Here is a 43,127-nt window from a genome sequence, read left to right as displayed (position 1 = left end):
TACAATGTCAACTCAAATTTAGCATAATCTGTTAATAACTCATTTGGAAAAAGCGAAGGCATACACTGAAAAGTGAATAAATAAGACCCAAGCAAGTATCCATAAACAGTTGTGCTGGCGACAATAGCAAGAGTGAACCACCTGATCCCTTCCCGAACTCAGAAGTGAAACCTCTTCGCGCTGATGGTAGTGTGGGGTTACCCATGTGAGAGTAAGTCATCGCCAGCTCATTATTCCTAAAACACCCCCAACAAGCGTTGGGGGTGTTTTTTTATGGGGCTAAAAAATAAGTCAAAATAAAAGGCTCTAAAAGAGCTTATAGATATTTTAACTGCTAGAAAAGAGACAAAAATAGGCGGTCGAGCTGAATGGATGATGGTTAAAGTAAAGGGATCTCATGGTGTTCTTACTTGTTGCATTACTTGAGATGTATTTATTTTAGATGTGAATTTTAATCTAACTTCTAGGCATGTTGAATTTCATACATTTTATTGTAGCAGATATAAGTACTTTACTCGATATACAGCCTACGTAGACACAAGTGGTATATCATGAGCCTTTATTAATAGTAAGAATATTTTGAGTGTTTTTTAGACTTCTTTATATCTTGTCTCAGTACGAATAATAATGATGTCATATATTGTGAAATAACTCTCTCTTTATCGATTTGTAGGTTAGTACAATGAAACATTTATTATGCATATATTTACATAAAGCACTAACTATGATTACATACCCAGCAATAATTAATTTATAACGCATTCGAAGAGTTAATAAGGGTTTTGGGGATTTCCATGGACAAAAAACAATTAGGTTTAAAATTATCAGCAGTTTCTTTAGCTGTTTTGTTGGCGAGTTGTGGTGGTGGCAGTGACGGTTATTATAACCAAGGTTCTAGTTCTGAAAATTCTTCTTCTACGAATCCTAGCACTGGCGAAGAAGTAAAATCCGTTAATATTAGTACTATTCAACTAAATGATTTAAATGGAAATGTTACTCAAATAATTACATCGGAAGGTGTAACAGCGAAAGTAAAAGTTACTGATCAATCTGGTCATGGCATCAGTGGTGCATTAGTGACTTTTACAGCTACAGGTGGTGTCATTTTTGGCAGTTCTAATGGCGCTGTTTTAACCAATGCTGATGGTGAAGCTAGTATTTCTGTTACCCCAGAAAATAATAATACAAATGGTGCTTATAAAATTTCAGCTAATGCAGATTATGATGGTAAGACTGTTGCGGCAAAAGAAGTATCATTTTCATTGCAATCACTCAATATTACATTAGAAAATTTAAGTGTTGCAAATACAGCACTTGAATCTGGTGGTTCTACTAATATTACGTTAAAAACAAAGAACCAGAGTGGAGCTAATCAAAATAATGTTGCTGTAAATTTCTCTGCCAGTTGCGGTATATTTGAACCAGCTATTGTTATATCGTCTAATCAAGGTAATGTTATTACTTCTTATAAAGCAATAGCAGCAAATGGTGAACTTTGTGAGGGGCAAGCTGTGATTACGGCAGCTACTAATGGTGCATCAGCTGTACCTGTTACTGTAAACATTGCAGCTATTAAGGCAGATTCTTTAGTATATACAACAACTTCGGCTATTGATTTGGGAATTAAAAGCAGTGGATCAGCTGCTTCAGGACAGATTGAATTTACGCTTTATGCCAATGGTGTACCTGCAAAAGATAAAGAAGTTCAACTTTCAATTGAAAATGTACCACCTGATTTAAGTTTTGTATCTTTAAATAACCGTTTACCACAAATCATAAAAAGTGATTCCAATGGTAAAGTTCGTGTCAACTTATATCCTGGAAATTTACCTGGACCAGTTGAAATTAAAGCAACTCTTGTCTCAGCACCTAACGTTACTGCTATATCTAAAGATGTTAAAGTTTCGACAGGCCGTGTGACTCAAAATGGTGTGAGTCTTTCTGTTTCTAAACAATCATTAAGAACAGATATTGACGGTGATGTTGCTACTATTATTGCAAGATTAGTTGATCGTACAGGCAATCCAGTTCCACAAGGTACTGTAATTAGCTTTGTAAGTGAAGGCGGTAAAGTTGATCCTAATTGTGCGACAGATGTTAAAGGTGTATGTTCTGTTTCATTAACAACACAAAGTCCTCGACCTTTGAATAACCGAGTAACGGTGTTGGCATATGTTGAAGGTGATAAGGATTATAATGATATAGATGGTGATAATTTATATACAGAAGGTAAGGATGCACTAACCAGTAATATTGGTGATTTCTTCCGTGATGATGATGAAAATAAGCTTTATACCTTAGGTGAGTTTATTTATAAGAAAGCGGTAGGAACTTTACAGTGTGCAGCTTCAGCTATTCAACAACCAAATGTCCCAAATACGTGTAATAGTGATTTGAGTAGTGTCCTTCGTCAACAATTATTGTTTTCATTTGCACATGATACTCCAACATTTGTTTGGAATAGCGGTTTTGAGGGTAATGGTCAAATTTCAAAGGGTAATGGTAATTTTAGTTTCCAAGTCTTTGGAAATAATCAAAAAACCGTGCCAATGCCTTCAGGTACTACTATTTCTGTAGCAGTAAAAGACAATACAGATTTTAAACCGACAGCAACTATCACACCTGATTCTAAAGATGCATCTAAGAAATTATTAAAAATTTCAGGTGCTGAACCTAATACGGTTGTAAAAGTGAAAATTGATGGTACTGAATATTCGGTAAGCATTGATGCATTAGGAACTGGTGAATTATCTCTTTCTGCAACAGTTACAGGGTCTCCTGAGGTTGTTTATCAGAACTTATCTTGTGAAGCTGAAATTCGAAGCGGGAATTTAACTGTTCCTAATGCAATGAGTTTATTTACTCCAGCTTCATTCCAAAATATTGGAAATGGGGTTGTTGATTATACAGTTCGGCTTAAGGGATGTGCTCAAGGGGATGATATTAAAATTATTTCGAGTGTACCTGCTGGTAAGACTGTTACATCATGGCTTGATATCAAATAAGGTTTGTAAAAAAAATATATGATTTTTCAAACCTAGTAAAAATTATGCAATAAAAAAACAGCGCTTCGGCGCTGTTTTTTTATTGCATTAGATGTTTTAAATTGAAGTTCCCATGCTCACACCAACAGTAGGTCTAACATTCATAGAACTACAGCCGCTGATTGTGAATAGACATAAAAAGACAATTAAAATTTTATTCATTGAGCAAGCCTTGAGATTTAGCCTGATTAAATAATATGCTCGAGCGAGAACCACTGCGGCAGACCATCAGGATTGGTTTTGGTAGCTCATTATAATATTTTGCAAATTCAATCACGTCTGTTTGAGAAATTTTACCGCTTACCACAGGTTGGTAAATTACACTGACTTGTGATTGTTCAGCAATTTGGCGTAACTGAGCCACTGAAACAGTATTACCTTGTTCCTGATCAGGACGATTGACGATTACTGATTTAAAACCAGTTTTGATCAGTTGTTGGAATTTATCTGTTGTCATTTGACCCGCAACACTGACTTGTGCATTTAGAGTTTTACTTAAACTATCATTTTGAGCAAATAAATCAGTTGAACAGGTCAAGCACAAGCAATATAAAAGCGTTGATAAAACGCGTTTAGTCATCTAATAAATCCATTTGTTTGGCAAGCTGATATAAATTATTTGAACGGTTACCTGTACGGCAGAACATCAAAACGGGTTTAGGAAGTTCATTAAAATGATTGGCAAATGTACGCACATCAACTTCGGTAATTTGACCAGCAACCACGGGCTGAAAGACATAATCTAAACCAGCATTGCGTGCAGACTCTTCAATTTGAGCACTGGTCGGTTGTTCTGGACCGCCTTCCATATCTGGACGATTGTTGATAATCGATTTAAAACCTTTCTCAACAACTTGTGCTACGTGTTCTGGGCTAATTTGACCTGCAAAGCCGACATTCTCGCTCATTTTGTCACTCCATAATTCATTAAATAGATTGATGCTTTATGATAGCATTAAGCTTAAACTTGAGTTTAAGCTGTTGAAAATTTTATAAGCGATTACAACCATAAAATAACGCACTGGAGCGCTTATGCATTCCTATACAGTTGAACCGCTATATGTAAAAAGCGGGCAAGAAGTTATTGCTGCAGATTTTTACCGTCCAAAAACTGAAAATAAGCCCGCTGTAATTATTATGGCGCATGGTTTGGCTGCATTACGCCAATTTAAATTGGTTCAATATGCTAAGCGTTTTGCTCAGGCCGGTTATGCAGTGGTACTGTTTGATTATCGTTATTGGGGTGGAAGTACCGGTCGTCCACGAGAGTTGGTATCGCTGACATCGCAATTAGAAGATTGGCGAACCATGATTGCACATATTTTAGAACGAAAATCGATTGATACCCGACGCATCGTACTTTGGGGAACTGCATTAAGTGGGGGTTATGTTTTGAATTTAGCTGCTGAATTGAAAAATGTTCAAGCGGTCATGGTTCAAGTGCCTTTTGTTGATGGAACAGAAAGTGCCAAGCTTTATCCTTTACAGCAACTCCCGAAAGCATTAAAAATATCCAGTCAGGACTATATGGGGGCGAAAGTTGGCATGTCTCCAAAAACCTTGCCTGTGGTGGATAAAAGTGGCTTATGTTTTATGCCAACAGCTGATAGTTATGATGGATATTTATCGATTGTGAATCCAGATTATTTTTGGAGCGGTGCGATTCCTGCACGGGTTTTTTTCAATTTAATTCGTTATCGCCCGATTCAGGATGCCAGTAACATTAGTGTTCCTGTGCTCTTTATTGCGTCGAAACTAGATAGTCTGATGCCAATTGAGTCCAGTCGTGAAACGGCAACCAATATTGCCCCTTTTGTGCAATATCATGAGTGGGATATGCATCATTTTGATATCTATCATGGACAATGGTTTGAAAAAGCGATATCAACCCAGTTAGAATTTTTACATCAACATATTGGAGTGAACTAAATGATTATTGTCTGTCCTTCGTGTGGTGCAAAAAACCGAGTGCCTGAAGATAAACTGGAAGTAAACCCAAGCTGTGGTCAATGTCATCAAGCCCTTATTCCGTTGGCACCGATTGAGTTAAATGAGCAAAATTTTAGTCATTTTATCGCCAATAGTGACTTGCCTGTATTTATTGATTTATGGGCAGAGTGGTGTGGACCTTGTAAGATGATGGCACCGCATTTTGCACAAGTTGCCGCACAGAACCCCAAAGTGATCTTTGCCAAAATTAACACCGAAGAATCCCCTCGATTGAGTAGTGCTTTTAATGTACGTAGTATTCCAACTTTAGTTTTAATGAACAAAACCAATGAAGTTGCTAGAATAAGTGGTGCGTTACGATCTTCAGAGCTACAACAGTGGCTAGATCAACATTTAAATGCCAAAACAGGAAGCTAATGTGTCAGATACTCATGTAAAACCTGAAGGAACACTTTCCCTTCAAACCATTGCGATGCCAGCAGATACCAACTGGAGTGGTGATGTATTTGGTGGGTGGATTGTTTCACAAATGGATTTGGCTGGTGCAATTCATGCAGAGCGTTTTAGTAAGGGGCGTTGTGCAACAATTTCGATTAATCAAATGACTTTTTTGGTTCCTGTTAAAGTCGGTGATGTGATTAGTTGCTATACCAAAATTTTAAAAGTGGGCAATACATCTATTCAAATGCAAATTGAAGTGTGGGATAGTCATGACAGCTCACGAGAACCGGTTCGTGTGACGGAAGGAGTATTTACTTTTGTTGCAGTCGATGTGAAAGGTGGTAAGCGCCAAATTCCAGAGGATGTAAAACAAAAATATTTGTCATCACAGTTAGCGAAGTAATTTAGCTGAAGTAATGAATCGATATAAAAAGCCCAATCATGATTGGGCTTTTTTGTCGATTAATTTTGAGCATCAGCTAACATGATTTTGAACCAATCATTTTTTTAACTGTGATTTAGCTACCCAAGCCCACAGCATTTCACATTGAATCGGTTCTTGATTGGTTTCATCCGTTACGATCACCGAAACGAGAGTTTCACCTTTTTCAGAACTTTGCATTAACTTTTGCTGTTCAGCCGTTAATGTTGCGACTGCGGTCATTGCGCCTTTAGATGGGCGTTTAAAATCGACTTTTAAACTTTTGATTAACACAATACAGGAATCGGGAACATTCATTCCAGTCACAAATCCGGTTGCTGTTTCCGCAATCAGTGCCATAGCACAGGCATGGACTTGCCCAATGTGGTTTTGCATCGCACGATGGTTTTCAATTTTCACCACCACTTTTGCGTGGCTCACTTCGAGGTAGCGAATATTTGCGCTTCCCACCATTGGTACGATACGACCAAACGCTTTGCTCCACAGCGTACTGCGGATTCCTTTGGGTAATTTAGCAGTTGCTTTCACCAGTTTTGATAAACGATTGGTCGCTGTCATGAAGTTCCTCGAATTTTTATTGCATCAATGCATTAATCTTTGAAATTATTAAACTGTAAAGGCACACCAAACTGCTGTTCTTTTAAGAACGCCATGGTTTGTTGCAAAGTATCGCGTTTTTTATCTGTCACACGAATTTTGTCACCTTGGATAGATGATTGCACCTTCACACCACTTTCTTTAATGGCTTTATTAATTTTTTTTGCGGTATCTGAGTCAAGACCATCTTTAAGTTTAATCACTTGAATTACATTTTTACCTGAAGCGGTCATTTTTTGCGGATCAAGCGCTTGAATGTCGACTTTACGCTTAAAGAAATGATTTTCCAGCATGCTATAAACTTGCTCACATTGGAAATCACTTTCGGCGCTGATTTTGACTTCTTTATTTTTTTCACTCAATTCAATAGAAACGTCTTGACCACGGAAGTCAAAACGAGTCGCAATTTCTTTTTGCGTGTTTTGAACCGCATGATTTACCTCAAAAATTTCTAATTCAGAAACAATATCAAAAGATGGCATGGTTTAGCCCTTTACAAATGGAAAGAATATCTGAGATGCTAGGGATGTTTTCTTCATTTGCCAAGTGTTGTTTACATCAAAGGAGTGCACAATGATCCGTAAACAAGAAATTACAACATTTGAGTTCCCAGAAAATGCAATTATCTGGGATGTTCGTGATACAAAAGCTTTTGCTGAAGGTCATGTTAAAGGTGCTGTAAATCAGCCCATTGATGACTTGGATACCATAAGCTTAACTCAAGTGGAGTCGGATCAGCCCATTTACATTGTATGTGGTGGTGGTAGTAAAGCGCCACGTGCTGCTGAAAAGTTAGATAGCTTAGATAGCTCACGTGAGTATGTTGTATTGATGGGTGGCACTCGTGCTGCACGTGATGCAGGCTTCCCTTTAGAACAGGGCGCTTAAGAAAAAGCGCCGTAAGGCGCTTTTTTAATGGTTAAAAAATTAGCTCCCTCTTTTTTTGAAAGTGGGATTTTTTTTGCTTATTTTAAAAGACATTTAAGTTGGTTTTTGGTAGTAAGGTTTTTTCGGTTTTACTTTTTTAATGAAACGTTGTGGACTGAGTTTATTTACCCAATATGAAGTCAGTGGGCAGGCTTCCGCTAAAACTTGAGCCGCTAGGACTTCACTACACAGTGGTGCAAATAAGAAACCTTTAGAGCCTAAAGCGGTAAGGGTATAAATTTCGGCATCTGGCTGAATTTTCCCAAGCAGCGGAAAATAATCAGGACTTTGCGTGCGTACCGATGCACGACCTTGCCAAGTTTCGATTGCTGCTAAGGATTGCGCATAATTGGGAAAGACACTGTGAATCAGTGCATAGTTATGTGCATGATCTTCGGCTAGAACCTCATCATCCTCTCGATCTGGATAAAAAGAAGCGCCTAAAATAAGATGCTGCGCATCTAATTGCATGCAATAGCCGCCGTAACTATAGGCTTGATTAGGTTTTAACGGATGATTGGCATTATTTACCCAACTGACTTGTCCACGATTGGCTTTAAGCTGCGGCAGTTGTGGCGAAAGTTTTTGACTATTCATTGCCGCGCAAATTATTACATGATCAAATTCACCTAAACACTGTTGATGGATGTCAATGACTTGAATTTTTGATGTTTGATTTGATTGTTTTTTTAATTTGCTGATTTCTGCTTGTTTAAATTGGATTTTAGGGTGCGCTAAAATTTGATCACGTAATTGATGCGGTGAAATCGCCCCTGCTTGTAATAGTTTTAGGCTTGGATATGCTGTCCCAAGATCGCTGATATTTTCTCTTTCTGAAGCAAATATACCTTGTGGATATTGTGCTGCGAGTTCAAGTAAATCATCGTCAGCTTTGAGTGCCAGTTGATTGACGTGAATGGGGCGAAAAGCTTTAAATTTTTGATAATGTGGCATGGCATATTGCCATGCCAAAGTGACTAAATGTCGCGCACTTTGCTCAATTTGTCCTAATCGGGGATTGAGCAATGCCAGTGGATTACCCGATGCGCCCGCAAGAGGCGCTGATTGATCGTAAATCGTAACTTGATGACTACGCCTAGCAAAGGCATAGGCACAAGTTAAACCAGCTATTCCTGCGCCAATGATCGCAATTTCACGTTGTTGAAAGGAGTCTGCTGCATTGAATTGGGGTTGTGCTTGAGTTGTTGCCGTGATCAGGTCTTGATTTTCCGATTTTGGAAAATTCCAAATCGCTTTCAGCATCGACTCTTTATTGTTAAAACCAATTGGGCAAGAAATCGAAATGCCATGCTCACTCAAACTCTCTCTTAAAATGTTGGTAACACTCAAAGAGGTAAAAGTTGTTCCTTCATCCGACAGTCTGATGATTTGACTTAAAACATTTTTCTGCCAGATATCGGAATGGCATGAAAATGAAAAACTATTGAGAAACCATGCATCGGCTGCTTTGGTTTTGGCAATGACAGGGAGAACCTCATTGGCATCACCCAGCCAGAAGTCAATTGAAAAGCGTTCTTCTGGGAAATCAAGTCTATGACAGCCCGCGATGGGCAAAGGATATTGCTGAAGCAATTGTTGTGCTAACGGTTGCAGCTCTGGCCAGACATTTGCAGCACGAATAAAATCAGCTTTTGTCAGTGGGTATTTTTCCACGCTAATCAGATGCAGATGGCTGTGATTATTCGGGCGCAGTTGCCGCCACATTTGCCATAAAGCTAAAGTATTTAGCCCTGCACCAAAACCAGTTTCGCCGATGCAGAAGTATTCGAAATCAGCCAGTTTGGTTAAACGTGTGCTTAAGTCATTGCCGTTGAGAAAGACATGTCGTGCTTCGAGTAAGGCATGAGCGCTAGAAAAATACACGTTCCCAAATTGTTTGGAAACGGGTACATCCATACCATCAATAGATTGCCAATCAAGATCAGCGGTTTGAATTGCACTCGACAAGAGCTAAGCAACCTTTAAAACAAAAATAGAAAGAGAGGATTTACCACTGACGACGACGTTTGGTATACACATAACTTGCAATTAAGAAACCCAGTAAGACACCTACCGCGATGGTTGCAGCACCGTATAAAAACATTTGTGCGCTACGTTCACTTTGTAAAACTTGTACTTGCACAGCCAAGCTATCATTTTTCAGTTGTAGCTCTTGGTTTTGCGATAAGGCATCTAAATTGGCTTTTTCCAGTTGTTGCAAACGCGTTGCTTGATCTTTAACTAAAGCTTTAACGTTGGCATCCTGCAATGCTTTATTTTTTGCAAGTTGTTCTGCCGTTAAAGGCTTTACTTCTTGTGGTAGACCATTGGGATTTACTGTGGCAACCGCAGGAATAATACCCGGTTTATTGGCAGGTAATGTCTGTGACGATGGTGTTGTAGTCGTGGCTTGAGCAGCAGGAGTTACAACAGGTGTCGGAGCAGGAGCAGATTCAACGGCCCATGCAGTAGAACAAATTAAAGCTAAACCCAATAAGCTTGGGACAACAACACGCATGATTTTATCCTTGAGGGAAAGCTTTATTAAAAGGTTTCACATCAATATGACTGTACACGCCTTCTATTAAGAAAGGCTCTTCTTGCAACCACGCGTCCAGTGCTTCACGCGTTTCAAAGTCAACAATAATGGTACTACCATAAAATCCAGCTTGTGGATTGCTTGGATCTTTTGGCATAGCACCGGCCACAATTAAATGACCTTCGTCATTTAATTTCTGTAGACGTGCAATATGTTGTGGGCGTGTAGCGAGGCGTTTTTCAACTGTACCTTCGTGATCAGTACAGCTTACGACGAATAAAGGCATATTCTTTTCTCGATCAGTAGACCTAAATTATTCTTCAGGCGACTTAAAATGTTTGCGCAAGACAATAAACTGAATAATGATAAAGGAAAACATCACAATCATGTCACCAAATGCAGTGAATTCTCCCCAATATTTTCCGCCAGCAAATAAAAAAGCGAAGAAAATATGTAAGCAAGACATGAGTGCGAACATGGCAGCCCAAGCAAAGTTTAAATTTTTCCAGCCTTTTTCGGTTAAATTGAAAATGGGGCTAAATAAACGCTGAATCAGCGGTTTCTTATCTTTCATAAAATAAGGTGAAAGTAAGAATGCAGCCGCGAAGACAATATTTAACAGTGCGGCTTTCAAGCGAATATAAAAATCATCGCTGAGTATTAAGGTGATGCCACCAAAAACCACGGTCATAAACAACACAATCCATTGTTGTTTATCTAAACGGAATTTTTGTATAACAAACAAGGCACCATACACCACAAGCATAGAAATAATGAGGCCAGAGGTTGCAACCAAAATATTATTATTATCTATACCGCCTGCGGAACCAATCAATTGAAGCAGGGGATGCTCAGTATCTTTAGGGTCAACGGTTTTATATAAATAAAAGAAAATAATGAGTGGCACAAAGTCTAAAAGTGCTTTCATGTTAGAGTATCTAAATCTGATCAAATAAATGACATAGTATAAGTGATGCAAGGCGTAGATTTACATACACACAGTAATATTTCTGATGGAACTTTGTCTCCAGAGCAACTTGTGCATGCAGCCATTGAAAAAGGTATTCATACCCTTGCGCTGACTGACCACGATACCATGGATGGCTTAAAGCTCGCGGAGGAAGTTGCACAAAATTTACCATTGAAAATTATTTCAGGGGTGGAAATTTCCAGTCAATGGTCACGTCCCGCAACGCAAAAAAGTTACGGTGTGCATATTGTTGCCTTAAATATGCAAAATCCAGAACCTTTGTTGGTTTTACTGGAACAACAAAAACAGATTCGAGCCATTCGCGCCAAACAGATCTGTGACCTACTGATTCCGCTGATTGGTCAGGATATTTATGCCGATGTGATTGCCAAAGTGGATGGGATTGCAGACCGTATCACCCGAACACATATTGCTAAAACCTTAGTCGAAAAAGGTTTTGTCAGCCGCCCTCAACAGGCTTTTGATAAATATATTAAGGAAGGTAAGAAAGCCTATGTGAAATTTGATGGGCTAGGTTTAGCGGAAACCATTCAGGTGATTCATGCCAGTGAAGGCTATGCCGTATTGGCGCATCCGACTAAATATGATCTATCAGCGACCAATATTCGTTATTTAATTGAAATTTTTGCGGGGTTTGGTGGCGATGCCGTCGAGTTGCCGCCTGCAATTGAGCCTGCTTCGACCCGTCAAATGGTGGATCGTATGGTTGCTGAATATGGACTAAAAGTTTCTGTGGGGAGTGATTTTCATGGCGATCATATGCCGTGGATTCGATTGGGCAATATTCCTCGGCTTAAAGAAGGGCAAGTGGGGATTTGGGAGAGTTTTCGTTAATTTTTAATCCACCCTTTTGTGCCATATGTGGTTTACCGTTGATAAATAGTGATTTTTTCTAATAAGAAGGTTTGAAATCATCGTATTTTACGTTAGAAGCTTTCACTGCCGTAATTTTTCAATAAAGTCGAAAGACATTTGTATAGGCGAAGTCTTACTTTTGAGAGGCTAAAAGTAAGCAAAAGCCTTTGTCACCCACACACAACGTCCCTGTTGTGATGGGTAACGTGTGGCATCCCGCCACACCCGTGTATCCAAAGCTTGCTTAAATTAAACTATTGGGCACTAATGGATTTTTTCCTCCCTTTAACAAAGGGTGAGCAGCACCGCTGCACAAGGAGGGATTTTTATAAAAGATTATGATCCTGTGCCTGAATCGGCGGAGGCGTCGGTTTGCCTAAAGTCCCCAGTAATTCAATTTCAATGGTTCGTACCATCGCATCGAGTGGTAAGTCATTACTTTGTGTACCAAAAGGTTCTTCAATTTCTGAACTTAAAGCATCTAAACCTAAAAAAGTATAAGCCAGAATACCGACCAGTAAAGGCGTGGCTAAACCCAGAGTTGAGCCTAAACTAAAGGGCAGCATAAAACAGAAAAAATATACGGTACGATTGAGTAACACCGAATAAGCAAAAGGCAACGGGGTAGTTGCAATCCGGTCGCACCCTGTTTGAACCAGACTGAGTTCAGCGACATGCTGGTTCATTTGCATATAAATAATATCGGAAATTTCACCGTCTTTCAGCGCTTGCATCAATTCCCAGTGAATCAAACTTAAGGTGTACTGCGGTGCATTGGCTTGTTGATAGAGCTGGGTTAATGCTTGCTGGCTCATGCCACTGGTTTCAACCAATGCCAGTGGATTTGCAGTTTGATGTCGTAAACGATCACGTAATACGTTTGCAAATACAATCACATGTTGAACGATACGTTCACGCCGTCCTTGAGTCAGTATGCGGCAGTCACGGTCAAAATGGCGTGCAGTAGCAATTAGCATGCCCCAAAGTTTACGTGCTTCCCACCATCGGTCATAACAGGCAGTGTTTTTAAAGCCCAGAAAAATAGATAAAACTACACCAATGAGGGTAAAGCCCACTAAAGGAAATTCTGGAAAGTGAAAATAACCAATATAGGATAATCCACCAATCACAGCGGAAATGAGCATGACCACACCTAAAGGCGGTAAAACCTTGGGAAGAATGGTTCCACGCCAAGAAAATAACAGCCTAAATATACTAGGTTGGTCACGCACAATCATGTTATGAGTATCATCAAAATTTTTAATGATCTTCTGTGTTTGTCAGCCTTTTGTCAATATTTGTTCTCTGTTATTTAGCTTGCAGCAGTTGATGTTCAGCAAATGAAAAAGTCCCTTCAGGAGAAACTATACAATGATCAATTAAGTTGATTTCTAATAAGTGACTGGCATGGACAATACGTTGGGTTAATTCAATATCTGCTTTTGAGGGCTGTGCCAGACCAAAGGGATGATTATGTGCGATGACGATGCTACTGGCATGCTGACTTATGGCATAGCGAAGTAATTGATTAATCGAAATTTCACATGAATGTAGTGAACCATAAAACATTTTTTTAAAGTTTATTTTTCTTAAATGTGTATCTAGGCATAGTACTGCAAATACTTCTTGGTTTTCACCGAGCAATTCAAATTTCAAAAAATCCAATAAAGTTTTAGAATTACTCAATTCAATTTTTTCTTGTTTTAAATGCTGCGCAATATAACGCCGTCCAAGTTCTTTGACTGCCATCAGTTGTGCATATTTAGTTGCACCAATACCATGAAACTGGCTTAAATCCTCAAGTCCAGCATCAAAAATAGGATTTAAGCTACCATAATGTTGCAGCATGATTCGTGCAAGTTCCACCGCTGAATGTTGCTTGGAACCCGAACGTAAAAAGATCGCAAGCAGTTCTGCATCTGATAGGCTGCTTGCCCCTTGTTGAATGAGACGTTCACGTGGACGTTCTTGTTCAGGCCAATGTTTAATCGATAAATTCATTATTTTAGACTTTTTTATTTTTAGTGATTGTAATTAGACTTAAGTGCTTACTTGGGTCTGCCCTTATTTAATGATATTGTGAGCCCCACTGCAACAGAAAGGTAGCTTGTTTGTGAGCTTCGATTTGAGTGTAATTCCAAATAAAAATATTGTATTGGCTGTAACGGGTGGTATCGCGGCATATAAAAGTGCCATTTTAGTGCGGCGTTTAAAAGACGCAGGCTTTAATGTCCGCGTGGTGATGACACAGGGTGCACAAGCTTTTATTACGCCGTTAACCTTCCAGGCCTTGTCGGGAAATCCAGTCCATACTGAATTACTCAATCCAGAAGCCGAGGCGGGCATGGGGCATATTGAATTGGCACGTTGGGCGGATTTATTACTGGTTGCCCCTGCAAGTTGCGATACTTTAGCCAAATTTGCCGCGGGTTTAGCGGATGACTTATTAAGCACGTTGTATCTTGCAACGAAGTCACCAGTTTGGGTTGCACCCGCCATGAATCAGCAAATGTGGGCAGCCAAAGCGACACAGCGTAATTTAAATACCTTGGTTGAAGATGGCGTGCATGTGATTATGCCAGATGCAGGTTCACAAGCTTGTGGTGATGTCGGTTTAGGACGGATGCCGGAACCGGAAGATTTAGCACTGCAAGTCACCCAGTATTTCCATCGAGCACAGCGCGCGATTGCGGAAAAATTTGGTCTGTTGGCGGGTAAGCATGTAGTGATTACTGCGGGTCCAACCCGTGAAGCGATTGACCCAGTGCGTTATATTTCCAATCATAGTACTGGGAAAATGGGTTTTGCCTTGGCAGCCGCTTGTTATGCTGCGGGTGCGAAAGTCACGCTGATTGCAGGCCCTGTCAGTTTAGATACACCCAATGGTGTACACCGTATCAATGTTTCATCTGCGGTACAAATGCTGGATCTGAGTATGCAGATGCTGGATGAAGGTTGCGATATTTTTATTGCAACCGCAGCCGTGGCAGATTATCGCGTGGCAGAAATTGCTGAGCATAAAATTAAAAAAGCCGGTGATGAATTGAATGTTTCACTCATCAAAAATCCCGATATCGTCGCGACTATTGCGGGGCAACAAAAACGTCCGTTCATGGTCGGTTTTGCGGCTGAAACCCGCAATGTTGAAGAATATGCTGCTGGTAAACTGGTGGCAAAAAAGCTAGATATGATTGCCTGCAATGATGTATCGCGCGCAGATATCGGTTTTGCTTCTGATGAAAATGCCATGACGGTATTTTTTGCAGAGCAGTATCAGATTCAGAAGCGTGATTTGGAAAAAGCCTCGAAACAAGAGATTGCACAGCAACTGGTGGAAGCGATTCACGATGCTTTACATCATGAAATAGAGCCTGTTTAGAAAACAGATTTTATTGATGAAAATGCAACGAATCCGTTGCATTTTTTATAAGATTTACACTATGTTTAACAGTTAAAATACAAATTTCAGAACAATTAAACAGCAGCAATAGCCACAGTTTTTAAAATGGATTTTCACAAGGACATTAGCATGATCAAAAAAACTTTAGCCACCGTTATATTTTCCACTGCTTTGTCGTTCAGCAGCCTAAGTTTTGCAGGTAACCTTGAACATCATATGGAGACACTTGCAAAAAACTTTAAAGCGTTTAATACAGCAGATAATCAGAAAGATGCACTGAAAGCGCTGGGCAACATGAAAACTGCTGCTTTAGACGCAAAAAAATTGAAATTAAAAACCAAAGATGCAAAGGCACCGAACTCAGATTCTTTATATGATCAATTAGTGGTGCAGATTGATAAAACCAGTACTTTGGTTCAGGCGGGTAAACTGGATCAGGCTAAAGTGGAAGGTAAAAAAATTGCTGCGGTTAGAGATCAGGGACATGCTGTTTATAATCATCACTGATTTTATGCACACTCACAGTTCAGCATTCTGAACTATGAAAAATCAAAGTAAATTAGGATTTAACTACTGCATACTAGTCTATTAAAGACACCCATTTGGGTTATGCCAGTCAATTCAGCAATTGACTGGCATAACCCAAATGGGTGTTTTATTTTTAAACGTATTTAACTATTTTCTGGTATTTGATTTTCTTTCAAATAATCTTCAGTACGTTGCATGGCTTCTTGAATATTAATCAAGGCGATTTCCACATCTTTTAAGCTTTTGGCATTACCACCACTTAAAGCCTGACGCCATTTTCGTGCACCAGGTAAGTTTTGGAATAAACCTAAAATATGACGGGTAACAATTGAAAGCGGTGCACCTTGTTCCATACGCTTGGCAATATACGGCATCATTTGCGTCATAATATCAAAACGATTTGGGGCTTCTAGTGCCCACAATTGGCCAAGTTCAGCCAATAAATACGGGTTGTGATAAGCCTCGCGACCAATCATCACACCATCGACATGTTTTAAATGTTCTTGTGTTTCAGCAAAAGTTTTAACGCCGCCGTTAATTTCAATAATTAAATTTGGACGATCCTGTTTTAAGCGATAGACATCTTCATAACGCAGTGGTGGAACATCGCGGTTTTCTTTTGGCGATAAACCTTGCAACAACGCAATACGCGCATGTACCACAAAGTTGTCACAACCTGTTTTAGCTACGGTATCGACAAAATGTAACATCTCTTCATAAGATTGTAGGTCATCAATGCCAATGCGATGTTTTACCGTGATAGGAATATCGACGGCATTGCGCATTTCGGCAATACATTCGGCAACCAAGTCAGGTTCAGCCATTAAACAGGCGCCAATTTTATTGTTTTGTACGCGGTCACTTGGGCAACCAACATTGAGGTTAATTTCATCATAGCCCCAGTCTTGTGCCATTTTGCTACAAGTTGCTAAATCTTTAGGATTTGAGCCACCCAGTTGTAGCACAATAGGGTGTTCTTCATGGTTGTAGTCTAAATGACGTTCTGCACCACCAAATAAAATTGCGCCAGTGGTCACCATTTCGGTATACATAATAATATTGGGATTAAACAAACGGGCAAAAAAACGATAGTCACGTGTGGTCCAATCCATCATCGGCGCGACAGAAATGCGAGGCTGTAAGGACTGGAAAGCGGACATGAGCAGAAACCTAAAACGATGAAAAACCGAAGCGCGAATTATACGTGCTTTCTTTAAAAAGCAATAGTATTGTACTAAAAAGCAGCAATTTTGAGTAATGAACCGAGATGATAAATATATCCATAAAATATTTATGGGTATATTGTGAAATCATTGAATATTCAGTATGTTAATAAGTAATAAAAAGTATGAAGAAATGTAAAAGATGCTTTTGGGAAAAATTTTTAAAAGTAAAAAAGCACAACATTCAGATACATTTAATTTAAGAATCCATCGTGGCTTAAGTTGGTTAAAAAAATCAACCGAATTAGATCAGGATCTTGATCTACAGTTTATCAGTCTTTGGGGGTCTTTTAAGGCACTTTATGCACAAGATGTTGCAGGGATGCCGAACAAATAATCGTTAAGACAGTTTTTGTTTTTAATCTGGCAAAAAGATCAGGAACATAAAATTGATAATCTGCTTTGGAAAAAGTTGAATCATTTGATTATTAGCAAATCCATATGTGTACCAAGGATTCTGGGATTATCAAAATCAGAAAATAAGTCAAATTTCTTGGAAAGCTACTTTTGATCAGGAAAAAAACAGGCACATTGTGCTTTACAGGCTAAAGATTCAGCCCATATTTTATGGATGATTGTTAATCGACTTCGTACCTTGCATCACCAAATGATCCTTGGTGGTATGACTTACAAGAGCGCTGTCAATCGTAAATAATTGCAAGATGCCTGTACTATTTTGGTTGCATTGTTACCGATTTTTATCTATGTGTTTTTAGGAAACCCAGAGAGTTTTGATTTGGCTCAACCTTTTTATCCTATGGTGCAAGTCTCATAACTAAAACCAAAATTAAACTTAAAAAAAGCCTCTAAAAAAGAGGCTTAATTTTGTTAAATTGTGCGTGCTTTGCCGTGATAAAGCAGATCTAGTAATGCGAAAAATGCAGAGCCCAACACTAAACACAGTCCTGCAAGACAAGTCATGCTCCATCCGCCATGATGCCATGAATAAACGCCAAGTGCAGAACCACAAGCCCCACCAATAAAGTAGGTGGTCATATAGATAGCGTTAATTCGGGATTTTGCATCTGGACGTAAGCGGAAAATAATATTTTGATTACTGGTATGTACGATGGTTAAACCCAAACTGATCACACCATAGCCAATGATATAGCTGAATAAAAATTGCCCACCAAAATAGAAAAATAGCCAACTGATGGTGAGAACAAAAAGACCAATCCATGTCAGTGATTTGGTATGTCCTTGATCTGCAATTTTGCCAATTTTTGCTGTAGCCAATGCACCAAAAACACCAATGAGAGTCACAACACCGACCAAGACATCCGATAGGTTAAAAGGGGAGGATGTGAGTAAAACTGCGATGGTTGAAAATAAAATACTCATTGCTGCAAAAGCAAAACCACCGATTAAAGCACGTAAGCCTAAACGAGGTTCTTCCTTTAAAAGCACAGCCATTGATTTAAAAATGTTGGCATAACTCATTTTAAATACTGGAATAGAGGGGAGTTTAGCTTTGAGTAAAAAAGCCAAAATCAGCATCAATACTGCGCTGACAATATAGATAAGTTTCCAGTTGAATAGATTGGACAATAAACCTGCAAGACTGGTGGACAAAAGTAAGCCGACTAAAAGTCCACTCATTAAGAAACCTAGAACTTCCCCAGTTTTTTCAGGTTTGACTGCCATGGCTGCTAAAGGAATCAAGACCTGTGCTGCAACTGAAAATAATCCTACAATCACGGTTCCAAACCAAAGCATGGGCAAATTGACAGCAAAAGCACAGATGAATAGTCCAATCGCAGCCAAAAATATCAATAGTGGAATAAATTTGGTTTTATTGACAATGTCGCCCACAGGAACAATAAACAGTAGACCTAAGGCATAAGACACTTGTGCAAAGGTGACGGTTAGAGCCACTTGAGATTGAGGGACATCAAAATATTGTTGTATAGAGTGGACTAAGGGCTGGCAATAATAATTTGCTCCTGCACATAAACCGCAGGCGATAGCCATCAGCCATAGCAAAGATTTATCTTGGCTAATGTCGAGAGAGGTATTCATAAAAGTCCCTTGCTTTTGTTTTACTGACAATAAGCGGTTGCTTCAATTTCAATGAGCATACCGACTAGTGCAAGACACGGGACAGGAATTAGCGTACACGCAGGGAAAGGCTGATCTTTCCAAAGTTTTTGCATTTCCTGAATTAAAAACTGATGTTTCTGGGGATTGTGATCAACCACTAAAATTCTTAAAACAGCAGTATCTTGCAGTGTTGCATGTACATGGCTTAAAGCCAGTTCAATATTTTGAAAGGCTTGCCTGACTTGTACAGCAAAATCTGAAGATAAAAGTCCTCGTTGGTTTTCACCACCTTGTCCTGAAATGTGAAGGATACGTTGAAACTGTATCACTTCGGTAATGTGACTATACGCAAAAGATTGTGGGTTATAAAGTGTCTTTGGGTTAAGGAGTACAAAAGTTTTGGATGGCTGTTCAGTACTTGAATTCATACGCGATTGTCCAGAAATAAGCTGTCAATTTTGCTAGTATCAAAGCTAAAGTTAACTTGAGGTCAAGCCTTGTGACTGAAAAAGATGCACATCAGTGGATAACGATAGGTGAGCTGGCACAGCGCAGCGGTGTAAGTGTACCTTCGATTCGTTTTTATGAAGAAAAAGAACTGATTTGGAGCATTCGTACCGAAGGCAGGCAACGTCGTTATCAACGTGCCATACTACGCCGTGTAGCCATTATTAAAGTTGCACAGCAAGTCGGTATGCGTTTGCAGCAAGTCAAAGAGGCCTTTTCGGTATTGCCAAAAAATAAGGTGGCCAGCAAGGCGGATTGGCAAAAAATGTCGCAAAAATGGCAAGCTAGTTTAGATGTGCAGATTGTTAGTTTATTGCAGTTACGGCAACAGTTAGATTGGTGTATTGGCTGCGGCTGTTTGTCTTTACAACAATGTCCATTGCGTAATCCGAACGATCAAATGGCAGATCAATCTGCGGGAGCTCATTTTCAGCAGATCTTATTGCAACTTGAAGAAAAGCAACCGCATTTAACCATTCAGCAGCAGTATCTAGCAGACGATTAGTGCGCCAGTTTCTTTTTCGATAGGGTAATCATCATGACCCCAACAATATTGAGCAAGCAACCAAACCATTGTATGGCATTCATGTGTTCACCTAATAAAGCCACTGCAAGAATAATGGTTAACACGGGGCCAATCGAGCCAATCATCGCCGACTGTGCTGCACCTAAGCGTGAAATGCTCTGGGCAATTAAAATCGTGGGCAGGACTGTGACGAATAAACCTAATGCGATGCCATAACCAATCACACCGAGGGGCAATTGAGTGAGTAAAGTCATTGGACTGGGTATGGCAATAAAATAGTGGGTGAGTGTACCGAAACAAGCGATGCTTAAAGCTAAACCAGTGTAATTCCATGAGCCGAACTTCTGAATCAGACGTGGTGTTAATAACAGATAGCTGGCAAAGCTGATCGCACTGGCAAAGACCAAACTAACACCCAACCAAAAGTTGCCTTCATGTGGCACCGTACTTTGTTCCTGCAACATTACAATGACCGTACCACCATAACTCAGTGCAATTGCAATACCACTTTTTAGGCTCAGTTTCTGTTTATAAATGATGCTAGAAGCAAGCACAGTGAGGGTGGGATATAAAAATAAAATAATACGCTCTAGCGATGCGCTGATATACATTAAGCCCGCGAAGTCTAACCAACTGGACAAGTAATAGCCAATGAGCCCTGCCAAAATCAGCATCATCCAGTCTTTAGGCGCAATATTTTTATTGTGATGACGATTAAACCAACAAAGCAGCAAAAAAAAGGGGAGCGCACTGATCATTCTGAGCGCCATAAGGACCGTGCCATCGACCAGTGGTGATAGCGAATAGGCCTGTTTAATAATAATGGCCTTGGTACTAAATAAAAAAGCAGCACCAATCGCGCATAAAGACCCTAATTGTGTAGCTGTCAAAAAACCTTTCATTTTACCTACTTGGCGAAGTGTTGCTGCGCTCTGTAATGCAGTATTTAAATGTGAATGATAAAGTTTTTACCAGAGGATATAAAATACAAAAAGATGATGGTTGCGATTCCAGTTTGGAATGAGTCATCGCATTTTCTGATTTTATTTTCCTTTAGTCGAGGGTAGAGGTCTGCTGAAATGAGTTGAATGACGATTTTATTTAAAATATGCGATGAATCGAAATAATAAAAAGCACAAAACTTCAAAAGATGATGGCTTTGATTAGAAATAATTGGAATATTGATGAAAGCATTTAAATTTCGCTCTAAAATAGTGCAAAAAATACTCAAATGGATGAAATAGGGATTAAATCATCATCTATCGAAATGGCAATCGAAAAAAATGTAATTATTTTTTGATCTAATTTAGACTTATGCTGAATAGGTGCGGCTATTAAAGATAACAATTGAAATAGAAAAAATAGAAATAGCTGAATGTTGACTTTGTCGTTCATTTTTTTAAATGAGCTTTAAAAACAGCTGGATTTCTCGCCAAATTATTTTCTTTATTGTGTCACTTAAGTCAATCTAATGAAAACTAGAAGTTAAATGTGCCATTTTAGTGCTTAACAAGAACCTCTTTATGTAAGAACTTGCTTGGTAATAAAAGTGCTCATTGTCAGAATGATCAATGTTCATTTTTAAATCAATCTAAAAAAATAATAACAAGCGCTTAAATATAAAAATTGAGAAAGTATTGCAATGGCAATTAAGCTGATAAAAGTAATTCTAATGAAAGCCTAAAAAATAAATGCGCTATGCTGTGATTATTTTTATGAATCACCAGTTCAATATATGGGTATTTATTAAATAAATATTGGGTGGTAATTTAAAACAGTTCAATTAGAATCCAAAAAATCAACAAAAATGCATCAAGGGGGAAACATTGCGAATAGCGATGTTTACTTAAGAAAAACTAGCTTGAGGAAGGCTCATGCAGATCGGAATCCCAACCGAAACTGTTCTCGGTGAAAATCGTGTGGCAGCAACGCCAGAAACAGTAAAGAAGTTGATCAGTGCTGGTCATACAGTCGTTATTGAACGTCGAGCAGGCGTGAAAGCCGCTTATATTGACAGTGCATATGAACAAGTCGGTGCCAAAATTACAGATGATGCCTATACAGGCAGTCAAATTGTTTTGAAAGTTCGCGCCCCTAAAGGTGATGAAATTCAGAAGCTTGCAGCAAATACTGCTGTAATTGCGATGTTTGATCCATACCGTAATAATGAACTTGAGCAATTTGCATCACAGCAGGTATCTGCATTTGCATTAGAGCTCTTACCTCGTACGCTTTCTCGCGCACAAAATATGGACGTATTGTCTTCTCAAGCCAACTTAGCCGGTTATAAATCTGTGCTGTTGGCTGCGGCAGCATACCAGCGCATGTTCCCAATGCTCATGACCGCTGCAGGCACTGTAAAACCTGCTCGCGTGGTGATTATGGGTGTGGGTGTTGCAGGCTTACAGGCGATTGCAACGGCAAAGCGTTTAGGCGCAGTGGTTGAAGCTACGGATTTACGTCCAACAGCTCGTGATCAAGTGGAGTCTTTAGGCGGTAAATGGTTAGACGTGCCGATGTCTGAAGAAGAAAAGCAAAAAGCTGCCGATGCTGCTAAAAATGGTTATGGCTGGATGCCAGGTGAGCAATACATCAAAGACCAAGCTGCAATTGTCGATAAAGCTGTTTCTAATGCAGACATCGTGATTACCACGGCACTTTTACCGGGCCGTGATGCGCCACGTTTAATTCGTGCTGAAACGGTTGCCAAAATGAAACCAGGTTCCATCATCCTTGATATGGCGGTTGAATCAGGTGGTAACGTTGAAGGCTCAAAATGCGGTGAAAATGTGGTTACCGATAATGGCGTAACTATTTTAGGTATTCCAAATATTCCGGCAACAGTTGCAACAGAAGCTTCGGCACTGTATGCACGTAATGTCTTTAATTTTCTTGAAACACTTTTTGATGCTGATAAGAACTTTGTTTTAAATCAGGAAGAAGAAATTCAAAAAGCCCTACTCGTCACTCATGGCGGCCAAGTGCTGTTAAAGCGTGGTTAAGGAGATAGATCATGGTTGAAACGATTACAATTTTCGTCCTTGCCATCTTCGTAGGTTACTACGTGGTTTGGGGGGTAACACCTGCTTTACACACACCGTTAATGGCTGTAACCAATGCCTTGTCTTCCATTATTGTCGTTGGTGCAATGATTCAGACAGTGGGTATGCCAGGTATTGGGCTTGATGCAAACGTGGCTTTCCAAAGCATTAACGTGGTAAGCATTTTGGGTGCGGTAGCTGTGTTTTTGGCAAGTATCAATATTTTCGGTGGCTTCGCAGTAACTGCGCGTATGTTGGAAATGTTTAAGCCTAAGCAAAAGAAAAAAGAGGGTTCATAAATGGAATTTATTCGAGACTATGCGGATTGGTTCTACTTGGTAGGCGCCGTTCTTTTTATCTTAACGCTTCGTGGTTTGTCAGGTCCTAAAACAGCGATTCAAGGTAACCGTTACGGTATGATCGCGATGGCGATTGCTGTAATCACCACGTTCTTTGTGGCGAATCATCCTGTGGTTTGGATGATTGTCGGCGCAATGGTTTTAGGTGGGATTGTTGGTATTGCACGTGCGCGTACTGTTCCAATGACACAAATGCCTGAAACAGTGGCATTGATGCACTCATTGGTGGGTTTGGCTGCGGTACTGATTGCAATTGCTGCAATTTTACATAATAACCAACTCACAGCATTGTTTGTTGACAACGAAGCCGCTTTAACAGCAGCAGGCGTTGAACATGTACATATGAGCAAAATCCATTTATTTGAATTGTTTGTCGGTTGTTTTGTCGGTGCGATTACCTTTACTGCGTCTGTATTTGCGTATGGTAAGTTGGCTGCAAAAAAATGGGCGAAAACCATTTCAGGTGCATGGGTTAAACCTCTACAAGCCAGCATTTTCCTTGCCATGTTAGCATGTGGTTTCATGTTCTTCTCAACAGGTAATATGCAAGCATTCTGGGCAATGACTGCTCTGGCATTGGTCTTGGGTTGGGTTTGGATTGCACCTGTCGGTGGTGGTGATATGCCAGTTGTGGTATCACTATTGAACTCATTCTCTGGATGGGCAGCAGCGGGTATTGGTTTTACTTTAGAAAATAACATGTTGATTGTTGCGGGTTCACTGGTGGGTTCATCGGGTGCAATTCTGTCTTACATCATGTGTAAAGCCATGAACCGTTCTATCATCAATGTATTGTTTGGTGGCGCAATGGGTGGCACAGTTGCACCGACAGCGGCAGCAGGCGATAAAGTACAGCGTAACCATCGTTCAGGTTCTGCCGATGATGCTGGCTTCTTAATGTCGAATGCAGATAGCGTTGTGATTGTACCGGGTTATGGTATGGCACAAGGTCGTGCACAAAATGCAGTGAAAGAACTTGCGCATATCTTGAAAGAACAAGGTGTAACAGTTCGTTTTGCCATTCACCCTGTGGCAGGTCGTATGCCAGGTCACATGAATGTATTGCTGGCTGAAGCAGATGTTGCTTATGAAGACATCTTAGAGATGGATGAAATCAACTCTGACTTCCCATCAACAGATGTGGTACTGGTGATTGGTGCGAATGACGTAGTGAATCCTGCGGCAAAAGACGATCCAACATCACCTATTTATGGCATGCCAATTCTTGAAGCACATCGGGCTCGAACCATTATGGTGATCAAACGCTCAATGGCGACAGGTTATGCAGGTCTAGACAATGACTTGTTCTATAATGATAAAACCATGATGATTTTTGGTGATGCTAAAAAAGTTGTGGAAGATATGACCAAAGCAATTAATGGTTCTGGCCATTAAGCTTTAAGTCTTAAAAAAACCACCTTCGGGTGGTTTTTTATTGTGGGTATGTTTTGGCTTGACGCTATATTGGTGAAATAGCTTTAACTTTAATGCTTTTGGTTGGACTTGATGATAAAAATAATCAAATTTTGAGATCCTCGTTCATATGAAAGGTCGAGCTAAAATCAATCATAATTGCTGATTTCTCTTATTCCATTTGGCGCAATACTGTTATGTGCTGAATAAAGTGCAACATAAAGTAGCGCTATCTTATCTGTTTTTAATCATTATTTTTTTAAATAATTTGTTTTACCTGACTTGTTTTGAATAAATTTCCCTAACAAAAATCTTCTCCAAAAATGAAATCAAACATAAAGCATCGCTTTGGTTTGTGGCATTAATTTTGCTTTTAAGAATATTTTAGGGGAAAGTTTATGAAAAAAATAAAGTATTTATGTCTGCTTCTAATGGCAATATCTTTTCCAACCTTTGCAAATAATGTCACGACAACCGCTGAAAATATTCAAGAAATACGTTTGTCACTCGATAGCGTATGGGTGGTCATGGGCGGGATTCTGGTCTTCTTGATGCAGGCTGGTTTTGCCTTGGTCGAAAGCGGTTCCGTCCGCAGTAAGAATACCGTTAACGTCTTGATGAAAAATTATATGGATACATGTCTGGGCGGACTGATTTTTTGGCTATTGGGGTTTGGTTTAATGTTTGGGGTTAACGCTTCAGGTTGGATCGGGACAAGTCATTTTGCACCGAATGTGATGGATGACTGGTATTGGAATTTATTGTTCTTCCAAATGATGTTTGCGGCAACAGCAACCACCATTGCCAGTGGTGCTATGGCTGAACGCATTCACTTTGTGGCTTATGTGGTCAGTGCCGCGGTGGTGAGTGGTCTGATTTATCCCATCTTTGGCAGTTGGGCATGGGGAAGTATTTTTGATGGCGAAGGCTGGTTAAAAGCTTTGGGCTTTATCGACTTTGCCGGTTCAACCGTGGTGCATTCTATTGGCGGTTGGGTGGCACTGGCGGGAATTATTGTCTTGGGGCCTCGTTTAGGGCGTTTCGGACGTAATGGGCAAAGTCATTATTTAGCAGGGCACAATTTACCTTTGGTTGCTTTAGGCGGCTTTATCCTTTGGTTCGCATGGTTTGGTTTTAACGCGGCATCGACGATGAATGCGAATGTCAGCATTGGTCGAATTGCGCTAAATACACATTTGGCCGCATGTTCTGGCGCAGTGGCTTATATGCTGTATGCCTTAATTCGTGGCAAAGCCATTCTCATGAAGACGACTATTAATGCCTCGCTAGGCGGCTTGGTCGGTATTACCGCAGGCTGCGCAACCATGTCACCATTATTTGCTGTGATTACCGGCTTAACCGCGGGTTTGATTGTGAGTGTCATGCCAAGTGTCATGGAAAAATTAAAACTGGATGATGTGGTAGATGCAGTCACGGTACATGGTTTTTGTGGGGCATGGGGAACGGTGGCAGCAGGCTTATTTTTTGAAGCAGATCTGTTTAATTCACATATTATTTCGATTCAGGTGTTAGGGGTAATGGCTGCATTTGTGTGGGGTTTCGGCATTGCATTCGTGGTTTTTAAAGTGCTCGACAAACTTTTAGGTGGCTTGCGTGTCAGCAAACAGCATGAACAGCGTGGGTTGGATTATACCGAACATGCTGAGCTTTCTTATCCTGAATTTCAGCGTGATGTGACCTTTGAAACGGAAGATATGACCAAACGTCACTAAGGAGTTGAACAATGCCGAATGAATTACTCAGTGTAATGCAAAAGAAACAAGCAATTGAACGTGGTCTCAGTCCCTATATGAATGGCACGGTATTGGAGCGCGTATTGAATTATTGGGAACAAGAATATGGAGATCAGCCTTCTTTTGTGCTCAATCGCTTTTTAAGTGAAATTTGTAATACTGATGAATTACGTTTTTATCGTAAAGAAATGCTGAGACAAGTTCTATCTGAAATGGCGGCTGTTGAGAAGCAGGTTTTATTAGAAATCAAACCATTAGAAATCAAACCGAAGCCAGAACCAGAAGTGTTGATTTCAATAGATATGAAAGATGCTTTCTTGGCCTTGATTGATGCGGTGATGTTAACTGTTGTCGCAACGGATTTGAATGACTTTAATGATGAAGTTAAAAAACAGTTACAAGAAATGGGCTTAGCCATTGTGACATCGGTAAAACTTAATGATGCTGCTTTTATTGATTTTTTAGCACTGCCGCTTTATGCCCAAGTCATTACCATCCTCTATGAATGTTATTGTGAATTTTATGGGCCAGTCAAGGCAGATCAGCTCTATGCACGGGTGAAAATGGAGATTAAAACCCAATATCCCGATGTTGATTTACATCAATTATTATAGCTGGAATGGATCATATTACTGCTGCGGTGATTGAGCTATTGGTTAGCGCTGCATGCTAAAAACAAAAGTCCTAAGATGAAAAAAGCGACCTTAAGGTCGCTTTTTTTTTGCTTTAAGCAATCGATTCAGGAGTGGCGCGCCATAAGCTTTCAAGGTCGTAAAATTTACGTGCCGCTGGAAGCATAACATGGACAACCACAAAGCCAAGGTCGATTAAAATCCATTCTGCATCACGTTCACCTTCCATACCAAGAGGGCGAAAACCTGCTTTACGTGCTTCGTCAGCAACATTATTTGCAAGGGCTTTAATGTGACGCGTTGATGTGCCGCTAGCAATCACCATGGCATCTGCCACATTACTAATAGCGCTAACATCAATTTCAAGAATATCTTTTGCTTTTACATCTAATAGGGCTTCATGTACAACTTTCAAGCAAGCTTGTACATCTTTAGCTTGAGCATTCATTGCGAGATCGAGAGAATTAGAAGCGCTGGGCGATGGTTCTAAATTCATAAAGGGTCTTATTTCCGGACAATAACTCATCGTATAATATAGCGGTTTTAGCGCCCAATTTCAATTCTGTTCAGAATTTAACTTTGCGGATGTTTTGCAAAATATTTATCTTTCCATGCAAAGGAATGGTTGGAGTGTGCCTGTGGTCTATATTCTGCCGCAATATAGCCGGCGTAGGCACTTTGATTGAGCCATTGAAAAATTTCTGCAAAATGAATTTGTGCTGTATCGGGTTCATGACGTCCGGGACAGTCTGCAAACTGAATATGCCCAATATCGTGAATATTTTCTTTTAATGCGTCCAGTACATCTTCACCCATCATGGCCATATGGTAACAGTCATATTGCATTTTAAGGGCAGGGTGTTGCACGGCTTCTAACATTTCTTGCGCTTGAGCAATGTTTTGCACTAAAAAGCGTGGCATATCAGTGCTATTAATCATTTCAAAAACAGGTTGAATATGAAGGTCTGCCAACCGATGACAGGCAAGCTTAAGATTGCTTGCCAAAGTATTTAAACAAGGTAGTAGGTCTGAATCGAGCGGTTGTTTACCCGCTAATATATTGATATTGGGTACGTTGAGCGCAGTGGCATATTGAATGGCTTGTTCTAAACCACGGTGAAACTCCAGTTCCATCCCCGGTACACCAGCTAAACCATTGCCGCCTTGCATTAAGTCACCCGCAGGTACATTAATCAGGCAAAGAGTGAGGTCATGCAGGGTGAGCTGACTTTGAATTTGCTCAATGCTGAGTTCATACGGGAACTGAATTTCAACATGCTTAAACCCCTGTGCTTGAGCTAGAGCAAAGCGCTCAATTAAGGGCACTTCGGTAAAAATCATCGATAGATTGATAGCCAACTTAATCATGCCTTTACTCCTTGCAGGTTAAAAGTGAGATCTTTAAGATTCAACCAGTTGAATCACTGTCGCAAGATCAGCTTCAGCATAGCCTTTATTTTGATGGCTTTGCAATTGTGATAGTGCTTGTTTTGCAACTGGAATATTTAAATGGAATTGCTCGGCAAGCCGAACCGCATTATTTAAGTCTTTGGACAGGGTTTTCACTTTCCATTGCACAGGTTCAAAAGTATGGGTCGCCATACGTGGGGTTAAAATTTGGAACGGTTTTGAGTCGGCAAATCCGCCTGCTAACGCAGGAGCCAGCAAAGTGGTATCGACGCCTGCTTGAGCGGCTAAAGCAACCGCTTCTGCAATGAGCGTACTGTTTGCAGCCACAATCAGTTGATTGCAGATTTTGGTGGCTTGCCCAGTGCCTGTTTCGCCCATTCGGGTTACGCGCTGGGAAAGTACGTTATAAATCAGCGATAAATCCTGAATGGTTTGTAGATCACCACCGGCAAAAATCACCAGTGTGCCTTGTTCAGCACCCGCCGTTCCACCCGAGACAGGGGAGTCAATCCACTGCACTTGATGCAACTGCGCTTGACCTGCCAAGGCTTTGGTTTGATCGACCGATAAACTAGAGAAATCCACAATCACTTGCTGAGCAGATAACTGCGCTTGAATTTGATCATAAACAGATTGCACCGCTGCATCATCAGCTAGACAGGTCAAGATAACAGGATATTGCCCAATATCTTGCAACTCTAATGCCGTTGCACCCATATCAATCAGAACGTCACATGCCGATGCCGTTCGATTCCACACCGCCACGGTAAAACCAGCTTGAATGAGTCGAGTCGCCATTCGGCTACCCATGAGTCCCATGCCTAAAAATGCAATTTTTGTATTACGATCAAAACTCATGTGTTTTTCTCTGCACAATGCTGTGATTTCAATATTTTACTTATATTGGCGCGGTAAAAATTGAACTTCGGGGTTCTTGTCTTTTTTACGCGCTAATTTACTGTTTTTACCTAAAAGTAATTTCAGTTGCCAGATTTTTTCGAGGCGTAAAGATTTTTTTGGCTCATGTTGCATGGCATCAAGCACACGTTTGGCTGCGGTCAGTGCATCAGGAGAGCGTTGTAACATTTCTTCTGCAATGGCTTGGGCTTTGTTCATTGGCGATTCATCTAAATGCGTCACCAAACCAATTTCTTTGGCATAAGTGGCATCGAAAATACGACCTGTTAAGGTGAGTTCTTTCGCAAGGTCGACACTGATAATGCCTTTAATGGAACGGGTGAGTCCCATGTCTGGAACCAAGCCCCAACGACTTTCCATAATCGACATTTTGGTAGCAGGATGGGCAATGCGAATATCCGCAGCCAGTGCCAATTGCATGCCTGCACCGAGGCAATATCCTTCAAGTGCCGCAATCACAGGAACAGGCAGTTCTTGCCAAATCAGAAACGCTTTTTGAAACAGGCTTTGTCCCGGTTTAATCAGTTCCCATGCTGCATAAGCGGTATTTTTTGGCGCATTTAAATCGGCAAGGTCAATCCCCGCACTAAAGACATGGGCTTCACCAGTTAAAATCACGCAGCGAATCGAACGGTCTTTTTTAATTTGATTGGCTGCATTGACCAATTCGCGTAGCAACGCAAAGCTCATGGCATTGCGTTTTTCTGGACGGTTTAAAGATACTGTTGCGATGCCATTGTTTTTTTCTATGCGAAGTAACGCCATGAGATAGACCTATATTTTTTAGATTGTTTTGAGCATAACACGGTCATTTCTTTGATACATGCCATGATACATGACAGTAGAGTCACATCTAAATCTAGACGCTACTGCCGCGATTTGCATCAGACCCTAGAGATTTGTTTTATTTAAAATTTGCTGCGATGCCTGTTCGACCAGTTGGATCACGGACTGTAATTCATCAAAACGTTTTAGCGTTTCTTGAATAAAACTTTCATCTGCTTTACGCCGTTCTTTGCGTAAAGAGGAAATGAACTGTTCGAATCCACCCGTAACCTCTTGTAGGCTCGGCACACCGACATAGCGTGTAGCACCAGATAAACGATGCAAGACATGTTCGAGTTGCGGAAAATCTTCCAGTTCAATTAGCTGTTGTATTTCATTGACTTCAATTGGGAAACTATCGACCAACATTTTCAGTAAATCAATCGCCAGATCTTCTTTATTGGCAGCCAGTTGCAAACTTTGTTGCCAATCTAAAATTTGTGGATCAATTGCTTCAATTAGGATGGCTTTATCGGCAGTTTTGGCTTTTTTAAAGCTTTCTGAAGTCCAATGGGTCAAAATTTGAATAATTTGTTCCATTTGAATCGGTTTGGTAACGTAATCATCCATACCGACTTGTAATAATTTTTGTTTTTCATCTGCCAGTGCATGTGCTGTTAAAGCAATAATCGGCAGGCGTTTATGGTTTTCTAACGTCGATTCTAGCGAGCGAATTGCACGTGTGGTATCAATACCAGACATCACAGGCATTTGAATATCCATAAAGACCACATCAAATGCAGGTAGATCTTTTTCAATACGATCCTGAATTATTTCTAGTGCTTCTTGACCACTTAACGCTTTACTGGTTTTGACGTTGAGTTCACCCAATAGTGCTTCTAAAACAATTAAATTCGGTAAATGATCATCTACCGCAAGAACATGTAAGCCTTGTCCATTAAATTCTTCATGTACATCTTGATCAAAAATAGGTTGATTGCTGAGCAGTTGAATTAATGCACTGCGGCTGAGTGGTTGATACAGTGGTCGCGCACGATACTCGCTTAACATGTTGGGATCGAGCGCCATTTGATAACCATAGACAGCAATGTTGCCAGCATAGCGATTCCGAATTTCTTTTAATAACGCTTCGCCATCACCACTATGATCAACAATCAACCATGTGTTTTCATCACTTTCCGAGAACTGCTTCAGTTGACTAAACAAATCTAGAATCGAGCTGGTTTCCACATGATGTACACCATAGTTTTCTAGATAATGCCGTAAAATATTTGCCGTTGCGGGATGGGCTAAATACGATACCACCTGCATTTTATTGAAATGTGGGTGCACAATTTCAATTTCATCATCTACGGTAAATCTAGCGGTAAACCAAAAGGTGGAGCCTTTTTCAGTCGGTGCACGTTCTTGGTTATCTTCAAAGCCAATTTGACCTTGCATTAAATGCACCAGCTGTTTGGAAATGGCTAAACCTAGACCTGTACCGCCAAATTGGCGGGTGACTGAAGCATCGCCTTGTGAGAAGGATTCAAATAATTTTTTACGGTCTGTACCACTTAAACCAATCCCGCTGTCTTGTACGCTAAAGTGCAATAAACATTGCCCAATATCATCGTGTTCCATACGAGTACGAACAATAATTTCACCATCTGGAGTGAATTTAATCGCATTGGAAATTAAGTTGGTCAGAATTTGTTTGAAACGTAGTGCATCGCCAACCACTTGAGTTGGTACATTGTCGGCATAATAAAATGCCATGTCGATATGTTTTTGCGCAGCCAATGGCGAGAGCATATCCATCACATCAAAAATGGCTTCTTCTAAGTCAAATGGTGCAGTTTCTAGCTCTAATTTACCCGCATCAATTTTTGAGAAATCAAGCACATCATTAATCAGTGCGAGTAAATGGGCAGATGATTTGCGAATGGTCTGTAAATATAAATTTTGTTCATTGCTTAAGTTACCTTGGCGCAGCAATAAATGAATAAAGCCATCAATACTATTTAACGGGGTACGTAATTCATGACTGATATTGGCTAAAAACACCGATTTCGACTGGTTCGCCGAAATGGCTTGGTCACGTGCTTGACGATAGGTAATATTTTGGACTTCTAAGGTGTCTAAAGTGCGACGTAAATCATCTTCAGTCTGTTCGGTATGTTCTTTCAGTTCTAAGAAACTAAAATGCAAGCGCTTGACCACATTGGCAATATCACGCTGGAGCAAACGTAACTCACCAGTACTGTTTATGACCATGTGTTGGTCTAGTGTGTTGGCATTTAAACGTTGTAATTGCATACGAATTTCGTACATCGGTGCAATCCAGCGACGTGAATAAAAATTCAAACACAATAACAGCAACAATAGAGTCAGTAGACCAGTCGCAATCAGTACAATCATGACGCGATAACGTGCAATTTCTAGTGGCTGGTTGTCGAGCTCAATCACCAATTTTGCAGGTGATGGCGTATTTTCATTAATATTGAGTGCGTAAATATTATTTTTATTATAAGCAATAGGTCCAACAAAAGAGGCTTTGGAGTGAATTTCAGGCCAAGGATCTTGATCTTGAAAACCAATGCTTAAACGGTTTCTACCTTTTTCATCAATAATGGCAGCACGAATTAAATGTTTTTCATTTAACATGCTTTGCATGGCATTACGCGCTTGATCATATTGCCAAGGATAACGATTGAGTAAGTCGATTGCGGCTTCGGACGTAAGCTGATAGCGGGTCATAATGGCAATGGCCATTTGTTTTTGCTGCGCACGCGACGCATTTGACGTTTCAGATAAAACCAATAGCGCACCGACACATGCCAAAACCGTAATAGGCACAAAAATCAGTGCAATGAGTTGTCCATAAGCATGATTTAAGTGTAGACGCTTAAATAACTTTTTATTGATATTTGACATGGTTAAAGCAGTTTATTTCCTATGCATGGCAGTTTAGCATGCTTTATTTGAAACTGACTGCGCTTTAATCACTTTCAATAAAAAGCCTGTTAAATGGGTGCAGCGAGTAGCATTTTTTCATACAATAGGCGCACCTCGATCTAGGTGCAAATAATGAGTAATACCACCCCTGATTTTCAAGCAGACGAATTTTTGTTAGACCACTATGTAGGAAAAACTCCTCTGGTGCGTTTACAGCGTCTAGCAAGTCACACTCAAGCAACAGTACTGGTAAAACTTGAAGGTAATAATCCGGCAGGTTCGGTAAAAGACCGTCCTGCATATAACATGATTATGCAAGCTGAAAAACGTGGTCAAATCAAGCCAGGCGATACGTTAATTGAGGCGACAAGCGGAAATACAGGGATTGCTTTAGCCATGGTCGCAGCAATGCGTGGCTACAAAATGACCTTGATCATGCCCGACAATATGAGTCAAGAACGTAAAGATGCGATGCGTGCTTACGGTGCTGAACTCATAGAAGTGACTAAAGCGCAAGGCATGGAAGGTGCACGTGATCTTGCCTTGCTCATGGAAAAAGAAGGCAAAGGTTTAGTCCTAAATCAATTTGGTAATCCAGATAATGTTGCAGCGCACTATCTAACCACTGGTCCTGAAATTTGGCAGCAAACGGGTGGGAAAGTCACTCATTTTGTCAGTTCAATGGGGACAACGGGCACCATTATGGGTGTTTCTAAATATTTAAAAGAAATGAATCCAGAAATTCAAATAGTTGGCTTACAGCCGTCTGATGGTTCAAGCATTGCGGGTATCCGTCGTTGGCCTGAAGCATATTTACCCACGATTTTTGATCGCAGTCGTGTTGACCGCATTATGGATATTCCACAAATTGAAGCGGAAAAAACCATGCGTAAACTGGCACAAAAAGAAGGGATTAGCGCTGGGACTTCATCGGGTGGTGCTGTTTGGGCCTCGATTCAATTGGCGCAAGAAAACCCTGAAGCGGTTATTGTTTGTATTATTTGCGATCGTGGTGATCGTTACCTTTCTACCGGTTTATTTTCAGTTCAAGACCCTGAATAAATCTACAATTTTGTGAGTTTCACATGCGCTTACCTGTTTTAATTTTCGATATAGAAACCTTGACCGATTTAAAATCGGGAGCGCATTTGTATGGTTTAGATTTGCCAGAAGCAGATTTGGAACAGGCATTAATTAAATTGCGTCGTCAAGAATCAGGCATGGATTTTCAACGCTTAGCTTTGCATGAGATCGTGTGTATTTCTGGCTTATGGTTAGATGAACAGGGTGGTATGAAAATGTTCTCGTTTAGTCGAGAACAGCACAGTGAAGCTGAAATTTTAACCAAATTCCTCTCTATTTTTGATAAGCGCAATCCGACCCTAGTCAGTTGGAATGGTTCACAATTTGATTTGCCCGTGATTCTCTTTCGTGCCATGTATCATGGCTTAGCTGCACCAAGTTTATTTGATCAAGGCGAAATTGATCAGCAAAAGCGCTATAATAACTATCAGAACCGTTATCACCATCGTCATGTCGATTTAATGGATGTGATGGCCATGTTTCATGGTCGGCATTTTCAAAAACTCGATGATGTCGCACATTTATTGGGTTATCCCGGTAAACGTGGTGATGGTGCTTATCATGTACCCGAATATGTACGTCAGCAAGAATGGCAAAAACTGACCGCATATTGCGAAGGTGATGTACTGAATACATGGTTAATTTATTTGCGTTGGTCGTTATTGAAAGGTCAGCTTTTAATTGATGATTATCGTGATGTCATTCAGCGCACCATTCAATTTTTATCGACTCAACCTCAACATCGTGATTTTTTAGCAGTATGGTGTGAAACTTCACAGCGTACTGAATTTACATCGATTGACTTTCTCTCTCCCACAGTCTAGGTATTCATGAAACATAGAACCAAGCCCCGTCCAGCTCAACAGCCGATTTATACTTTTCAGGTTGAGTCACTTTCACATGAAGGACGGGGGATAGCACACTATGGATCACACCCTGATCATCCGAGTGAGAAGCAAGGCAAAAAAGTATTTATTCGTTATGCTTTGCCGGGTGAGACCGTTACCGCGCAAATTACCAATGTGGTCAAACGCTTGGAAGAAGCGGATAGCACTGCATTATTAAGTGAACCCGCTGCAACACGTATTGAGCCGAAATGTCCGCATTTTACTGTGTGTGGTGGCTGTAATATGCAGCATATTCGGTTAGATGAACAAATCCGTCTGAAACAAGATGTTTTAAAATCACATTTAGAACATTTTGCTGGAATCCAACCTGAGCAATGGTTGCCTGCTTTACGTTCAACCCGTGAAGATTACCGCCGTAAAGCCCGTATTGGGGTGCGCTATCTTCCACATAAAGACAAATTAGTGGTGGGATTTCGCGAAAATCAAAGCAATAAATTGATTTCGATTGATCGTTGTATGGTGCTGGATCGTGAATTTGGATCTATCACTGCATTGAAGCAGTTACTCCAAAGTCTAAAAGCCAAAGCAGCCATTGGTCATATAGAATTGGCGATGGGTGATGATGAAATTGCATTGCTGGTTCGTCATACTGAAAAATTATCACCACAGGATGTCAACCAATTAAAACAATTTGCGTTAAACAAACAGTGGCAATTGTATTTACAACCTGAGGGTGCAGAGAGTTTGCATCGTGTGGATGATCCAACTGCTGCAATGCGTTTGCATTATGCTTTGGATGAATTTGACCTCAAGTTTGGTTTTAGTCCACTGGATTTTACCCAAGTTAATTCTACGATTAATCCACAGATGGTGAAGCTGGCATGTGATTTGCTTCAATTGCAGCAAGGCGAGCGTGTTCTAGACTTATTTTGTGGTCTAGGAAATTTCACTTTACCGCTTGCGCGTTGTGTGGGGGAAACAGGACAAGTGGTGGGTGTTGAAGGGAGTGAAGAAATGGTACGACGTGCTGCGGAAAATGCTGAAATCAACGGTATAGTTCACGCGCACTTTTATTCACAAGATTTAACAAAAGATTTTTCGCATCATTCTTGGGCAAATCAAGGGTTTGATGCATTATTGATTGATCCTCCGCGCGCTGGTGCAGAGGAGATAATGCATTATGTACCTAATTTTGGTGCAAAAAAAATCGTTTATGTGTCATGTAATCCTGCAACCTTGGCACGTGATGCTGGTGTGTTGGCACAATATGGCTATCGATTAAAAAAGGCTGGGGTAATGGATATGTTTACCCATACGGGACATGTTGAATCTATTGCCTTATTCGAAAAATACAATGAAATAAACGATTTAGAATATGATAAGTAAAGAGGTAGGAGACGGGTATGGTCACAGTACGTGAGCAACTTCCTGGGCGACTCAATGAGTTGTCAGAGGAAGCGACTGTAGAACATGCCGAACAAGCTCGACATGATTTGGCTGAATGGTTGAATCGCGTTCGTGGCATATTAGATGGCGCAGCGCTTAAACAACTCGAAGAAGTTGCCCATTTAACTTTACATAAAGAGCTGCAAACCACGGTTAATCATCGTTCAAATACCTTTTATACCGGTATTGAAATGGCCGATATTTTGGCGCATTTACATGTCGATGAAGACACCTTATCTGCAGCGATGTTGTATCGGAGTGTTCGTGAAGGCGTGATGACGCTTGAGGAAGTTCGTGAACATTTTGGAGAGCAAGTCCATAGTCTAGTCCAAGGGACATTGGCGATGGGTAAACTTTCAGAGCTCATTGAAAAGAATAAGCGTTTAGAAGATCACTTTAATAATAACCAACGCGAACATTTAAGCGGCATTTATAAAATGCTGATTTCGGTGACTGAAGATGTGCGTGTGGTCTTGATCAAACTTGCCGAGCGTACCTATGCTTTGCGAGAATTGACTCAAGCCTCTAAAGAGCGTCAAGAGCGTGTTGCGCGAGAAATTCTCACCATTTATTCACCACTGGCACATCGCCTCGGCATTGCTCAGCTCAAGTGGGAGCTTGAAGATTTAGCATTTCGTTATTTGGCACCAGAACGCTATAAAGAAATTGCCTCTTTACTGAATGAAAAACGTTTAGAGCGTGAACAATATATTCAATTTGTCATTGATAAACTGAAAAAAGAACTGGCTGTTTACAATATAGAAGCGGAGATCACTGGACGGGTTAAACACATTTATTCGATTTATCGAAAAATGAAAAGTAAAGATCTAAGTTTTGATCAGTTATATGACATTCGTGCTGTACGTGTCTTGGTTAAATCCGTACCTGAGTGCTATCACTCACTGGGTATTGTGCATCAAATTTGGCGACATATTCCGCATCAGTTTGATGACTATATTACCAATCCGAAAGCCAATGGTTATCGTTCGTTACACACTGCCGTGATTGCAGAAAATAAATCGCTTGAAGTGCAAATTCGTACCAAGGCCATGCATCAAGAAGCTGAACTTGGGGTCTGTTCGCATTTCAATTATAAGGAAGGTGGCAAAAACACCGATCATTCCTTTAATCATCGCTTACATTCGTTACGCGCAGTCTTGGAACATTACCAAGAACGTAATGATGCCAATGCGCATAAATCGGGTGAAGACAATGAGAATTTTGAACAACTTCAAGATTTTGAAGGGTTTGAGAAGATTTATGTGTTTAGCCGTGATGGTGATATTAAAGAATTACCCCGCGGTTCAACGGTTTTAGACTTTGCTTATCATGTGCATACCGAAGTGGGCAATAAATGTTATGCCGCACGTGTCAACCAGCGTTATGTGCCATTAACCTACACGCTAAAAACCGGTGAGCAAGTTGAAATTTTAACCAAAAAAGATCGCGATCCAAATCGTGATTGGTTGGTGAATTCACTGGGTTATATTAAGACTTCGCGCGCGCGTGATAAATTGCGTCATTGGTTTAGACAGCAAGATCGCAGTAAAAACCTGGAAGTTGGTCGTGAGATTCTGAATAAAGAACTTTTACGTTTGGCAATTCATCCCAAAAGTATTGATTTAAGTGATTATTGTAATCATTTTAATGTCAAATTGGGTGAAGATATTTTGATTGGTTTAGTCAACGGCGACATTAGTTTGCACTCTTTGATTAATCAAGTGAATCGCCATATGCATTTAGGGCAGGATGAACCTGAACTGGTGCTGAAACCAACTTTAAATCCACGTGCCAGTCATACACTTTCTGCGCATGGGATTCTGATTGATGGTTTGGATAATGTAGAACTACATATTGCTCAATGCTGTCAACCTGTTCATGGTGAATCTATTGGTGGGTATATCACGCTTAATCGTGGGGTAAGCATTCATAAAGTGGTCTGTCCTGATTATATCCGTATGATTACTCAAGAACCTGAACGTGCGGTAGAAGCGGATTGGGAAATGCAGCCAACACGTGGGCAGAGCGTGCAAATTGTGGTGGAAGCTTATGATCGCCGGGGTTTGTTGAAAGACTTAACCCAAGTGATTTTTTCTGATCAAATTAATATTCGTCAGGTCAATACTATTTCAGAATCAGATGGGATTGCCAATATGAAATTATTAATTGAGGTGAAAGGTTTAGCACAATTATCACGTTTGTTGGCACGTTTGGAGCAGCAACCGGGGATTATTAGTGCACGCCGTTTGGTACAAGGCAATTAAGCGCATCGTTCAATTTTAACGTTAGAACCAGCAACTTCGGTTGCTGGTTTTTTTTCAGCAAAAATAGTCTCTAGGTTGTTTTATAAATACTGATTTAAATCAAATTCATATATGTATTTTATTGATCGTGTAAAGGATATTTTTGTGTAATTTTTATGACAGGTGCTATAATCCCGCGAATAAAATAGCCTTGAGCTAAAAATATTCTTAGGGTACGGAAAATTTCGGCAATGATTCAAATAAATATATCTCAACTGTATATCAGTCGTGCCGATGAAACCGTCCCTGCCTTAGAAAAAATCCCTGCAATGCAGCGCAGACGATTGTCTAGTATTGCCAAATTAGCAATCAATAGTGCCATTGGCTCGCTGAATGCTGAATCAGTGGACTATATTGTCTGGGCTTCGCAATATGGTGATGAGCATAAAACGCTGAAAATTTTAGCAGATGTACTGCAAGATCAAACGCCATCACCCACCCAATTTTCGACTTCTGTCCACAATGCTATTGCGGGGCTGTATTCAATTTTATGTCAGGATTCTACACCTTCGACCAGTTTGGCAGCGTCGTGGAGTGAAGCACTGATTGAAGCCTATGCGTGGTTAAAAACAACAAAACAACTCAATTCACGGGTTTTGGTGGTGTATTACGATGAAGCACTACCTGCGATTTATCAGGAGTTCCAGCCTTTTTGTGGTTTTGCCATGTCTGCGCTAATCAGCCTTGATACTCCCAATCTACAATTTGATCTGCATGCTTTGGCACATCATCGACATCAATATGTGGATGCACAAAAATTTTATGATTTCTGGCAGCAATCTCAGCAGAATCCAGATGATTCTCATATGCAAGCGTGGCAAAAATGTTAAAGCTGAATCACATTAAACAAAAAGCCAATTATCTATGGCGTGTCGGTGCGACAGGATTTAGTTTTGCCAGTTTTGGTATCGGTGGTGTTGCCATTGGTGGTTTAGTTGTACCATTAGTAAATTTATCGACAAAAAATAAAAGCTTACGTCAGCAGCGTACACAAAATGTGATTCGCTATAGTTTCAAAAGTTTTACTGAAATGATGGTAAAGCTTGGAATTATGACCTATGACATTGAAGGTCTAGAAAAATTACAGCAAAGTAGACAAGAACTGGTCATTGCTAATCACCCAACACTGGTGGATGTGGTGATATTGATTGGTCTAATGGAACAGGCGAATTGTGTGGTCAAGCAAGCATTATGGGCCAATCCATTTACCAAAGGGCCAGTGCAAAATGCAGGTTATATTTTAAATGCAGGTTCTGAACAATTTATTCAGGACTGTGTGGACAAACTAAAGTTAGATCAAGCGGCATCTTTGTTGATTTTTCCTGAAGGCACACGAACTGCAAAAGGTGAGTTGTTGAATGAATTTCAACGTGGCGCGGCGAATATTGCCATTCGTGCCCATGTGCCGATTCGTCCAGTGTTATTGACCTGTACGCCTTCAACTTTAACTAAAAATGAAAAGTGGTATCACATTCCTTCACAGCCATTTCATATTCATGTGAAAGTACTGGATGCCATTCAAGTCGATGATATTTTAGAAGATGCCACGGTCAGTCCGAAAAATGTGCGTCATTTAAATCATCAATTACACCAATTTTTTAACCAAGAGTTATCTAAAAATGAGCAATCTTGCTGATGAATTAAAGCAAATGATTATTGATGTTTTGGCCCTAGAAGACATCAGCATAGATGATATTGAGACTGAAGCACCGTTGTTTGGTGAGGGCTTAGGTCTAGATTCAATTGATGCTTTGGAACTTGGTTTGGCTTTGAAAAAGCGTTACAACATTCATTTGAATGCTGAATCGGCAGAAACCAAACAATATTTTAAATCAATTCAAAGCCTTGTAGCTTTAGTTGAAGCACAGAAAACGGCATAAGAGGTTGTGATGTTAACTCAGGAACAAGTACTCGAAAAATTAAGAGCATGGATGGAAGATCTGTTTGAGATTAATCCAGAAGATGTGCAGCTCGATGCAAATTTAGCCACAGATTTGGATGTCGATAGCATTGATGCCATTGATCTTGTAGTCAAAATTAAAGAATTGACGGGTAAGCAAGTGAATCCTGAAGATTTTAAAAATGTACGTACAGTGCAAGATGTTGTGACTGTGATTCAGAATATGTCTGCTGCATGAAATGGGTCTTCCAAGGGATAGTGGTCATCGGTTTGATTCTCTATCCCTTTTTAGTGGGTTATAGCTTAGCGCAGGGTCAATATATCTGGGTCAGTAGTTTGTTGATTGTCCTCGGAATGTTGCGCCTATTCAGTAAGGGCAATGCTTTACTCTGGCTCTTAACTGGATTTGCCATTTTATGTGGCAGCCTGAGTTTGATTCTAAAAGATCAAGCATGGCTGAAACTCTATCCGGTATTGATGAGTCTGGGTTCACTCGCTATTTTTGCAGTGACTTTAATAAAACCACCCTCTATGATTGAGCGTTTTGCCCGTTTGGCTGAACCGAATTTACCCGAAGCAGGGGTGATTTGGACGCGTAAAGTCACTATAGTCTGGTGTGTTTTCTTTGTGATGAATGCCCTGATTTCTTTAGCAACGGTCTTGTTTGCTTCAATGCAGGTGTGGGTGCTGTATAACGGTTTTATTTCCTATGTGTTGATGGGGCTGTTATTGCTGGGCGAATTTATATTGCGTAAGCGTCAGCAACGCTTAAATCAACTTCAGGAATAAAACGGATTGTTATGTTGTGTCATTTTCAGAATCATATTCATTCACTGAAACCACTGTGTATTCAGGCTGATTTAAGCCCAATCCATTTTCAGGGTTTTTGGCAAGAGGTGATACAACAAAGTCATGCAATCCAGTTATTATCACAGAGCAGTTGGGCGTTATGGGAACCCGATAGTTATGAGTTTTTAGTGCTGTTGTTTGCGGCACTTTTAGCGCAAAAACAGGTGCTATTGCCACCCAATCGAGTCAGTGATTTAGAAAAAGAATTGGCTGAGCAAAATATTCTGTTCTTACAGCGTCAGCCTATATTGGCTACAACAGATCCGCAGGTTGAACTGAATCTAGATGATGCCTTTTTAAATCAGGCCCAGCTCTATTTCTATACTTCAGGTTCTACTGGGCGACCGAAAAAAATCCCGCGGACTTTGCGTCAGCTCTTGAATGAAGTGCAAGGCTTAGATGCCAGTTTTCAGTTACTTGAACAGACCATTGCTATCGCGACTGTCAGCCATCAACATATTTATGGTTTATTGTTCAAGCTGTTGTGGCCTTTAGCCAGTGGGCGCTGTTTTTATCAAACTCAATTGGCTTTCCCTGAAGATGTTGCCGATATTCAACAAAAATTAGCACCTTTAAGCATTGAAAATTATGTTATTTCCAGTCCTGCGTTATTAAAACGCTGGACTCCAGATGTGCGACTACAGCACTGTTTAAGCGTATATTCATCGGGCGGTAAATTGGATTCGGGTGTGCGCCCTTATTTAAACCGCCCGATTCACGAAGTGTTTGGCAGTTCGGAAACGGGTGGAATCGCACATCGACAACAAGATGATGCGTTATGGATACCCTTTGCCAATGTAGACATTCAAGTGAGCGATCAACAAGAATTGGCAGTACAAGCCAATCATGCTTTTAGTGAAAACTGGATTTTAACCGGTGATAAAATTGAAATGCTTGACGCAACCAATGCCAAAAGTCCATTTCGTTTATTGGGGCGTTTAGATCGGATTGTGAAACTGGAAGAAAAACGCTTAAGTTTAGATGCGATTGAACACAAAATAATAGAACTTGATGAGATTGCACAGTGTCATGTTTTAATTTTAGAGCGTGAACATCGGCAGATTTTAGCCTGTGTTGCGGTATTGTCTGAACCTGCCAGACAACAGCAGCAAAGTAGCAGCAAAGCGCAATTTGTGGCGGCAATTAAAGCACAATTACAATTAAAACTAGAGGGCATTGCCATTCCAAGGCAGTGGCGGTTTTTGACCCAATTACCACAAAATGCACAATCTAAGCTGAATAAACAGTACATGAAATCCTTATTTCAACCAATGTTGTTGCCTATTGTATTGGCACAACAGAATGAGTCAGATCAGGCTATTTATCAGCTTGAATTTTCTGCTGAATTGGAGTGTTTTAAAGGGCATTTCCCTGATTATCCGATTTTCCCTGGTGTGGGGCAGATTGGTTTTGTTCAGCATTTTTCCCGTCAAACTTG

Annotated in this window: 44 protein-coding genes and 1 rRNA gene (1 of these 45 only partly in view); 26 read left to right on the top strand and 19 right to left on the bottom strand. The window is 40.3% G+C overall.

Annotation, left to right across the window (positions count from 1 at the left end; all coding sequences use genetic code 11):
- Positions 1 to 113 precede the first annotated feature (113 nt).
- Positions 114 to 228, top strand: a 5S ribosomal RNA gene (gene rrf, locus B9T25_RS09830).
- 566 nt (positions 229 to 794) lie between these two features.
- Complete coding sequence (locus tag B9T25_RS09825; protein ID WP_086188245.1) at positions 795 to 3,005, top strand: Ig-like domain-containing protein; 2,211 nt, start codon at positions 795 to 797, stop codon at positions 3,003 to 3,005.
- A gap of 193 nt (positions 3,006 to 3,198) precedes the next feature.
- Here the strand turns inward: B9T25_RS09825 and B9T25_RS09820 are convergent, their stop codons facing one another.
- Both B9T25_RS09820 and B9T25_RS09815 read right to left on the bottom strand, forming a co-directional pair.
- Entirely contained in the window at positions 3,199 to 3,624 is a 426-nt protein-coding gene (locus B9T25_RS09820) for a beta-lactamase hydrolase domain-containing protein (RefSeq protein ID WP_086188244.1), read from the bottom strand.
- On the bottom strand, positions 3,617 to 3,952 hold the full coding sequence (locus tag B9T25_RS09815; RefSeq protein ID WP_086188243.1) for a TIGR01244 family sulfur transferase: 336 nt from the start codon (positions 3,950 to 3,952) through the stop codon (positions 3,617 to 3,619). Before B9T25_RS09815 ends, B9T25_RS09820 begins: the two co-directional genes overlap by 8 nt.
- Before the next feature lie 124 nt (positions 3,953 to 4,076).
- Here B9T25_RS09815 and B9T25_RS09810 point away from each other — a divergent pair, with 124 nt between their 5' ends.
- The 3 genes from B9T25_RS09810 to B9T25_RS09800 are packed head-to-tail and all read left to right on the top strand — an operon-like array spanning position 4,077 to position 5,838.
- On the top strand, positions 4,077 to 4,973 hold the full coding sequence (locus B9T25_RS09810) for an alpha/beta hydrolase (protein WP_086188242.1): 897 nt from the start codon (positions 4,077 to 4,079) through the stop codon (positions 4,971 to 4,973).
- Positions 4,974 to 5,411, top strand: coding sequence for a thioredoxin TrxC (gene trxC, locus B9T25_RS09805; RefSeq protein ID WP_086188241.1), 438 nt, complete (start codon positions 4,974 to 4,976; stop codon positions 5,409 to 5,411).
- On the top strand, positions 5,392 to 5,838 hold the full coding sequence (locus tag B9T25_RS09800) for an acyl-CoA thioesterase (protein ID WP_416202360.1): 447 nt from the start codon (positions 5,392 to 5,394) through the stop codon (positions 5,836 to 5,838). Before trxC ends, B9T25_RS09800 begins: the two co-directional genes overlap by 20 nt.
- A 96-nt stretch (positions 5,839 to 5,934) precedes the next feature.
- Here the strand turns inward: B9T25_RS09800 and B9T25_RS09795 are convergent, their stop codons facing one another.
- A complete protein-coding gene (locus B9T25_RS09795) occupies positions 5,935 to 6,435 on the bottom strand; it encodes a DUF4442 domain-containing protein (RefSeq protein WP_086188239.1) in 501 nt (166 codons plus the stop codon).
- A 32-nt stretch (positions 6,436 to 6,467) separates the two neighbouring features.
- Positions 6,468 to 6,956, bottom strand: a complete 489-nt coding sequence (locus B9T25_RS09790) for a YajQ family cyclic di-GMP-binding protein (RefSeq protein WP_086188238.1) — start codon at positions 6,954 to 6,956, stop codon at positions 6,468 to 6,470.
- A gap of 91 nt (positions 6,957 to 7,047) precedes the next feature.
- Between B9T25_RS09790 and B9T25_RS09785 the strand changes: the two genes are divergently transcribed.
- Positions 7,048 to 7,362 (top strand): rhodanese-like domain-containing protein, encoded by a 315-nt coding sequence (locus B9T25_RS09785; protein ID WP_086188237.1) that lies wholly within the window; start codon positions 7,048 to 7,050, stop codon positions 7,360 to 7,362.
- Between the two features lie 93 nt (positions 7,363 to 7,455).
- On the opposite strand, the gene mnmC is transcribed toward B9T25_RS09785, so the two are convergent.
- From mnmC to B9T25_RS09765, 4 genes are read right to left on the bottom strand one after another with little or no spacing between them, the layout of a single operon-like run.
- On the bottom strand, positions 7,456 to 9,369 hold the full coding sequence (gene mnmC, locus B9T25_RS09780; protein ID WP_086188236.1) for an FAD-dependent 5-carboxymethylaminomethyl-2-thiouridine(34) oxidoreductase MnmC: 1,914 nt from the start codon (positions 9,367 to 9,369) through the stop codon (positions 7,456 to 7,458).
- Positions 9,370 to 9,409: 40 nt separating this feature from the next.
- Positions 9,410 to 9,919 (bottom strand): hypothetical protein, encoded by a 510-nt coding sequence (locus B9T25_RS09775; RefSeq protein ID WP_086188235.1) that lies wholly within the window; start codon positions 9,917 to 9,919, stop codon positions 9,410 to 9,412.
- A 4-nt stretch (positions 9,920 to 9,923) separates the two neighbouring features.
- Complete coding sequence (locus tag B9T25_RS09770; RefSeq protein ID WP_086188234.1) at positions 9,924 to 10,226, bottom strand: YciI family protein; 303 nt, start codon at positions 10,224 to 10,226, stop codon at positions 9,924 to 9,926.
- A 27-nt stretch (positions 10,227 to 10,253) separates the two neighbouring features.
- Positions 10,254 to 10,868: an inner membrane-spanning protein YciB gene (locus tag B9T25_RS09765; RefSeq protein WP_086188233.1), complete on the bottom strand. Its 615-nt coding sequence runs from the start codon at positions 10,866 to 10,868 to the stop codon at positions 10,254 to 10,256.
- Positions 10,869 to 10,913: 45 nt separating this feature from the next.
- Here B9T25_RS09765 and B9T25_RS09760 point away from each other — a divergent pair, with 45 nt between their 5' ends.
- On the top strand, positions 10,914 to 11,765 hold the full coding sequence (locus tag B9T25_RS09760) for a PHP domain-containing protein (protein WP_086188232.1): 852 nt from the start codon (positions 10,914 to 10,916) through the stop codon (positions 11,763 to 11,765).
- Between the two features lie 347 nt (positions 11,766 to 12,112).
- On the opposite strand, the gene B9T25_RS09755 is transcribed toward B9T25_RS09760, so the two are convergent.
- Positions 12,113 to 13,024 carry a bestrophin family protein gene (locus tag B9T25_RS09755; RefSeq protein ID WP_086188231.1) on the bottom strand — a complete coding sequence of 304 codons (912 nt, stop codon included), beginning with the start codon at positions 13,022 to 13,024 and terminating at the stop codon, positions 12,113 to 12,115.
- 70 nt (positions 13,025 to 13,094) lie between these two features.
- Complete coding sequence (gene radC, locus B9T25_RS09750) at positions 13,095 to 13,787, bottom strand: RadC family protein (RefSeq protein WP_086188230.1); 693 nt, start codon at positions 13,785 to 13,787, stop codon at positions 13,095 to 13,097.
- Positions 13,788 to 13,899: 112 nt separating this feature from the next.
- Here radC and coaBC point away from each other — a divergent pair, with 112 nt between their 5' ends.
- Both coaBC and B9T25_RS09740 read left to right on the top strand, forming a co-directional pair.
- Positions 13,900 to 15,165: a bifunctional phosphopantothenoylcysteine decarboxylase/phosphopantothenate--cysteine ligase CoaBC gene (gene coaBC, locus B9T25_RS09745; protein ID WP_086188229.1), complete on the top strand. Its 1,266-nt coding sequence runs from the start codon at positions 13,900 to 13,902 to the stop codon at positions 15,163 to 15,165.
- 150 nt (positions 15,166 to 15,315) lie between these two features.
- On the top strand, positions 15,316 to 15,693 hold the full coding sequence (locus B9T25_RS09740) for a cytochrome b562 (RefSeq protein ID WP_086188228.1): 378 nt from the start codon (positions 15,316 to 15,318) through the stop codon (positions 15,691 to 15,693).
- A 164-nt stretch (positions 15,694 to 15,857) separates the two neighbouring features.
- Here the strand turns inward: B9T25_RS09740 and dusA are convergent, their stop codons facing one another.
- Entirely contained in the window at positions 15,858 to 16,874 is a 1,017-nt protein-coding gene (dusA, locus tag B9T25_RS09735) for a tRNA dihydrouridine(20/20a) synthase DusA (RefSeq protein WP_086188227.1), read from the bottom strand.
- Between the two features lie 205 nt (positions 16,875 to 17,079).
- Here dusA and B9T25_RS14680 point away from each other — a divergent pair, with 205 nt between their 5' ends.
- A complete protein-coding gene (locus B9T25_RS14680) occupies positions 17,080 to 17,274 on the top strand; it encodes a hypothetical protein (protein WP_228146873.1) in 195 nt (64 codons plus the stop codon).
- A gap of 491 nt (positions 17,275 to 17,765) precedes the next feature.
- Here B9T25_RS14680 and B9T25_RS09725 read toward each other — a convergent pair whose 3' ends face one another.
- Together B9T25_RS09725 and B9T25_RS09720 are read right to left on the bottom strand one after the other, a co-directional pair.
- On the bottom strand, positions 17,766 to 18,956 hold the full coding sequence (locus tag B9T25_RS09725; protein WP_086188226.1) for an MFS transporter: 1,191 nt from the start codon (positions 18,954 to 18,956) through the stop codon (positions 17,766 to 17,768).
- Positions 18,957 to 18,976: 20 nt separating this feature from the next.
- Positions 18,977 to 19,405 carry a RidA family protein gene (locus B9T25_RS09720; protein ID WP_086188225.1) on the bottom strand — a complete coding sequence of 143 codons (429 nt, stop codon included), beginning with the start codon at positions 19,403 to 19,405 and terminating at the stop codon, positions 18,977 to 18,979.
- A 71-nt stretch (positions 19,406 to 19,476) separates the two neighbouring features.
- Between B9T25_RS09720 and soxR the strand changes: the two genes are divergently transcribed.
- Positions 19,477 to 19,989 carry a redox-sensitive transcriptional activator SoxR gene (soxR, locus tag B9T25_RS09715; RefSeq protein ID WP_086188224.1) on the top strand — a complete coding sequence of 171 codons (513 nt, stop codon included), beginning with the start codon at positions 19,477 to 19,479 and terminating at the stop codon, positions 19,987 to 19,989.
- Here the strand turns inward: soxR and B9T25_RS09710 are convergent.
- Positions 19,986 to 20,912 carry a DMT family transporter gene (locus tag B9T25_RS09710; RefSeq protein WP_086188223.1) on the bottom strand — a complete coding sequence of 309 codons (927 nt, stop codon included), beginning with the start codon at positions 20,910 to 20,912 and terminating at the stop codon, positions 19,986 to 19,988. The genes soxR and B9T25_RS09710 overlap by 4 nt on opposite strands.
- 972 nt (positions 20,913 to 21,884) lie before the next feature.
- Here B9T25_RS09710 and B9T25_RS09700 point away from each other — a divergent pair.
- The 5 genes from B9T25_RS09700 to B9T25_RS09680 all read left to right on the top strand — a co-directional run bounded on the left by B9T25_RS09700 (position 21,885) and on the right by B9T25_RS09680 (position 27,191).
- Positions 21,885 to 23,012 carry a Re/Si-specific NAD(P)(+) transhydrogenase subunit alpha gene (locus tag B9T25_RS09700; protein WP_086188222.1) on the top strand — a complete coding sequence of 376 codons (1,128 nt, stop codon included), beginning with the start codon at positions 21,885 to 21,887 and terminating at the stop codon, positions 23,010 to 23,012.
- 11 nt (positions 23,013 to 23,023) lie between these two features.
- On the top strand, positions 23,024 to 23,350 hold the full coding sequence (locus B9T25_RS09695; RefSeq protein ID WP_086188221.1) for a proton-translocating transhydrogenase family protein: 327 nt from the start codon (positions 23,024 to 23,026) through the stop codon (positions 23,348 to 23,350).
- Positions 23,351 to 24,805, top strand: a complete 1,455-nt coding sequence (locus tag B9T25_RS09690) for an NAD(P)(+) transhydrogenase (Re/Si-specific) subunit beta (protein ID WP_086188220.1) — start codon at positions 23,351 to 23,353, stop codon at positions 24,803 to 24,805. It abuts the gene before it with no gap.
- 416 nt (positions 24,806 to 25,221) lie between these two features.
- The gene (locus B9T25_RS09685) at positions 25,222 to 26,556 is read left to right on the top strand and encodes an ammonium transporter (RefSeq protein WP_086188219.1); all 1,335 of its coding nucleotides are present in this window, start codon (positions 25,222 to 25,224) and stop codon (positions 26,554 to 26,556) included.
- An 11-nt stretch (positions 26,557 to 26,567) separates the two neighbouring features.
- Complete coding sequence (locus tag B9T25_RS09680; RefSeq protein ID WP_086188218.1) at positions 26,568 to 27,191, top strand: hypothetical protein; 624 nt, start codon at positions 26,568 to 26,570, stop codon at positions 27,189 to 27,191.
- Between the two features lie 112 nt (positions 27,192 to 27,303).
- Here the strand turns inward: B9T25_RS09680 and rsfS are convergent, their stop codons facing one another.
- The 5 genes from rsfS to B9T25_RS09655 all read right to left on the bottom strand — a co-directional run bounded on the left by rsfS (position 27,304) and on the right by B9T25_RS09655 (position 33,239).
- Positions 27,304 to 27,705 carry a ribosome silencing factor gene (rsfS, locus tag B9T25_RS09675; RefSeq protein ID WP_086188217.1) on the bottom strand — a complete coding sequence of 134 codons (402 nt, stop codon included), beginning with the start codon at positions 27,703 to 27,705 and terminating at the stop codon, positions 27,304 to 27,306.
- A gap of 77 nt (positions 27,706 to 27,782) precedes the next feature.
- Positions 27,783 to 28,577, bottom strand: a complete 795-nt coding sequence (locus B9T25_RS09670; protein WP_086188216.1) for a hydroxypyruvate isomerase family protein — start codon at positions 28,575 to 28,577, stop codon at positions 27,783 to 27,785.
- A 33-nt stretch (positions 28,578 to 28,610) separates the two neighbouring features.
- Complete coding sequence (locus tag B9T25_RS09665; RefSeq protein ID WP_086188215.1) at positions 28,611 to 29,477, bottom strand: NAD(P)-dependent oxidoreductase; 867 nt, start codon at positions 29,475 to 29,477, stop codon at positions 28,611 to 28,613.
- Positions 29,478 to 29,513: 36 nt separating this feature from the next.
- On the bottom strand, positions 29,514 to 30,302 hold the full coding sequence (locus tag B9T25_RS09660) for a crotonase/enoyl-CoA hydratase family protein (RefSeq protein WP_086188214.1): 789 nt from the start codon (positions 30,300 to 30,302) through the stop codon (positions 29,514 to 29,516).
- A 126-nt stretch (positions 30,303 to 30,428) separates the two neighbouring features.
- Entirely contained in the window at positions 30,429 to 33,239 is a 2,811-nt protein-coding gene (locus B9T25_RS09655; protein ID WP_086188213.1) for an ATP-binding protein, read from the bottom strand.
- 153 nt (positions 33,240 to 33,392) lie between these two features.
- On the opposite strand from B9T25_RS09655, the gene cysM reads away from it, so the two are divergent.
- The 10 genes from cysM to B9T25_RS09605 all read left to right on the top strand — a co-directional run.
- Positions 33,393 to 34,322, top strand: a complete 930-nt coding sequence (gene cysM / locus B9T25_RS09650) for a cysteine synthase CysM (protein ID WP_086188212.1) — start codon at positions 33,393 to 33,395, stop codon at positions 34,320 to 34,322.
- 23 nt (positions 34,323 to 34,345) lie between these two features.
- Positions 34,346 to 35,167 (top strand): 3'-5' exonuclease, encoded by an 822-nt coding sequence (locus B9T25_RS09645; RefSeq protein WP_086188211.1) that lies wholly within the window; start codon positions 34,346 to 34,348, stop codon positions 35,165 to 35,167.
- A 6-nt stretch (positions 35,168 to 35,173) separates the two neighbouring features.
- On the top strand, positions 35,174 to 36,577 hold the full coding sequence (gene rlmD, locus B9T25_RS09640; protein WP_086188210.1) for a 23S rRNA (uracil(1939)-C(5))-methyltransferase RlmD: 1,404 nt from the start codon (positions 35,174 to 35,176) through the stop codon (positions 36,575 to 36,577).
- A 17-nt stretch (positions 36,578 to 36,594) separates the two neighbouring features.
- Positions 36,595 to 38,901, top strand: a complete 2,307-nt coding sequence (locus tag B9T25_RS09635) for a RelA/SpoT family protein (protein WP_086188209.1) — start codon at positions 36,595 to 36,597, stop codon at positions 38,899 to 38,901.
- A 230-nt stretch (positions 38,902 to 39,131) separates the two neighbouring features.
- Entirely contained in the window at positions 39,132 to 39,770 is a 639-nt protein-coding gene (locus B9T25_RS09630; protein ID WP_086188208.1) for a beta-ketoacyl synthase chain length factor, read from the top strand.
- Complete coding sequence (locus B9T25_RS09625; protein WP_086188207.1) at positions 39,764 to 40,576, top strand: lysophospholipid acyltransferase family protein; 813 nt, start codon at positions 39,764 to 39,766, stop codon at positions 40,574 to 40,576. The genes B9T25_RS09630 and B9T25_RS09625 overlap by 7 nt, the downstream gene beginning before the upstream one ends.
- Complete coding sequence (locus B9T25_RS09620; protein WP_086188206.1) at positions 40,560 to 40,820, top strand: phosphopantetheine-binding protein; 261 nt, start codon at positions 40,560 to 40,562, stop codon at positions 40,818 to 40,820. The genes B9T25_RS09625 and B9T25_RS09620 overlap by 17 nt, the downstream gene beginning before the upstream one ends.
- Positions 40,821 to 40,829: 9 nt before the next feature.
- Positions 40,830 to 41,078 carry an acyl carrier protein gene (locus B9T25_RS09615; RefSeq protein ID WP_004650232.1) on the top strand — a complete coding sequence of 83 codons (249 nt, stop codon included), beginning with the start codon at positions 40,830 to 40,832 and terminating at the stop codon, positions 41,076 to 41,078.
- A complete protein-coding gene (locus B9T25_RS09610) occupies positions 41,075 to 41,629 on the top strand; it encodes a septation protein IspZ (protein ID WP_086188205.1) in 555 nt (184 codons plus the stop codon). Before B9T25_RS09615 ends, B9T25_RS09610 begins: the two co-directional genes overlap by 4 nt.
- A gap of 11 nt (positions 41,630 to 41,640) precedes the next feature.
- Positions 41,641 to 43,127, top strand: partial view of an AMP-binding protein gene (locus B9T25_RS09605; RefSeq protein WP_086188204.1) — the 5' portion only. 184 nt of this gene lie beyond the right edge of the window; 1,487 of the gene's 1,671 nt are visible here — the first part of the coding sequence; its start codon is at positions 41,641 to 41,643; the stop codon falls past the right edge of the window.

Origin of the sequence: Acinetobacter sp. ANC 4470 (assembly GCF_002135335.1) — a bacterium.
Taxonomy (GTDB): domain Bacteria; phylum Pseudomonadota; class Gammaproteobacteria; order Pseudomonadales; family Moraxellaceae; genus Acinetobacter.
This window is presented reverse-complemented; position numbering and strand designations above follow the sequence as displayed.

What these genes read in the sequence shown, in the direction of transcription:
- B9T25_RS09825 (WP_086188245.1), top strand. Translation starts at nt 795, where the DNA reads ATGGACAAAAAACAATTAGGTTTAAAATTATCAGCAGTTTCTTTAGCT.
- B9T25_RS09820 (WP_086188244.1), bottom strand. Translation starts at nt 3,624, where the DNA reads ATGACTAAACGCGTTTTATCAACGCTTTTATATTGCTTGTGCTTGACC.
- B9T25_RS09815 (WP_086188243.1), bottom strand. Translation starts at nt 3,952, where the DNA reads ATGAGCGAGAATGTCGGCTTTGCAGGTCAAATTAGCCCAGAACACGTA.
- B9T25_RS09810 (WP_086188242.1), top strand. Translation starts at nt 4,077, where the DNA reads ATGCATTCCTATACAGTTGAACCGCTATATGTAAAAAGCGGGCAAGAA.
- trxC (WP_086188241.1), top strand. Translation starts at nt 4,974, where the DNA reads ATGATTATTGTCTGTCCTTCGTGTGGTGCAAAAAACCGAGTGCCTGAA.
- B9T25_RS09800 (WP_416202360.1), top strand. Translation starts at nt 5,392, where the DNA reads ATGCCAAAACAGGAAGCTAATGTGTCAGATACTCATGTAAAACCTGAA.
- B9T25_RS09795 (WP_086188239.1), bottom strand. Translation starts at nt 6,435, where the DNA reads ATGACAGCGACCAATCGTTTATCAAAACTGGTGAAAGCAACTGCTAAA.
- B9T25_RS09790 (WP_086188238.1), bottom strand. Translation starts at nt 6,956, where the DNA reads ATGCCATCTTTTGATATTGTTTCTGAATTAGAAATTTTTGAGGTAAAT.
- B9T25_RS09785 (WP_086188237.1), top strand. Translation starts at nt 7,048, where the DNA reads ATGATCCGTAAACAAGAAATTACAACATTTGAGTTCCCAGAAAATGCA.
- B9T25_RS09775 (WP_086188235.1), bottom strand. Translation starts at nt 9,919, where the DNA reads ATGCGTGTTGTTGTCCCAAGCTTATTGGGTTTAGCTTTAATTTGTTCT.
- B9T25_RS09770 (WP_086188234.1), bottom strand. Translation starts at nt 10,226, where the DNA reads ATGCCTTTATTCGTCGTAAGCTGTACTGATCACGAAGGTACAGTTGAA.
- B9T25_RS09765 (WP_086188233.1), bottom strand. Translation starts at nt 10,868, where the DNA reads ATGAAAGCACTTTTAGACTTTGTGCCACTCATTATTTTCTTTTATTTA.
- B9T25_RS09760 (WP_086188232.1), top strand. Translation starts at nt 10,914, where the DNA reads ATGCAAGGCGTAGATTTACATACACACAGTAATATTTCTGATGGAACT.
- B9T25_RS09755 (WP_086188231.1), bottom strand. Translation starts at nt 13,024, where the DNA reads ATGATTGTGCGTGACCAACCTAGTATATTTAGGCTGTTATTTTCTTGG.
- radC (WP_086188230.1), bottom strand. Translation starts at nt 13,787, where the DNA reads ATGAATTTATCGATTAAACATTGGCCTGAACAAGAACGTCCACGTGAA.
- B9T25_RS09740 (WP_086188228.1), top strand. Translation starts at nt 15,316, where the DNA reads ATGATCAAAAAAACTTTAGCCACCGTTATATTTTCCACTGCTTTGTCG.
- dusA (WP_086188227.1), bottom strand. Translation starts at nt 16,874, where the DNA reads ATGTCCGCTTTCCAGTCCTTACAGCCTCGCATTTCTGTCGCGCCGATG.
- B9T25_RS14680 (WP_228146873.1), top strand. Translation starts at nt 17,080, where the DNA reads ATGCTTTTGGGAAAAATTTTTAAAAGTAAAAAAGCACAACATTCAGAT.
- B9T25_RS09725 (WP_086188226.1), bottom strand. Translation starts at nt 18,956, where the DNA reads ATGAATACCTCTCTCGACATTAGCCAAGATAAATCTTTGCTATGGCTG.
- B9T25_RS09720 (WP_086188225.1), bottom strand. Translation starts at nt 19,405, where the DNA reads ATGAATTCAAGTACTGAACAGCCATCCAAAACTTTTGTACTCCTTAAC.
- B9T25_RS09710 (WP_086188223.1), bottom strand. Translation starts at nt 20,912, where the DNA reads ATGAAAGGTTTTTTGACAGCTACACAATTAGGGTCTTTATGCGCGATT.
- B9T25_RS09700 (WP_086188222.1), top strand. Translation starts at nt 21,885, where the DNA reads ATGCAGATCGGAATCCCAACCGAAACTGTTCTCGGTGAAAATCGTGTG.
- B9T25_RS09695 (WP_086188221.1), top strand. Translation starts at nt 23,024, where the DNA reads ATGGTTGAAACGATTACAATTTTCGTCCTTGCCATCTTCGTAGGTTAC.
- B9T25_RS09690 (WP_086188220.1), top strand. Translation starts at nt 23,351, where the DNA reads ATGGAATTTATTCGAGACTATGCGGATTGGTTCTACTTGGTAGGCGCC.
- B9T25_RS09685 (WP_086188219.1), top strand. Translation starts at nt 25,222, where the DNA reads ATGAAAAAAATAAAGTATTTATGTCTGCTTCTAATGGCAATATCTTTT.
- B9T25_RS09680 (WP_086188218.1), top strand. Translation starts at nt 26,568, where the DNA reads ATGCCGAATGAATTACTCAGTGTAATGCAAAAGAAACAAGCAATTGAA.
- rsfS (WP_086188217.1), bottom strand. Translation starts at nt 27,705, where the DNA reads ATGAATTTAGAACCATCGCCCAGCGCTTCTAATTCTCTCGATCTCGCA.
- B9T25_RS09670 (WP_086188216.1), bottom strand. Translation starts at nt 28,577, where the DNA reads ATGATTAAGTTGGCTATCAATCTATCGATGATTTTTACCGAAGTGCCC.
- B9T25_RS09665 (WP_086188215.1), bottom strand. Translation starts at nt 29,477, where the DNA reads ATGAGTTTTGATCGTAATACAAAAATTGCATTTTTAGGCATGGGACTC.
- B9T25_RS09660 (WP_086188214.1), bottom strand. Translation starts at nt 30,302, where the DNA reads ATGGCGTTACTTCGCATAGAAAAAAACAATGGCATCGCAACAGTATCT.
- B9T25_RS09655 (WP_086188213.1), bottom strand. Translation starts at nt 33,239, where the DNA reads ATGTCAAATATCAATAAAAAGTTATTTAAGCGTCTACACTTAAATCAT.
- cysM (WP_086188212.1), top strand. Translation starts at nt 33,393, where the DNA reads ATGAGTAATACCACCCCTGATTTTCAAGCAGACGAATTTTTGTTAGAC.
- B9T25_RS09645 (WP_086188211.1), top strand. Translation starts at nt 34,346, where the DNA reads ATGCGCTTACCTGTTTTAATTTTCGATATAGAAACCTTGACCGATTTA.
- rlmD (WP_086188210.1), top strand. Translation starts at nt 35,174, where the DNA reads ATGAAACATAGAACCAAGCCCCGTCCAGCTCAACAGCCGATTTATACT.
- B9T25_RS09635 (WP_086188209.1), top strand. Translation starts at nt 36,595, where the DNA reads ATGGTCACAGTACGTGAGCAACTTCCTGGGCGACTCAATGAGTTGTCA.
- B9T25_RS09630 (WP_086188208.1), top strand. Translation starts at nt 39,132, where the DNA reads ATGATTCAAATAAATATATCTCAACTGTATATCAGTCGTGCCGATGAA.
- B9T25_RS09625 (WP_086188207.1), top strand. Translation starts at nt 39,764, where the DNA reads ATGTTAAAGCTGAATCACATTAAACAAAAAGCCAATTATCTATGGCGT.
- B9T25_RS09620 (WP_086188206.1), top strand. Translation starts at nt 40,560, where the DNA reads ATGAGCAATCTTGCTGATGAATTAAAGCAAATGATTATTGATGTTTTG.
- B9T25_RS09615 (WP_004650232.1), top strand. Translation starts at nt 40,830, where the DNA reads ATGTTAACTCAGGAACAAGTACTCGAAAAATTAAGAGCATGGATGGAA.
- B9T25_RS09610 (WP_086188205.1), top strand. Translation starts at nt 41,075, where the DNA reads ATGAAATGGGTCTTCCAAGGGATAGTGGTCATCGGTTTGATTCTCTAT.